Source organism: Mycobacterium sp. IDUB_28, from assembly GCF_055419285.1.
Window position 1 is genome coordinate 282,909 of sequence record NZ_JBVAXK010000004.1, and the last position, 57,671, is coordinate 340,579.

51 protein-coding genes and 2 tRNA genes (2 of these 53 cut by a window edge) are annotated in these 57,671 nt (G+C 67.8%); 23 read left to right on the top strand and 30 right to left on the bottom strand.

The window, feature by feature from the left end; genetic code table 11:
• Positions 1 to 560, top strand: the final stretch of a protein-coding gene (locus ACZYZ9_RS10750) for a MinD/ParA family ATP-binding protein (RefSeq protein ID WP_463826245.1). The gene continues 1,324 nt to the left of window position 1, outside the view; only the last 560 of its 1,884 coding nucleotides appear in the window; the start codon falls outside the window, past its left edge; the stop codon is at positions 558 to 560.
• Positions 557 to 2,092 carry a type VII secretion integral membrane protein EccD gene (eccD, locus tag ACZYZ9_RS10755; RefSeq protein ID WP_463826246.1) on the top strand — a complete coding sequence of 512 codons (1,536 nt, stop codon included), beginning with the start codon at positions 557 to 559 and terminating at the stop codon, positions 2,090 to 2,092. Before ACZYZ9_RS10750 ends, eccD (ACZYZ9_RS10755) begins: the two co-directional genes overlap by 4 nt.
• Positions 2,093 to 2,095: 3 nt before the next feature.
• Here the strand turns inward: eccD (ACZYZ9_RS10755) and ACZYZ9_RS10760 are convergent, their stop codons facing one another.
• The 6 genes from ACZYZ9_RS10760 to mycP (ACZYZ9_RS10785) form a co-directional block, all read right to left on the bottom strand.
• Positions 2,096 to 2,887, bottom strand: coding sequence for a hypothetical protein (locus ACZYZ9_RS10760; protein WP_463826247.1), 792 nt, complete (start codon positions 2,885 to 2,887; stop codon positions 2,096 to 2,098).
• A gap of 114 nt (positions 2,888 to 3,001) precedes the next feature.
• On the bottom strand, positions 3,002 to 5,293 hold the full coding sequence (locus ACZYZ9_RS10765; RefSeq protein ID WP_463826248.1) for a secretion protein EspK: 2,292 nt from the start codon (positions 5,291 to 5,293) through the stop codon (positions 3,002 to 3,004).
• A 299-nt stretch (positions 5,294 to 5,592) separates the two neighbouring features.
• Complete coding sequence (locus ACZYZ9_RS10770) at positions 5,593 to 5,925, bottom strand: YbaB/EbfC family nucleoid-associated protein (protein ID WP_463826428.1); 333 nt, start codon at positions 5,923 to 5,925, stop codon at positions 5,593 to 5,595.
• 5 nt (positions 5,926 to 5,930) lie between these two features.
• Positions 5,931 to 7,331: an EspB family ESX-1 secretion system-associated protein gene (gene espB / locus ACZYZ9_RS10775; protein WP_463826249.1), complete on the bottom strand. Its 1,401-nt coding sequence runs from the start codon at positions 7,329 to 7,331 to the stop codon at positions 5,931 to 5,933.
• Between the two features lie 79 nt (positions 7,332 to 7,410).
• Positions 7,411 to 8,799: a type VII secretion protein EccE gene (gene eccE / locus ACZYZ9_RS10780; RefSeq protein ID WP_463826250.1), complete on the bottom strand. Its 1,389-nt coding sequence runs from the start codon at positions 8,797 to 8,799 to the stop codon at positions 7,411 to 7,413.
• Entirely contained in the window at positions 8,796 to 10,148 is a 1,353-nt protein-coding gene (mycP, locus tag ACZYZ9_RS10785) for a type VII secretion-associated serine protease mycosin (RefSeq protein WP_463826251.1), read from the bottom strand. The genes eccE (ACZYZ9_RS10780) and mycP (ACZYZ9_RS10785) overlap by 4 nt, the downstream gene beginning before the upstream one ends.
• A 309-nt stretch (positions 10,149 to 10,457) precedes the next feature.
• Here mycP (ACZYZ9_RS10785) and ACZYZ9_RS10790 point away from each other — a divergent pair, with 309 nt between their 5' ends.
• The gene (locus ACZYZ9_RS10790; protein ID WP_463826252.1) at positions 10,458 to 11,633 is read left to right on the top strand and encodes a thiolase family protein; all 1,176 of its coding nucleotides are present in this window, start codon (positions 10,458 to 10,460) and stop codon (positions 11,631 to 11,633) included.
• Between the two features lie 35 nt (positions 11,634 to 11,668).
• Here ACZYZ9_RS10790 and eccA read toward each other — a convergent pair whose 3' ends face one another.
• From eccA to ACZYZ9_RS10840, 10 genes are all read right to left on the bottom strand, one after another.
• Positions 11,669 to 13,510, bottom strand: a complete 1,842-nt coding sequence (gene eccA, locus ACZYZ9_RS10795; RefSeq protein WP_463826253.1) for a type VII secretion AAA-ATPase EccA — start codon at positions 13,508 to 13,510, stop codon at positions 11,669 to 11,671.
• Positions 13,507 to 15,045 (bottom strand): type VII secretion protein EccE, encoded by a 1,539-nt coding sequence (gene eccE / locus ACZYZ9_RS10800; RefSeq protein ID WP_463826254.1) that lies wholly within the window; start codon positions 15,043 to 15,045, stop codon positions 13,507 to 13,509. The genes eccA and eccE (ACZYZ9_RS10800) overlap by 4 nt, the downstream gene beginning before the upstream one ends.
• Positions 15,042 to 16,682: a type VII secretion-associated serine protease mycosin gene (gene mycP / locus ACZYZ9_RS10805; RefSeq protein ID WP_463826255.1), complete on the bottom strand. Its 1,641-nt coding sequence runs from the start codon at positions 16,680 to 16,682 to the stop codon at positions 15,042 to 15,044. The genes eccE (ACZYZ9_RS10800) and mycP (ACZYZ9_RS10805) overlap by 4 nt, the downstream gene beginning before the upstream one ends.
• Positions 16,679 to 18,181, bottom strand: a complete 1,503-nt coding sequence (gene eccD / locus ACZYZ9_RS10810; RefSeq protein ID WP_463826256.1) for a type VII secretion integral membrane protein EccD — start codon at positions 18,179 to 18,181, stop codon at positions 16,679 to 16,681. The genes mycP (ACZYZ9_RS10805) and eccD (ACZYZ9_RS10810) overlap by 4 nt, the downstream gene beginning before the upstream one ends.
• Positions 18,181 to 19,194 carry a MinD/ParA family ATP-binding protein gene (locus ACZYZ9_RS10815; RefSeq protein WP_463826257.1) on the bottom strand — a complete coding sequence of 338 codons (1,014 nt, stop codon included), beginning with the start codon at positions 19,192 to 19,194 and terminating at the stop codon, positions 18,181 to 18,183. Before ACZYZ9_RS10815 ends, eccD (ACZYZ9_RS10810) begins: the two co-directional genes overlap by 1 nt.
• A 36-nt stretch (positions 19,195 to 19,230) precedes the next feature.
• Complete coding sequence (locus ACZYZ9_RS10820) at positions 19,231 to 20,064, bottom strand: ESX secretion-associated protein EspG (protein WP_463826258.1); 834 nt, start codon at positions 20,062 to 20,064, stop codon at positions 19,231 to 19,233.
• 62 nt (positions 20,065 to 20,126) lie between these two features.
• On the bottom strand, positions 20,127 to 20,417 hold the full coding sequence (locus ACZYZ9_RS10825) for a WXG100 family type VII secretion target (RefSeq protein WP_463826259.1): 291 nt from the start codon (positions 20,415 to 20,417) through the stop codon (positions 20,127 to 20,129).
• A gap of 56 nt (positions 20,418 to 20,473) precedes the next feature.
• Entirely contained in the window at positions 20,474 to 20,800 is a 327-nt protein-coding gene (locus ACZYZ9_RS10830; RefSeq protein WP_463826260.1) for a WXG100 family type VII secretion target, read from the bottom strand.
• Positions 20,801 to 20,998: 198 nt separating this feature from the next.
• A complete protein-coding gene (locus ACZYZ9_RS10835) occupies positions 20,999 to 21,508 on the bottom strand; it encodes a pullulanase (protein ID WP_463826261.1) in 510 nt (169 codons plus the stop codon).
• A 146-nt stretch (positions 21,509 to 21,654) separates the two neighbouring features.
• Positions 21,655 to 23,106, bottom strand: coding sequence for a CCA tRNA nucleotidyltransferase (locus tag ACZYZ9_RS10840; protein WP_463826262.1), 1,452 nt, complete (start codon positions 23,104 to 23,106; stop codon positions 21,655 to 21,657).
• A 278-nt stretch (positions 23,107 to 23,384) separates the two neighbouring features.
• On the opposite strand from ACZYZ9_RS10840, the gene ACZYZ9_RS10845 reads away from it, so the two are divergent.
• The 8 genes from ACZYZ9_RS10845 to ACZYZ9_RS10880 all read left to right on the top strand — a co-directional run bounded on the left by ACZYZ9_RS10845 (position 23,385) and on the right by ACZYZ9_RS10880 (position 34,254).
• A complete protein-coding gene (locus ACZYZ9_RS10845; protein ID WP_463826263.1) occupies positions 23,385 to 24,119 on the top strand; it encodes an NUDIX hydrolase in 735 nt (244 codons plus the stop codon).
• The gene (locus tag ACZYZ9_RS10850; protein ID WP_463826264.1) at positions 24,116 to 26,506 is read left to right on the top strand and encodes a DUF6049 family protein; all 2,391 of its coding nucleotides are present in this window, start codon (positions 24,116 to 24,118) and stop codon (positions 26,504 to 26,506) included. Before ACZYZ9_RS10845 ends, ACZYZ9_RS10850 begins: the two co-directional genes overlap by 4 nt.
• An 80-nt stretch (positions 26,507 to 26,586) precedes the next feature.
• Positions 26,587 to 30,138, top strand: a complete 3,552-nt coding sequence (locus tag ACZYZ9_RS10855; RefSeq protein WP_463826429.1) for a lipid II flippase MurJ — start codon at positions 26,587 to 26,589, stop codon at positions 30,136 to 30,138.
• Between the two features lie 36 nt (positions 30,139 to 30,174).
• A complete protein-coding gene (gene sigM / locus ACZYZ9_RS10860) occupies positions 30,175 to 30,786 on the top strand; it encodes an RNA polymerase sigma factor SigM (protein ID WP_463826265.1) in 612 nt (203 codons plus the stop codon).
• Entirely contained in the window at positions 30,749 to 31,456 is a 708-nt protein-coding gene (locus ACZYZ9_RS10865; RefSeq protein WP_463826266.1) for a hypothetical protein, read from the top strand. Before sigM ends, ACZYZ9_RS10865 begins: the two co-directional genes overlap by 38 nt.
• Positions 31,457 to 31,556: 100 nt before the next feature.
• Positions 31,557 to 32,546 carry a thioredoxin-disulfide reductase gene (gene trxB, locus ACZYZ9_RS10870; RefSeq protein WP_463826267.1) on the top strand — a complete coding sequence of 330 codons (990 nt, stop codon included), beginning with the start codon at positions 31,557 to 31,559 and terminating at the stop codon, positions 32,544 to 32,546.
• Complete coding sequence (gene trxA / locus ACZYZ9_RS10875) at positions 32,543 to 32,893, top strand: thioredoxin (protein ID WP_463826268.1); 351 nt, start codon at positions 32,543 to 32,545, stop codon at positions 32,891 to 32,893. The genes trxB and trxA overlap by 4 nt, the downstream gene beginning before the upstream one ends.
• Before the next feature lie 134 nt (positions 32,894 to 33,027).
• Positions 33,028 to 34,254, top strand: coding sequence for an N-acetylmuramoyl-L-alanine amidase (locus tag ACZYZ9_RS10880; protein WP_463826269.1), 1,227 nt, complete (start codon positions 33,028 to 33,030; stop codon positions 34,252 to 34,254).
• Here ACZYZ9_RS10880 and ACZYZ9_RS10885 read toward each other — a convergent pair.
• The 9 genes from ACZYZ9_RS10885 to rpmH form a co-directional block, all read right to left on the bottom strand.
• On the bottom strand, positions 34,251 to 35,012 hold the full coding sequence (locus ACZYZ9_RS10885; protein ID WP_463826270.1) for an acetyltransferase: 762 nt from the start codon (positions 35,010 to 35,012) through the stop codon (positions 34,251 to 34,253). The genes ACZYZ9_RS10880 and ACZYZ9_RS10885 overlap by 4 nt on opposite strands.
• A gap of 354 nt (positions 35,013 to 35,366) precedes the next feature.
• Positions 35,367 to 36,350 carry a ParB/RepB/Spo0J family partition protein gene (locus ACZYZ9_RS10890; protein ID WP_463826271.1) on the bottom strand — a complete coding sequence of 328 codons (984 nt, stop codon included), beginning with the start codon at positions 36,348 to 36,350 and terminating at the stop codon, positions 35,367 to 35,369.
• Positions 36,351 to 36,353: 3 nt separating this feature from the next.
• Complete coding sequence (locus ACZYZ9_RS10895) at positions 36,354 to 37,370, bottom strand: ParA family protein (RefSeq protein WP_463826272.1); 1,017 nt, start codon at positions 37,368 to 37,370, stop codon at positions 36,354 to 36,356.
• The gene (gene rsmG, locus ACZYZ9_RS10900) at positions 37,367 to 38,080 is read right to left on the bottom strand and encodes a 16S rRNA (guanine(527)-N(7))-methyltransferase RsmG (protein ID WP_463826273.1); all 714 of its coding nucleotides are present in this window, start codon (positions 38,078 to 38,080) and stop codon (positions 37,367 to 37,369) included. The genes ACZYZ9_RS10895 and rsmG overlap by 4 nt, the downstream gene beginning before the upstream one ends.
• A gap of 96 nt (positions 38,081 to 38,176) precedes the next feature.
• Positions 38,177 to 38,728: a Jag family protein gene (locus tag ACZYZ9_RS10905; protein ID WP_463826274.1), complete on the bottom strand. Its 552-nt coding sequence runs from the start codon at positions 38,726 to 38,728 to the stop codon at positions 38,177 to 38,179.
• A 104-nt stretch (positions 38,729 to 38,832) separates the two neighbouring features.
• Positions 38,833 to 39,927: a membrane protein insertase YidC gene (gene yidC / locus ACZYZ9_RS10910; protein ID WP_463826430.1), complete on the bottom strand. Its 1,095-nt coding sequence runs from the start codon at positions 39,925 to 39,927 to the stop codon at positions 38,833 to 38,835.
• Positions 39,911 to 40,219 carry a membrane protein insertion efficiency factor YidD gene (yidD, locus tag ACZYZ9_RS10915; protein ID WP_463826275.1) on the bottom strand — a complete coding sequence of 103 codons (309 nt, stop codon included), beginning with the start codon at positions 40,217 to 40,219 and terminating at the stop codon, positions 39,911 to 39,913. The genes yidC and yidD overlap by 17 nt, the downstream gene beginning before the upstream one ends.
• Positions 40,216 to 40,590 carry a ribonuclease P protein component gene (rnpA, locus tag ACZYZ9_RS10920; protein ID WP_463826276.1) on the bottom strand — a complete coding sequence of 125 codons (375 nt, stop codon included), beginning with the start codon at positions 40,588 to 40,590 and terminating at the stop codon, positions 40,216 to 40,218. The genes yidD and rnpA overlap by 4 nt, the downstream gene beginning before the upstream one ends.
• 24 nt (positions 40,591 to 40,614) lie before the next feature.
• Positions 40,615 to 40,758, bottom strand: coding sequence for a 50S ribosomal protein L34 (rpmH, locus tag ACZYZ9_RS10925; protein WP_003898363.1), 144 nt, complete (start codon positions 40,756 to 40,758; stop codon positions 40,615 to 40,617).
• A 576-nt stretch (positions 40,759 to 41,334) separates the two neighbouring features.
• Between rpmH and dnaA the strand changes: the two genes are divergently transcribed.
• The 9 genes from dnaA to ACZYZ9_RS10970 all read left to right on the top strand — a co-directional run bounded on the left by dnaA (position 41,335) and on the right by ACZYZ9_RS10970 (position 52,903).
• The gene (dnaA, locus tag ACZYZ9_RS10930; protein WP_463826277.1) at positions 41,335 to 42,816 is read left to right on the top strand and encodes a chromosomal replication initiator protein DnaA; all 1,482 of its coding nucleotides are present in this window, start codon (positions 41,335 to 41,337) and stop codon (positions 42,814 to 42,816) included.
• 527 nt (positions 42,817 to 43,343) lie between these two features.
• Complete coding sequence (dnaN, locus tag ACZYZ9_RS10935) at positions 43,344 to 44,540, top strand: DNA polymerase III subunit beta (protein WP_463826278.1); 1,197 nt, start codon at positions 43,344 to 43,346, stop codon at positions 44,538 to 44,540.
• 16 nt (positions 44,541 to 44,556) lie between these two features.
• On the top strand, positions 44,557 to 45,702 hold the full coding sequence (gene recF, locus ACZYZ9_RS10940; protein ID WP_463826279.1) for a DNA replication/repair protein RecF: 1,146 nt from the start codon (positions 44,557 to 44,559) through the stop codon (positions 45,700 to 45,702).
• A complete protein-coding gene (locus ACZYZ9_RS10945) occupies positions 45,699 to 46,235 on the top strand; it encodes a DUF721 family protein (protein ID WP_463826280.1) in 537 nt (178 codons plus the stop codon). Before recF ends, ACZYZ9_RS10945 begins: the two co-directional genes overlap by 4 nt.
• A 242-nt stretch (positions 46,236 to 46,477) precedes the next feature.
• Entirely contained in the window at positions 46,478 to 48,511 is a 2,034-nt protein-coding gene (gyrB, locus tag ACZYZ9_RS10950; RefSeq protein ID WP_463826281.1) for a DNA topoisomerase (ATP-hydrolyzing) subunit B, read from the top strand.
• A 33-nt stretch (positions 48,512 to 48,544) separates the two neighbouring features.
• Positions 48,545 to 51,637: an intein-containing DNA gyrase subunit A gene (gene gyrA, locus ACZYZ9_RS10955; RefSeq protein ID WP_463826282.1), complete on the top strand. Its 3,093-nt coding sequence runs from the start codon at positions 48,545 to 48,547 to the stop codon at positions 51,635 to 51,637.
• 45 nt (positions 51,638 to 51,682) lie between these two features.
• Positions 51,683 to 52,540, top strand: a complete 858-nt coding sequence (locus ACZYZ9_RS10960) for a DUF3566 domain-containing protein (RefSeq protein ID WP_463826283.1) — start codon at positions 51,683 to 51,685, stop codon at positions 52,538 to 52,540.
• A 65-nt stretch (positions 52,541 to 52,605) separates the two neighbouring features.
• Positions 52,606 to 52,679: transfer RNA gene (locus ACZYZ9_RS10965), tRNA-Ile, on the top strand.
• A gap of 151 nt (positions 52,680 to 52,830) precedes the next feature.
• Positions 52,831 to 52,903 (top strand) — tRNA-Ala (locus ACZYZ9_RS10970).
• Between the two features lie 40 nt (positions 52,904 to 52,943).
• Here the strand turns inward: ACZYZ9_RS10970 and ACZYZ9_RS10975 are convergent.
• Together ACZYZ9_RS10975 and cwsA are read right to left on the bottom strand one after the other, a co-directional pair.
• Positions 52,944 to 53,297 carry a VOC family protein gene (locus tag ACZYZ9_RS10975; RefSeq protein ID WP_463826284.1) on the bottom strand — a complete coding sequence of 118 codons (354 nt, stop codon included), beginning with the start codon at positions 53,295 to 53,297 and terminating at the stop codon, positions 52,944 to 52,946.
• A 39-nt stretch (positions 53,298 to 53,336) separates the two neighbouring features.
• Positions 53,337 to 53,765: a cell wall synthesis protein CwsA gene (cwsA, locus tag ACZYZ9_RS10980; protein ID WP_463826285.1), complete on the bottom strand. Its 429-nt coding sequence runs from the start codon at positions 53,763 to 53,765 to the stop codon at positions 53,337 to 53,339.
• Positions 53,766 to 53,883: 118 nt separating this feature from the next.
• Here cwsA and ACZYZ9_RS10985 point away from each other — a divergent pair, with 118 nt between their 5' ends.
• Positions 53,884 to 54,429, top strand: coding sequence for a peptidylprolyl isomerase (locus tag ACZYZ9_RS10985; protein ID WP_463826431.1), 546 nt, complete (start codon positions 53,884 to 53,886; stop codon positions 54,427 to 54,429).
• Positions 54,430 to 54,502: 73 nt separating this feature from the next.
• Here the strand turns inward: ACZYZ9_RS10985 and ACZYZ9_RS10990 are convergent, their stop codons facing one another.
• Together ACZYZ9_RS10990 and crgA are read right to left on the bottom strand one after the other, a co-directional pair.
• Positions 54,503 to 54,922, bottom strand: a complete 420-nt coding sequence (locus ACZYZ9_RS10990) for a PH domain-containing protein (RefSeq protein WP_463826286.1) — start codon at positions 54,920 to 54,922, stop codon at positions 54,503 to 54,505.
• A gap of 156 nt (positions 54,923 to 55,078) precedes the next feature.
• Positions 55,079 to 55,360 carry a cell division protein CrgA gene (gene crgA / locus ACZYZ9_RS10995; protein ID WP_418013974.1) on the bottom strand — a complete coding sequence of 94 codons (282 nt, stop codon included), beginning with the start codon at positions 55,358 to 55,360 and terminating at the stop codon, positions 55,079 to 55,081.
• Positions 55,361 to 55,514: 154 nt separating this feature from the next.
• Between crgA and ACZYZ9_RS11000 the strand changes: the two genes are divergently transcribed.
• Together ACZYZ9_RS11000 and ACZYZ9_RS11005 are read left to right on the top strand one after the other, a co-directional pair.
• Positions 55,515 to 56,270: a DUF881 domain-containing protein gene (locus ACZYZ9_RS11000; protein WP_463826287.1), complete on the top strand. Its 756-nt coding sequence runs from the start codon at positions 55,515 to 55,517 to the stop codon at positions 56,268 to 56,270.
• Between the two features lie 34 nt (positions 56,271 to 56,304).
• A complete protein-coding gene (locus ACZYZ9_RS11005; RefSeq protein WP_463826288.1) occupies positions 56,305 to 57,006 on the top strand; it encodes an aminodeoxychorismate/anthranilate synthase component II in 702 nt (233 codons plus the stop codon).
• Here ACZYZ9_RS11005 and pknB read toward each other — a convergent pair.
• Positions 56,984 to 57,671, bottom strand: the 3' end of a protein-coding gene (gene pknB / locus ACZYZ9_RS11010; protein ID WP_463826289.1) for a Stk1 family PASTA domain-containing Ser/Thr kinase. 1,193 nt of this gene lie beyond the right edge of the window; 688 of the gene's 1,881 nt are visible here — the last part of the coding sequence; the start codon falls outside the window, past its right edge; it ends in the stop codon at positions 56,984 to 56,986. The genes ACZYZ9_RS11005 and pknB overlap by 23 nt on opposite strands.

Below are 57,671 nucleotides of genomic sequence, written 5' to 3' on the forward strand. Positions count from 1 at the left end.
ACCTGTCGCACTACAACGACGTCCGCGCGCACACCAGCGTGAACGCGGACAACCTGGAGATCCTGCCGACCGCCGAATACACCACCGCGGCACGCGGACTCAGCGGCGACGACCTGCGCGCGGCAGTGGATACGGTGTCGAAGTTCTACAACCTGGTGCTGGCCGACTGTGGGCCGGGGCTGTTCGATCCGGTGACGCGGGGTGTGCTGGAGACGGCGTCGGCGATCGTGATCGTCACCAACGTGTCGCTGGACAGCGCCCGCCAGGCCGAGAGCGCACTGGAATGGCTGCACCGCAACGGTTATCAGGACCTGCTCGGTCGCGCCGTCGTCGTGATCAATCACGTCGCGGTCGGCGAAACCAACATCGCGGAGAAGCAATTGGTGCGACAGTTTCAACAGCTGGTTCGACCCGACCGGGTGGTGCTGCTGCCATGGGACAGGCACATCGCCACCGGGACCGAGATACGACTCGATCAGCTCGGCCCGGTCTACCGGCGCCGGGTGCTCGAGCTGGCCGCGGCATTGTCCGACGATTTTGAAAGGGCGGGACGTCGTTGAGCGCACCTGCTGTTGCTGCCGGCTCGACCGCGGCGGGCACCGCCCCCGCCCGACCCGCGACCACACGCGTCACGGTGCTGACCGGCAGACGGATGACCGACCTGGTGTTGCCGGCGGCGACACCGATGTCCACCTACATCGACGAGACCGTCGCGGTGCTCGCCGAACTCATCGAGGACACCCCGGCCGACATTCTGGGCGGGTTCGACTTCTCCGCGCAGGGCGTGTGGACGTTCGCCCGCCCCGGCTCGCCGCCGTTGAAGCTCGATCAGTCCCTCGACGAGGCGGGCGTCGTCGACGGGTCGCTGCTGACCCTGGTCTCGGCGAGCCGGACTGAGCGGTATCGACCGCTGGTCGAAGACGTCATCGACGCGATCGCGGTGTTGGACGAGACACCCGAATTCGACCGGACGGCGCTCGACCGTTTCGTGGCCGTCGCAATCCCGATTCTGGCCGTCCCGGTCACCGCGGTCGCGTTGCGGGCGTGGTGGCTGACCGGGCGGAGCTGGTACTGGGCGCTGGCGATCGGCCTGGTGGGGATCGCCGTGCTGGCCGCCTCGTTCGTGGCGAACCGCTTCTACCAGAAGGCCCAGCTTTCCGAATGCCTGCTGATCGCGGCGGTACCGCTGATCGCGGCCGCTGCGGCCATCGCCGTTCCGTTGCCGCGCGGGGTGAGCTCGCTGGGGGCACCCCAGCTCGCCGCCGCCGCCACCGCGGTGCTGTTCCTGACCTTGCTGACGCGCGGCGGGCCGCGCCGGCGACATGAACTGGCGTCGTTCGCCGTCATCACCATGATCGCGGTGATCGGCGCGGCGATCGCCTACGGCTACGACTATCAGCGCTGGGTCCCGGCCGGCGCCATCGCATTCGGCCTGTTCGTGGTGACCACCGCGGCTAAACTGACCGTCGCCGTCGCCCGCATCGCCCTGCCGCCGATCCCGGTGCCCGGCGAAACGGTGGACAACGAGGAGCTGCTCGACCCGGTCACGGCCGACGAGGCCACCAACGACGAGACCCCCACCTGGCAGGCGATCATCGCCTCGGTGCCGGCGTCGGCGGCTCGGCTGACCGAACGCAGCAAGCTGGCCAAGCAACTGCTGATCGGCTACGTCACGGCAGGCACGCTGATCCTGGCCACCGGCGCCGTGGCGGTGGTGACGCGCGGACACTTCTTCATCCACACACTGGTGATCGCGTCGCTGCTGACCGTCCTCTGCGGGTTCCGGTCGCGGCTCTACGTGGATCGCTGGTGCGCGTGGGCCCTGCTCGCGGCGTCGGTCGGCATCCCGACGGGTCTGACGGTCAAACTCGTGCTCTGGTACCCGCAGTGGGCGTGGCTGATCCTGACCGGCTACCTCGCGGTTGCCCTCATCTCGCTGGTGATCATCGGCGCGATGGCCCCGGTCCGGCGCATTTCGCCGGTGGCCAAACGGATTTCGGAACTGGTCGACGGGGCGGTGGTGGCGTCGGTCATCCCGCTGTTGCTGTGGGTGACGGGCGTCTACGACATGGTCCGCAACCTGCGGTTCTGATCGCTAGATCGGCGCGACGACCGAGCCTTCAGCGGGTTTGGGGCCGGATGCGCCGGAGGCGGCCACCGGAGCGCTGACCAACGTCGCCTGGCCCGCGGCGGCTCCGTCGGTCGGCTGACCGTCGGCCTGGTCCTGGTCGTCCTTGTTGTCCTCATCCGGCTTGGTGTCACTGGCAAGCTGTGCCCCGCCGCCGCCCTGCGACGCCTGCGAGGCGGCCTGCTGCACGCTCTGGCCGACCTGTTGACCCATCGGCGCCATCTGCTGCGCCAGCGGAGCCAGTTGCACCAGCTGCGGAACCGTTGCGGCGATTTGCGGTGACAGCGCCGCCGCCTGCGCGCTGACCTGCGCCGCAGCACCTGCGGCCGCACCCCCCAGCACCTCCTGCGCAGCGGCCACCGGCCCGCCCAGCATGGCCGCGCCCAGCCCCGCCCCGCCCGCGGCGGCGCCGAGCAGCCCCGCCGACTGACCGGTCATGGCGCCCATCACGTTGGCACCCGGCGCTTCGCCCCCGACTCCGAACTGCGTCAACGCCTGACCCAGAGACTGATCAGCCTTGGTGTAGACATCGGCCGCGGTACCCATGCTGGTCGCGGTGCGTTTCAGCGCCGCGGTGACACCGGGCAGGCCGTCGGTGACCAGCGACTCGATTCCCGGCATGGTCTGGTTGATCGCTGCCGACACCGCATCCGATCCGGGCACCGTCACCGGCGCCGGGGGCGTCGGGAAGACGAGTTCGGTGAGCTTGCTTGCGGCGGCGATCAAGCGAGCGGGATCCACGGTCAGCGGTTCGGCCATCGCAGCATCCCTTCTCTGTGTGGGGTCTTACCGTTCACAATTTTACCGGCCTTCACCGGGCCCTCTCTGCAGCAATTCCCGACCGTCCCGGCATCGGCGGGCCGGCGGATCGGACTAGCGCCCGCCCTGGGCGTGCGCCAGCGCGCTGTCGAGCAGACCGCTGACATACCGCCAGTACAGGAAGTCGACGACGGCCGGGCGTTGCGTTTCCGGGTCGGCTGCGTGGTAGGCGGCGTGCAGCGCGATGTCCTGACAGTGCGCTGCGTAGGTGTGGAACCGGCGCAGGTGCGCGACCTCGCGGCCGATCGCCGTGCTGGTCATCGGCTTCATCAGGTCGAACCACAGCATGTGCCGCTCGTCGTCGGGCGCGTTCGCGTCGGCCGGCGGGGGCGGCAGCAGGTCCAGCAGGTGCAGGTCGTCGGTCTCCTGCAGTTGAGCGGCCGCTGCCGGGTCGACCACCTCGAGGCGGGGCCGGCCGACCATCTTCCCGCTGTCCGGAATGTCGTCGTCCTCCAGGATGATCTTGGCGACACCCGCATCCGAGTTGGCCAGCTGTTCGGCGGTTCCGATCACCGCCCGCAGCTGCAGGTCGTGGTAGGCCGCCCAACCCTGTACCGCGAGCACCGGATACGTTGCGGTGCGGGCCTTTTCGTCGATCGGAACGTTACGGTCGGCGCTGGCCATGTGCACCTTGGCGGGCAGCTGGACGCCGTCGGGGAGGTAGGCCAGCCCGTAGCTGTTGGCCACCACGATCTCGCCGTCGGTGGTGACGGCGGTGACCCAGAAGAAGCCGTAGTCGTCATCGCCGCCGCTGTCCCGCGCGTTGAGCGCCGCCGCGACCCGCCGGGCCAGTCGCAGCGGATCCTTCTTGGCACCCCCCGCGCCGGATGCTGCGGCCATCGCGTCGCGCGCGGCCCGCGCGGCCGAGACCGGAACCGACGGAAGTGCCGTCACGTCAACCGCCGGTTCCTTGCGGTCCTTCTCGTCGTCCTTGCGGTCCGGTGGTGCCGGACGTGTGGGTGCTGCGTGTCGCGCGGCGGCAGCGCGGGTGGTCGCACCGGCCGGTGCCTTGCCCGCCCCGCCCAGTGGGGCGCGGCCGCCCGCGGCACGCGATCCGGCACCGGATGCGGCTGGCGCACCGGCGGTTTGGCCCGCGCCTGCGGACGACGACGAACCGGCTGCTGCTGCGGAGCCGCGCGTGGCTGCCGGAATGCCGCCGGCCGCGGCGGGAGTCATCGCCGGCGACGCGTCGTCACCGCGGTGCGACGGTCCGGCCTGCTGGCCGGTGTGTCCGGGTGACACGTCGGTCGCGGCGGCGGGCTTCACGTGCGCCGGTTCGGTGCTGGGCGTGGTCGGCGTGGCAGGCGTGCTCGGGTCGACCGGCAGCGACGGCTGGTTCGGCGTGGGGCCGACCGGGGTCGGCGACGGGCTCGGCGCGGGGTGGACCGGGGTCGGGTTGACCGGGGTCGGCGCCGGGCCGGGCGCCGGAGTCGGGTGGACCGGTTTGGCGGGTGCCACCGGCGTCACCGGGGTGACCGGCTGCTCCGGATACGGCTTGACCGGCGTGACCGGGGTGACCGGCTGGTTCGGATTGACCGGGATCACCGGCGGCACCGGAGTCACCGGCGTGACCGGGTCGGCGGGGGTCACCGGAGTCACCGGAACGCCCGGCCCGACCGGGTCATACGGGTTGGCCGGGGTCGGCTCGAACGGCGTCGGCGTGATCGGGGTGACCGGGACACCGGGGCCGATGGGCTCATAGGGGTTGGCCGGCGTCGGCTCGAACGGCGTCGGGGCCGGCCCCACCGGTACGGGCACGTCTGGCGTCGGCGCGACCAGCGTCGGCACCTCCGGGGCGGGGGGCGTCACCTGGTGCAGCAGTTCTTCCAGCGCGTTGTGCGGCGGCTTCCAGTTCTTCGACGCCAGCACCTGTTCGGCGGTCTCGGCGACCAGGCTGGTGTTGGCCTGGTGAGTTGCCCGAACCAGCGCATTGATCGCGTTCTGCCGCTGTTCGGGTTCCAACTCGGTGTCATTTTCCAGCACAATGATTTCACGCTGAGCGCTGTCCACATTGTTGCCGATTTCTGACTTGGTTTGCTCGATCAGATTGGCGATATGACGGTGCCAGGTAATGACCGTGACGAGATAGTCCTGCAGCGTGCCCATTTCGTCGATATTCGCACCGAGCGCGCCATTGGCGGCGTTGGCCGCACCGCCCGACCAGACGCCGCCGTCGAACACCTCGAGCCGCTGCTGCCGGGTGGCGTCGATCACATCGGTGACGTTGCGCAGGACGCTGTTGTACTGCTGGGCGCGCTCGTAGAACGTGTCCTCGTCGGACTCGGGCCAGCCGCCCGGCTCCAGCATCTGACCGGCGTATTCGCCGGTCGGCCGCGGAATGCCCATCGCCTACTCTCCTCCCCGCAACTGCCGGGTTGCAGCAGGACGGCGGGCCCGGATCGTGGCGCCGCATCGCCGGACCGGCAGGCAGCCGCGGCAGCCCGCAGGCCAGGTGAACCGCTCACTGCTACCGGATGTCATGGTTACCAAGCCTAACCGAGGTGAATGCCTGCTACTTGCAGCAATTTGATGATCGGGACGGTGCCGGAACGCACCGCTGCAGCGAAATTCACACTGCAAAAAGAAACGACGAGCCGACGCAAAAAATAACGACTCAGAGCCATTTACGAGAAGCCGCGCCGGGCTTAGCCGGCACCTGCTGCTTTCCCCATCGCTGCCAGTGCGGCGGTGAGTTGCTCCCCGGCGGCGTCGTTGTATTTGCTCGCCGCGGCTTGCGCGTTCTGCAGCGCTTCGTTCACCCTGGCGCCGACGGCCTCGGCACCCAGTTCCTTGATCAACCCGTCGTTGATGCGCACCCCGGTGAGCCACTGGTGTCCGTTGATGGTCACCTCGACGCTCTCGGCTTCGTCGGTGCCGCGGAACGCTCCGCGGTTCATCTGGTTCAGCGTGCCCTCGAGGGCCTGCTGAAACCGGGCCGCCAAGGCCAACGCCGCCGCGACGTGCGGTTCCATCTCCATGTCGGTCACTTCGACTCCTTCATGTCTTGCCGGCGGCGTTGGCCGATGACGGCCTCGGTCCACTCCCTGTCCTCGGTGTAGAGCGCTTCGTCATCCTGTTGTGCGCCCTTGGATTTCGATCCACCCCCGCCTTGGCCGTGACCGCCCATCGGCATGCCCATGCCGCCACCGCCCATGCCGCCGCCGCGGCCCGCACCGGCCTGACCGATGCCGCCGAAGTCACCGGCCCCGGCGGGCCGCATGGATTCGCCGGGAATGCCGGTGCCGGCGCCGGTCGAGGGCGCCAGCGGCATCGACGGCATACCGCCGCCACCGCCGCCGCCCAGCGACATCGGCTTGACGCCAGGGTCTTTGGACAGGCTCGCCGCCGCGTCACGACCCGCCGCGCCCAGCTCTGCGCCCACTCCGGACGGCATCCCGCCGCCACCCGCGCCTGCGCCGGTGGGCGGCATCATCGGGGGCTGCATCCCGGGGGATCCTGAGCCCCCGCCCGCCATGCTCGCCACCTGCATCACCTGGTTCGGGATCAAACCGGGGGTCTGCGCCGGGGGTGGCGGGTCGATCTTGATGGCCGCCGGCGGCTTCGGTGGGTTGACCGGCTCCAGCTGAGCCTTGGAGTTGTACTCGTTGAGCACCTGCTCGGACTTGGACTGGTACTCCGCGTAGAGCTTGATGGCCTGGTCCTTGTACGCGGGATCTTTGGACAGCTCTTCGAGTTTGGTGATGTCGGCCAGCGTCGGGTGGGAGCGCCGGGCCCACACCTGCAGCTGCGCGATGTACTGGGCCTGCTTGGCCAGCGAGAGGGCCAGCTTGGCCATGTGGGTGATCCACTCCCGCTGCTGATCCAGCGACGCCTCACACGCGGTGGCCGCGTCACCAGTCCAGTTCTCGAAAATGCGGAACCGCTTGACGTCACCCTGCAGTGCGAAGCTGAGTTGATTCCAGCCGTCGGCGAACCCGGCCAGCGACGCGCCCTGGTCGCCCGATTCGAGTTTGGTTGCCGCGGCTTTCAGATCGGTGAAGCCGTCGTCACCTGCGGCCGCCACCTGTTCGGTGTCGTGCAACCCGGCGGAGCCGTCGCCGCCGACGCCGCCGGCCGATTCACCGGCCACCTCGCCACCGTCGCTGTTCAGCGCCTCCGCACCCTCCTCGTCGACCTCGCCGTAGGCCTTGGCGGCATTGCGCAGCGAGGTCGCCAGCCGGGTGCGTTCCCGGGCCCCGGCGGTCAGGAAGTCCCGCATGTTCTGGGCGGACAACGTGAGCTGCTCGGCCGCGTTCCGTGCCGCCGTCAGACCACACGGCGTCTGGGCAACATCGTTGGGTGGCGTCGCCATGGGCGCTTCCACCTCGTCTGCCCGCGACAGAATCTCCTGCTGATCCACCGTCACGGTCTGCGGCTGAGTCATATCGGATCGTCCTCCTTATGCTCTAACCATTATCGTGGCTGGCGACAGGCCCGCCTGCACCAATATTCGGCGAATAGGCCTACTTCGGCAGGGCCAGTTGGAAGCGGCTTTCCTCCGGCGGCGAGACTCGACGGATCGGCAGCTCACGGTGTCGCGGGGTGCCGACCATGTTGTGGCGCAGGATCACCTTGTCGACACCGGGATGCGGACCCAGATATGTAGTCGCGTTCGGCCACACCACCTTGGCCACCGGTCCCACCTGCGCACCGATCAGCCGGGCGAACTCCTCGAAGTGCGCACCGACCGTCACCGCCGCGCCCGCGGCCGCCGAACGTACCGCGAACTGGGTGAACGTCTGCGCGTCACCGAGGTTGAGGCTGACGTCGACGTCGTCGAACGGCAGGTACACCGGGCACCGGTTCACCGTCTCGCCGACCAGGATTCCAGCCGAGCCGATCGGAATCTGGCAGTGCCGGTCGGCGACCAGATCCTGCCCGGTCAGCGCGGGCCGCTGACCGCCGAACAGCCGGGTGAAGCCCCGCGGCGTCTTCGGTTTGCCCGCCGTGGTGAGCAGCACGGTGGCCTGCGGGGCGACGCCGGGAGCGATCCGGACCCGGGTGATGGTGTGGTCGGCACGAGCCGACCACCACAGGTCCGGGCCGCCCGGCGCGGTGTAGGCGGCGGTGTAGGAATCGCGTCCCTGGATCATCGACCACTTCTCGCGGGCGAAGCCGATGTCGATGGCGTGGTCGTAGTCGTCGAAGCTGCGCCCGCAGACCGCGTCGACACCGTGGCTGGCCAGGGCGTCGGCGATGCGGGTCGCCGAGGCCACCAGGTAGCGCGCCAGACCGGCGACCCCTTCGTCGCGGCGCTGCGCCGAGCGGTGGGTCTGCTCGGGGTCGGCCCGCAGCATGATCCAGGTCCGCCGGTTGGCCGGTGCCGGGTCGGCGCCGATCACCTGCTGGTACAGGTTCACCACCTCCGGGGTGGCGGTGCGGCCTACCCGGAAGCCGGCCGAGACCACGTCGGCTTCCATATCCGGGCAGTGCACCGACAGCAGTTCTTCGAGCAGGCGGGTGTCCAGCACGTCGTCGGTGTGGGCTTGGCCGTCGACGATGACCGTCGGTGTGAACGGGCGCGGCTTGAGTTCGATCACCGCGATCAGATGGTCGCGGCGCCAGCGCACCGCCACGTGATCGCCCGGCTGGACGGTGGCTCCCACCACCGGCTCGGACGGCACGTCGGGCGTTTTGCGGCGCCGGCGCAGCCACGCGAACACCGTCGCCACCCAGCCGGTGACCCGGCGGCCGGAGAAGGTGACGAATGCGACCACTGCGCCCAGCGCCACCAGCACAATGCCGGCCCACCAGTACCGCGTCTGCAGGAAATACAGAATGACCAGCGGTGCCAGCACCGCCAGGAGCAACGTGTGCCCGGTGCTGAAGCGCAGCCTAATGGGATTTCTCATCGGCGCCTCAACGCCCGCGCGGCGAGTGCCCCGAGGACCAGGGCCAGCGCCAGGCCCCCGACGGCCAGCGCCACCACGGTGATCGGCCGCCGGTCGGGACCCGGTGTGATCACCGGCGGCGGCATGCGCCGGACGCTGTACGGGATCTGCCCCGGCCCGGGCGTGATGTCCCAGGTCAACGCCGCGACCGCATTGACGACGCCGTCGCCGACCAGGTTGTCGGTGCCGCCGCCCGGGTGCCGTGCGGTGGCCTGGATGCGGTTCATCACCTGCGCGGGCGTCAGCTGCGGAAAACGCTGCCTGATCAGCGCGGCCAGGCCCGAGACGTAGGCCGCGGCGAACGAGGTGCCGGCGATCGGCACCGGGCCCTCCTTGCCTTGCAGCGCATTCACCGGCTCGCCCTGACCGCCCAGGGAGATGATGTTCTCAGCCGGGGCGGCCACGTTGACCCACGGCCCGTGCATGGAAAACGTGCTGGGCACACCGGTCTGTCCGATGCCACCGACGGTGATCACCAGGTCTCCGTACCACGCGGGCGTGACGACGGTCTGCACTTTCGTCCAACCGCGCGAGTCCTTGGGGTTCGCGGCGTCCGGCAGCGGATTCTGCGCGCAGTCGCCGCCGGTGTTGCCGGCCGCGACCACCACCACCACGTTCTTGACGTTGACCGCGTAATCGATGGCGGCGCCCAGGCTGGCCTCGTCGATCGGTTTGGTCACCTTGTAGCAGGCGGCCTCGCTGATGTTGATGACGCCGGCACCGAGGTTGGCGGCGTGCACCACCGCCCGCGCGAGGCTGCGGATCGACCCGGCTGCCGGCGTCGAGTTGGGGTCATTCGGGTTGGGTTGGGAGCCGACCGGCTCGAACGCTTCCGAGGTCTGCCGGATCGAGAGCAGACGGGCGTCCGGGGCGACGCCGACATACCCGTCGGTGGGCGCCGGCCGCCCCCCGATGATGGCTGCGGTCAGGGTTCCGTGCGCGTCGCAGTCCGACAACCCGTTGCCGGCCTGGTCGACGAAGTCGCCGCCGGGTTCGGCCGGAACCCGCGGCGAGGCGTTGACGCCGGTGTCGATGACGGCGACGGTCACCCCTGCCCCGGTCGCGAACTTATGGGCTTCGGTCACCCCGATGTAGGAGTTGCTCCACGGCGGGTCGTGGAAGGTGGATTCGGGCAGGACGGTGGGCCCGGAGCACTGGACGCGTTGCTCGGTCGGCTGGTCCGGGCCCGTCACGTCCGGCGGCAGGGCCCCCGGGTCGATAGCGGGCGGAGTGATTGCCGATGCGGGCGGCGCGAGCAACGGCGCCGTCATTACGGCCAGCGCCACCGCCATCAGCAAGATCCGGTGCACCCCCGAATCACTCCGTTCATTCAGTTCGTTCGGCGTGGCAAATCCTGGGAGCAGTTTAGACGTAGCGGTTGCGTAAACGGCGCTATTCGGACGGGGTTCGGCGGACGTGTGCCCGGGTCCCGTGCTGCTCGTCGGAGGCATGGTGTGGACAGTCCGGGCCTACCGCCGCCGTCCGGAGGGGGCACCCCGGCATCCGCCCTCGCACGACTGCGGGCTCGACAGCGCGAGCGTTACATAGCTCACTACTATTGTAAATACGGTACTTGCTACGATTGGGCCGGACTCCCCACAGAAAGCTCGAGGTTTGTCATGGCCACACCCGTCATCGTCGGCGCTGTTCGGACTGCGATCGGTCGGTCCTTCAAGGGCACGCTCGTCAACACCCCGCCCGAGACGCTGATTACCGCTGTGCTGCCTGAGGTGGTGCGCCGCTCCGGGGTGGACCCGGCGGCCATCGACGACATCATCTTCGCCGAATCGCATTACGGCGGCGGCGATTTGGCGCGCTACGCGGCCACCGCCACCGGTTTGGAGCATGTGCCCGGACAGTCGGTGAACCGGCACTGCGCGGGCAGCCTGACCGCGATCGGCAACGCTGCCGCGCAGATCGGCTCCGGCATGGAGCGGGTGCTGATCGCCGGCGGGGTGCAGTCGCTGTCGATGACGCCGCTGACCAACTGGCGCATCCCCGGTCCGGAGCTCAGATTCGAGGAGCGGTGGATGCCGCCCACCCACGTCGAGACGCCGGACGCGCCGGCCAAAGACATGTCGATCACCGTTGGCTGGAACACCGCGCAGTCGGTCGGGATCACCCGGGAGGAGATGGATGCCTGGGCGGCTCGGTCGCACCAGCGCGCGGTCGCCGCGCAGGACGCCGGCAAGTTCACCGACGAGATCCTGCCGCTGAAGATCACCGTGCACGACGGGTCGGTGGTCGACTTCTCCGTCGACGAACACCCACGCCGCGACACCACGGTGGAGAAGCTAGCCGGCCTGAAGGTGCTGCATCCCGAGATCGAGGGGTTCTCGATCACCGCGGGCAACAGCAGCGGCACCAATGACGCGGCCGCCGCGGTCGCGCTGGTGGAGGCCGACTATGCCGCCGCCGAGGGGCTGAACGTGATGGCGAAGGTCCGGGCCTGGGCAGCTGCCGGCGTGCCGCCGCGCGACTGCGGGCTCGGTGCGGTCAAGGTGATCGGCAAAGTGCTGCAGCGGGCCGGGTTGTCCGTCGAGGACGTGGCGTTGTGGGAGATCAACGAGGCGTTCGCCTCAGTGCCGATCGCCGCGTGCCGCGAGTACGGAATCGACGAGGAGAAGGTGAACTTCTCCGGCAGCGGCTGCAGCCTCGGTCACCCGATCGCGGCGTCCGGTGCCCGGATGATCACCACCCTGACCTACGAGCTGGCCCGGCGCGGCGGCGGGATCGGGGTCGCGGCCATGTGTGCCGGCGGCGGGCAGGGCGGCGCCGTCGTCATCGAGGTGTAGGCGTCAGACGCTGCCGCTGCGGCGCGGTCGCTCCATCAAATATCAAGCCTTACATGCTTTTCCGCGCAGGCTTCCCGTACCGCAATGATCACGTCGGCGCTGCGTAGGGTTTGCAGGTCGTCGATCGTGACCGACCCTTTCGCGCTGCGGTGTTGGGCAGCCACCCGCGAATCCCGCAGTCGTTCGGCGCGTTCGACGACGTTGCGCGCGAAGCGCCCGTTGTGCATCGCATCGATACCGTGCGCGCCGTCGGGCGCGCGATACGCACGCAGCTTCGCGCACGCAGCGTTCAGCGCGTCGGCCGCCGCCGGCTCGATCACGGTGGCACGCGGACTGCCGTAGCGCACCGCGATCTCGACCAATTCGTCCGGAGTGTAGGACTCGAAACGCAACTTGCGATTGAAGCGGCCCGCCAAACCCGGGTTGACCGTAAGGAATTCGTCGACTTCCTTCTCGTAACCCGCCCCGATGAAGCAGAAGTCGAACCGGTGCACCTCCAACGCGACCAGCAGCTGGTTGACCGCCTCCATGCCGATCATGTCCGGTCGGCCATCTTGGTGACGTTCCACCAACGAATAGAATTCATCCATGAACAGGATCCGGCCGAGCGAACGGTTGATCAGCTCGTTGGTCTTCGGCCCGGACGCTCCGATGTGCTCGCCGCAGAAGTCCGCCCGCTTGACTTCCACGATCTCCGGGTGACGCACAATCCCCAGTCCGGCATAGATCTTTCCCAAAGCTGCAGCGGTCGTGGTCTTTCCGGTTCCGGGCGGTCCCACCAACAGCATGTGATTGGTCTGGTTGGCGACTGGTAGCCCGGCCGCCAACCGCAACGCACGTACCTCGATCTGGTCCTCCAGTTCGGCGACCGCCCGCTTGACTTCCGCCAGGCCCACTTGGTTTTCCAGCAGTGCCCGCCCCTGCGTCAGCAGTTCGTTGCGGCGCTCCTCGTGTTCGGCCTCGGTGCGCTGCTGAGCCGAGCGCTGGGTGCTGACGTCCCACTTGTCCGTCCGGGTGCCGATCGTTTCCTCGTCGGTGATCACCAGCTGCAGGCCCGGATCGGCCAACGCGTGCTTGGCGGATTCCATCAGCGCACCGTTGATCGTCGCCTTGGACAACCACACCTGCGCCTGGTGTTCGTCGCCGAGTTGACGGTGCGCCATCCCCCGGACGTAGGCCAGATCCGCGGCAATCAACGGGAAATCGGCGGCATCGATCGCGGCGGCAGTGAGGTGCCGGCTGGTTTGGGTGGGCATCGCCTGGCCGGTTCGCACCTCGACCCGGTCCGCCCACTCCAGTGCGACCCGCGCCTGGCCCAGATGTGCGGCGGCATGCGCAGCCAGGGCGCAGGTGGCCGCCGTGACGACCGACCTGATGATCGCCTGCGGCGGCAAGATCGCCGCCGCCACTGCGATCACATCCGGCCAGCGTTGCGTGGCGAACATCAGGTAAGCCTCGAGATGCTGCCGCCACTGGTGGTTCTCCCACGAATCCAGCAGCGCCGAATCCGCCAGCAGTGCTTCGGATTTCTCGTACTGACGGTCGTCGACGAGCGCGCTGGCCAGCGCCAGCCCGGCATGCGAGGCCTCGGTCACCGATATGGACAGGTACGGCCCGGCTTTGATTGGCGCCGACAACCGCACCCCGAGCCGGTTGGTCTCCCGATGCAACCGCGACCCGTACGTGTACAGCTGCTGGACTGTCGTTAAGGATTCATCGCCCGCGGCGATCCGGCCCAGCCACGCATCCGCCATCGATGGATCGATCTCGGTGGCTTCCGCGAACCGGGCCCTGGCACCGTCAACATCTCGGTCCAACAACATCATTGCCTGATCGAACCGCTTGCGGGCGGCGGCCGTGCTGGTGCTGCTGGTCATGGCGATTCCGCAGCCGCAAGCTCGCCGCTGCGCACGTTCGTGGGTTCAGAAGAGACGTAGCGATTCTCGGCCCGGAACAGCTCGATCTCCACGGCGTGCACCCCGGTGACGGTCGCCACCTCGACCGTCGCCTGCCCCTGCTGGGTGATCACGACGCTCGCGGCGCCACGGTACGGGGCACCCGGTTCCCCCACGGAGATCACCGTATTCGGGCGGGGACCGGGTGTGACAGTGCCGTCGACGACACTGACCGTGGTTCCTGCGATCGGTTTGGTCGCGTCAGTGACGGCCACCTCCGGCATCCGGACGCTGGCCCATCGGTCGGCATCCCGGGTGTGCACCGTCACCCGGTCACCGGAGCCGGCCAGCCGCACCACCAACCGCTTGACCAGTGCGTCGTCGGCGGCGACGTGGACGCGGCTGAATTCACCGGGATCATCCAGCGGGAGCATCATCCGTTGTCCTGCAGCGGTTTTGCCGAGCAGCACCCCGGACGGACCGATCGGAATGACGAGCGGACCGGTCAGCGATCCGCGCCGGACGCCGCGTAGCGCCGGCATCGGGCCACACAAGTTGGCGGCGACGGCGCCCGCCTGCTCACCAGGCAACGTCCGCAGCACCGTGCTCGGCGGTACGGTCAGCGGTTGGGCGCTGCGTACCGTCAAGGTGGCGGTAACGCTTCCGTCCCCGAAAAGTGTGACGTTCTGGGTGATTCCGTCGGCACGCATCGACCACGCCTGCGCCAGCGCCTCTTCGGTGATGGCGGTGGGGGGATACCAGTAGGTGCTTAGCCAGCCACCGTCGCCGCGGACCGATCGCCAGCGACGGTTCGGAACCGCCAGCGCCGATTTGCCGAGCCGACGCTCCAATTCGACGATGTCGGTGGCGGTCGCGACTTTCGCGCGGATCCCTTGTTGGCGCATGGCCGCACTGACCCGCTGCGCGGCGGCCAGCGTCGCGGTGCCGATCGAGGAACGGCATTGCAGCGCTTCGGCATTGGCGAGCGCGCTGACGCGCACGACCACCCAGGTCTCACGCTGCCCGGCATACGGCGGGGTGCCGATCAGCGTGTCGTACACCCGCGGGTAGTCACCGGTGGCCCGCCGCCGGGCTCCACTGCTCACCACGCTGAGCGAGTCGATGGAGAGACCGAGACTCTGCTGCATCAGCGGCTGCAAATCAGCGATGTCGACAGCGTTTTCGGTGCGGGCGGAGGTCGAGCCGGTGAACAGTGTCGGTGCGTGCGCCTTGCCCAGCAGTTGCACCGCCGCGACCGCTACACCGTCCTGGAATCGGACACCGCCCCCGGCCCGGTCATTGGCGACGGTGCGCGGCGCGGTCCACGGAATCGGCCGATTCCGCCGGTGCCACAACAGCAGCCACGACCACGCGGTATGACCGCGCCACGGGACAGAGGTTGCCAGCACCGAGCACGCCAAACCTGTTGCGGCACCCCAATACCCGCCCAGCGCCAAGCCGAGGACAGCTGCGCTGAACACGACCGCGATGACGGCGAGCCTGCTTGCTGCCGTCATCGTCGCCGCCGTGCCCGGGCGATCAGCGCCACCACCCCGACTGCGGCCACCACCAGCCCGGCGAATACCAGAGCGACATTGCGGGCACGGTGGTCCGGCGCAGGCGGCGGAGCGGCAGGGGTGATGATGCGGCTGTGCGCGGATGGTGGTAACCGTTCTCCCGCAGGCACATCGAATGTCAGCGCGGCTACCGGATCGACCACGCCGTAGCCGACTTGATTGTCCACGCCCCGGGGCGGGTTGTGGGCCGTCTGCACGATGCGGTTGATGATCTGGTGTGCGGACAACGCCGGGTACTTCGCCCGCACCAGCGCCGCGACGCCGCTGACATAGGCTGCCGAGAAACTGGTACCCCAGATGGGCATGTTCTTCTCGCCCGGATGGATCGGCGGGTAGGCGTTGACAGGCCCTCCGGTCTGCGGCGACAGCCCCATGATGCCTACCCCAGGCGCCGCGGCGGCCACCCAGGGACCGGCCAGGCTCTTGCTGATCGGTGCGCCGGTATTGTCCACGGCCCCAACCGATAACACGTAGTCGGAGAACCACGACGGCGAGGAGACGGTCTTGACCTGGTGCCAGTCGCGCGGGTCGGATGTGATCAGCGGATCGAAGCTGGGATTCTGCGCACAGCCGTCCTCGCTGTCGTTGCCGGCCGCAGCCACGATCAGCGCGTCCTTGACGGTGGCCGCATACCAGACTGCCGCGCCGATGGCGGCCTGATCAAGCGGATCAGCGGCCGAAACACAGGACGTCACACTGATATTGATGACCTTGGCACCCATGTTGGCGGCGTGCACTATCGCGCTGGCCAGGGTCGCGATCGAACCCGCCTTCTTGCGCACTTCCGAGTCGCCGGGTCCCGGGTTCACCGGTTCATAGGCGCGTGATGACTGCCGGATGGAAATGATGACGGCGTGCGGCGCGACGCCGACCACCCCGTCGGGGGCGCCGGGCACGGGGCCCGGCACCTCGGGGACATCGGTGGTTCCGGTGCCGGGATCCCCTGGGGCGTTGGACGGTTCGTCGGACGGCGGCGGAGGCGGCGGCGGTGCCGGCTTGGTCTCGGTCACCGTCACCGGCGCGGGCGGCGGCGGCGCGGCCGGCGGTGGCGGCGGTCCCCCGGGCGGCGGTGGCGCGGCGTCGACAGCCGGCGGCCCGGCCGGCGGTGCGAACGCGGGGGTGCTGGGCATGGGAGCGGGCATCGGGCTGCCCTGCGGCGCAGCCCCGATGACCGAGGCCACGATGGTCCCGTGCGAATCGCAGTCCATCAGGCCGTCACCGCTCATGATGTAGTCCCCGCCGGCGACCACCCGCAGCCGGGGACTGGGATTGATACCGGTGTCGATGATCGCCACCGGAACCCCGTTGCCGGTGGAGTACTGCCACGCTTTGCTGATGTTGAGCATGGCGAAACCCGGTGCGGTGACCGACACGTTGGGGTCCGCCACGGTGATGGTTCGGGCGCACATGTTGCTCTGCCGCATCGGCTGATCGGGACCGGGTTTGCCATCCGCCGGCACCCGGGCGGGATCGATGACCGGCGGTGGAATTGCATGTGCTGCAACAGGGTTCGCTGAAACCGCGAGCACTGCCCCGGTCAGGACCACGCCGCTGAGTCGGGCCGCGAGCCGTCTCATCGCATGCGCACCCAGGTGAACAGCCCACCGATCCAGGCGGCCAGCGGCAGCGCCGCGATGATCGCCACGATCTCCAGCCATTCGGCGGCCATTCGCACCAGCGGCGTGAACCTGGTGACCGGCACCAGCAGCGCCGCCAGCAGTCCCGCCCCGGCGAAAATGGCCAACACCACCGACCCGGGCACCAGCGCATGTCCCGACGACGCCGGTTCGCGCACCACGTATTTCACGACACCGACACAAGTTGCGGCCGCGGCCCCGCAGACCAGGGCGATCGCTTGATGTTTGTCGGCGAACGCCCGACCCCGGCTAATGAAGATCACCACGAACAGCGCCGCGAGCACGGCGGCCGGCGTACCCCGGTCCCGGCCCGGCATCAGGGTGGCCCACACCGCAATCGGCAACGTCGCTCCGGCGCCCACGCATATTCCGGTGAGCACACTGTTGGCTCGTTTGGCCGCGGCCGCGATCTGGGCGCCGCGCGGCGTGGTGTCCGGATTCGCACCGTCCTCAGCACCCTCGACCGCGTCACTGACCGGCGAGACAGCATCCACCGGCATCCCGTCGCTGCGCCGGAACAGGTCGCGCCCGGTGATCGAACCGAAGTACGGCGGCCGGATCCGGGCGACCCACAGCGCAAACGTCGGGGCAAGGGTCAGGGTCAACAGCAGCGCCACCAGGGTGGTCATGCCCAGCCACTGGGCCGGCACCGGCCACCACATCCGGGTGGCCGCTACGAGGGCGCCAAGTGCGCACAGCGTCACCGCTGCCGCTGCGGCGCTGACATGGCGCCCGGTGGCCGTGGCCATTCCGCAGGTCAGAACTCCGGCCGCCAGCGCGGCGATGAACAGGTGCGCGGATCCCGGTCTGCCCGGCGCGCCGGCGCCCAGTGCCGCCGCGGTCAGCGGTACCGCCAGCCAGCCGAGCCCGTCGAGCATGTCGATGCGGTCGGGCCACCATCGCCAGACGGCCAGGGCGCCACCGCCGCAGCAGAGGGCCAGCGCTGCAACGACGCAGCTGGACATCAACGAATCGTTCGAAATACGTTGCCGCACAGCCAGTCCGAGAACGGTGATGACGACCATCGCGACGATCGACAGGGCGGTGTGCGCGGCCGTCTGCATCGTGACCGGTTCGAAGAGTTTCTTGCCGACCCGGGCCAGACCGGTGGACAGCGACTCGTACTGCGGCTCGAAGGACTCGCCTTCGGCAGCGGGTACCAGGATGAGAGTGGCGCCGTCTTCCACGCCGAGTTCGTCGAGGGTCTTGGTGATGTCGAGGCGTACCCCGTTGGCCTTGTGCAGTTCGTATCCGACGCCGGGTTCGAGTCCGGGCAGGCCCCGTCGTTTGAGCTCGTCGTTGAGCAGTTCGACGATGTTGTCGATGAAGACCTCGATCGGGACCGAGGCCGGGTACACCTGTGAGAGCAGGTGGTCGCCGCACACCACGGCGACCGCGCAGCGAGCCGGAAACGAGACCTTGCCAACCAGAGCGGCCATTAGCGCGGCCTGTCGGCGTCCGGAATGTATTTGTCGGCCAGCGCCGCAGCGATCTCGAACAGCCGCAGCCGGGTCTTCTTGGTCAATTCGTGGCGGGTATCGATGATTCCGCCCTTGGCGAGGTACGGGTCGTACGGCATGAATTCGACGGTCGCGCCGGATTGGCGGAAACGTTCGGTGAGGTAGTCACGCGCATCGGGGTCGTATTTGTTGCGACTGTCGTTGAGCACCACGGTGCTGCGGGAGACCAGTTCGTGGTAGCCCATCGACCTCAGCAGGTCGATGGCGCGGGTCACCGGCAGCGAGGTGTCGGCGGTCAGACCGGAGACGAAGACCAGCGCGTCGCAGGACTCGAGCACGGCCTTCATCACGGGGTGTTCGAGGTCGTCGGAGGTGTCCACCACGATGACGGTGTGGGTGCGGCGCAGCCGTGACAGCACGCCGGTGAACATCGACGGGACCAGGGGCCGCGGTTGGTCGGAGGCCCGGTTGCCGGCCAATACGTCCAGACCGATGCTGTTCTGCCCCAAGTGTTCTCGGATGTCGGCGTAGCCCTGCACGTCGGTGTCGTTGAGCACTGCCGAATAGTCGCCCGGCGGTGATTCGTCGATGCGGCCGGCCAGGGTTCCGAATCCGGGCGCCGCGTCGATCGCGACGACGTTGTCGGGCCGGCACTCCCGGAAGACACCGCCGATGCACGCTGTCATGGTGGTCTTGCCGACACCTCCCTTGCCCGAGACCACTCCGATCACGTACTGCTTACGGATGTGCCGGCGGATCCGCTCCTGCAGTTCCCGGTAGTGCCGTTCGGCCGGTGACTCGCCGAGGTTGAGGGCCTTGAAAGTCGCGTGGTAGAGGAACTTCCGCCAACCCGAGCCGGGCGGAATTTTGCGGGGCGCCACCATGTCGGAGATCCGCAACGTCCCCGACACGGACTCCTGGTGTTGGTAACGCCCGGCGGACGCACCGACTGGTTCCGCGGTGTTCGCGGCTGCATTCCACGAATTCGTCACGACGCCATCGCTAAACACTCGACCTATACCTCTCGACTACACGACTTTTCGGTACGAATACCATTCCTGATCGGCGGGCAGCCGCCGCACCATGCGATTGATCGCAGCGGCGATGTTGCTCTTGGTTCCCGGTGCCAGGATCGTCCACGTCTTGCCCGCTGAGCAGACGTTCTCGGCGACCAACCGTCCCTCGGGGATGTCGATCACCGTCACAGCGCTCGCGTCGACGTGAGTTCGACGCAAGGTCCCCGTCGCCACCCCGGACTGCATGGCCACGATCGACGCCTGGGCGGACCGGTCCGGATCGGCGGCCAGTGTCAGGCTCTTGCGCTGATCGGCATCGAGCCCCTGACCGGCCAGGAACCTGACCACCGCAGCGTGGTCCGCCGACGCCGCGCGCAACGCGGCGGCGTCCAGCGTGACCGGCCGTAGCGCCGCCGGTGTGTTCTGACCACACAGGCGGGTGATCTCGGCATCAAGCACGGTGCTCGCCGCGCCTTCCGCACTCGAGATGCCGGCGCCGCTGATCCGGATCAGGTCCCCGGAACGTTCCACGGCAACCCACCACTGCGCGAATCGGGCCAGCAGTGCTCGATCGGGCGTCGCCTGGCCAGGGGTGCGCATCTGCATGAACAGCGCGATGTCACGTCGATGCAGGACGGTCAACCACTCCACCACGGCACTGTCCACGGTGCCGGCGTCGTCGAGCACGCCGGCCTCGCGCAACTCGGCGATGACGGGGTGTTCCAGCGCCAGCCGCCGCGACTCCACGCTGGGCAGATGCGGGCGCAGCCCGAGCTCAGGGGCGATGGTCTCGATGCCGGTGAGCACTTGCAGGGCCCAGAGCCCGTCGAGGGTGGTGGTTAACACGATGGTCCTTGACATAGGTCCGGGGCGCACGCAATGCATGCGCCCCGGGCCGATCAATGTGGCTAGAGGAACAAGTTGCCCATTTGGGCGTCGGTGGCCTGCGCCATCTCGTCGACGCTGTGCACGGTGTGGGCATGCCGGCTGACGGTCTGGATCAGGTCCTCCAGGCCGTGCAGCATCTGCTGCTGGGCGTCGAAGAACGCGGTGGCGCCGTGGCCCTGGAAGAAGTCTCCCAGTGCCTGGGTGAGGTTGAGGACGTCGCTGTGAATCTCCATCAGCTGCGCGGCCTGCCCCCCGACCTCGCCGGCGAAGCCGACGACGGCACCGTGGTTGTAAACGATGTGATCTGCCATGACGGTTGCTTCCTTACTTGAGAGTGGTCAGCGGGATGTGACTGGGACGACTCGGGCTAGACCGCCTGCGTCCCTCCCCCGAACACCCCGTTGAGGTTGTGCGCCGCGTCAGCTTCGTGGTTTTCCATCAGCACCGCCGCCTGGCCGAGGCCGTGCGCCAGCCGCTGCCCGCCCGTCATGATCTGCTGCAGGTCGTGGTGAATGTGGCCCGCGGTGCTCAAGGAGGTGTTGCCGGCATCGCCCGCCCAACCCGTGCCGCTGATGATGTTCTCGTGGCCACTCAGGTATTGATTGGCGATCGCGGCCGCCTCCTGCAGGCGCGTCTCGATCCGCTGCTGCGTACTACGCAGTAGTTCTGGAGTGACAACTGTTGCGTTTGCCATCTATATGTCTCCCTAGTTATTTGCACTCGTGAGTCAGGGTCTGCGTAAAACTAAACCGGCTGCCTCCAGCTGTCACTTCACCCCGGCTGCCTGGGCTTGAGTGCACGGAACAGGCTGACAGTGCACACTAGAAACGACCTTCTGTCAAAACGAAAGCGGGCCGCCCCCGATAGTTAGCTATGCTCACGGCGTGGGGGCTCACAGGCTGCCCGCGGCGTCGGCTGTGCCGTCGCCGTCGACGTCGGTGAGCCGGATATTCCAGCGCCCGTCACCGTCGGTGTCCACGTACCCGGTGACGCCCTGCGGGCCGGTGCACAGCACCTGGTCGGCCAGACCGTCACCATCGGTGTCCAACAACCGGTCGTCGGGCTCACCGTGGCCGTCGAAGTCGACCAGGGGGCCGCCGGTGTGTTCGACCCCGTCCAGGCCGAACCACCGCAACTGCCCGCCCCGGTCCACAGCGACGCGCCACGTCCCGGACCCGTCGTCGACGAAATAGCTTTCCGGGCTGCCGTTGTCATCGACGTCCAGCACACCGTGGTCGACGATCCCGTCGCCGTCCAGATCGGCCAGCACGTCGTCACCGATGCCGTCCCCGTCGAGATCGAGCTTGATTGCGTCGGGAGTGCCGTCGCCGTCGAGGTCGAAGTCAGGGGTCCGATTCCAGATCGCGGCGGTGCCGTCCTCGCCGCTCAAGCAATACTCCACGTCGGGTTGGACGCGGTGGCACCGCCAGCGGTTCCGCCGCAGTTATCTGGACTGCCAGCATGGGCAGCTGGCCGAACCTCCGGTGCCGGAACCACCGGAGACACTATGGCGACTGGAAGCCCAGCGTGTTTTCTCCGGACCTAGAACTAGTCCGATTGGTCAGCTGTCCGCGCTGCCCACCACGCCAACAGCTCCGCGGTGGCCTCCTCGTGCGACAGCGGCCCGCGGTCCAACCGCAGCTCCTTGAGGTATTTCCACGCCTCCCCCACCTGCGGGCCGGCCGGGATGTCCAGCAGCCGCATGATCTCGTTGCCGTCCAGGTCCGGGCGCACCCGGTCCAGGTCCTCCTGCGCGGCGAGTTCGGCGATCCGCTCCTCCAGCCGGTCGTAGGACGCGCGCAACCGGGCGGCCCGGCGCTTGTTGCGGGTGGTGCAGTCGGCGCGCACCAGCTTGTGCAACCGCGGCAACAGCGGACCCGCGTCGGTGACGTAGCGGCGCACCGCCGAGTCGGTCCATTTGCCGTCGCCGTAGCCGTGGAACCGCAGGTGCAGGAACACCAATTGCGCTACGTCGTCGACCAGCTGTTTGGGGTACTTCAGCGCCCGCATCCGCTTGCGAACCATCTTTGCCCCCACCACCTCGTGGTGGTGGAAGCTCACCCCGCCGTTGGGCTCGTGGCGCCGGGTGTCGGGCTTGCCGATGTCGTGCAGCAGCGCGGCCCAGCGCAGCACCAGATCCGGTTCCCCGTCCTCGAGTTCGATGGCCTGGCGCAGCACGGTCAGCGAATGCTGGTAGACGTCCTTGTGCTGGTGGTGTTCGTCGATGGCCATCTGCATGCCGCCGATCTCGGGCAGCACCACCGCGCCCATCCCGGACTGCACCAGCAGCTCGATGCCCGCGACCGGGTGCTTGCCGAGCAGCATCTTGTCCAGTTCGGCGGCCACCCGTTCGGCGCTGATCCGAGCCAGCTGCGGGGCCATCTCTTCGATGGCGACCAGTACCCGCGGCGCCACGGTGAACCCGAGCTGGGAGACGAACCGGGCGGCGCGCAGCATCCGCAGCGGGTCGTCGCCGAAGGAAACCTCCGGGGACGACGGGGTGTCCAGCACTCGGGCACGCAACGCCGCGAGCCCGTTGAGCGGATCGAGGAATTCCCCTGCCCCGGTCGGCGTCACGGCCACGGCCATCGCGTTGACGGTGAAGTCGCGGCGCACCAGATCGTCTTCGAGGCGGTCCCCGAACCGCACCTCGGGGTTACGGGACACCTGGTCGTAGGCGTCGGCGCGGAACGTGGTGATCTCCAGCCGGTGCCCGCGCAGGCCCACCCCGACCGTGCCGAACTCGATGCCGGTGTCCCACAGCGCCTCGGCCAGCGGGCGCACGATCGCTTGGATCTGTGCGGGCCGGGCGTCGGTGGTGAAGTCCAGATCCGGGCTCAGCCGGCCCAGCAGCGCGTCGCGCACCGAACCGCCGACCAGATAGAGCTGATGACCGGCGCCGGTGAATGCCGCACCCAGTTCGCCCAGTACCGGCGCGTACTGGTGCAGTGCCACCGCGGCCGCGGTCAGCAGTTCGGCGTCTTGGGCGGGTTCGGCCACGTTCGGTGAGCCTAATAGGAATGCCGCGGTGACTCAGCGCACGCCAGCACCCCGAGCGTCACGGCGGGCCCCCGAGCGTCATGGCGGGCCCCCCGAGCGTCACGCCAGCGTGGCGCTCGACGCCCAGCGTCGCGCTGGCGTGACGCTCGGCGTCACGGCCACCCAGCAACCCCGCCACCCACGGGGCTATTGAGGCTGACGCGACGAATGTGACCAAAGGTACTCGCCAACGGCGAGTGCGTCCGGGAGAATAGCCCGTGCCAGCTAATATCGCTTGGGTGTCGGAGGGCGAACAGGCCAAACCACGTCGGCGCCGGGGCCGGCGTCGCGGTCGTGGCGGCGCCCGTCCGGCGGAAAGCGTGACCGACAGCCCTCCCGCCGACGCCCCACCCACCCCGGCGACCGCAGCCAAACGTCGCGCCCGCCGCAACAGCGACCGGCTGCGAACCGTGCACGAGACGTCGGCCGGCGGGCTGGTCATCGACGGCATCGACGGTCCACGCGACGAGCAGGTCGCCGCACTGATCGGCCGGGTCGACCGCCGTGGCAGGATGCTGTGGTCGCTGCCCAAGGGTCACATCGAACTCGGCGAGACGGCCGAGCAGACCGCCATCCGTGAGGTCGCCGAAGAGACCGGGATCCGCGGCAGTGTCCTGGCCGCGCTGGGACGCATCGACTACTGGTTCGTCACCGACGGCCGACGGGTGCACAAGACCGTGCACCACTATTTGATGCGGTTCCTGGGCGGTGAGCTCTCCGACGAGGATCTGGAGGTCGCCGAGGTGGCGTGGGTGCCGCTGCAGGAGTTGCCGTCCCGGCTTGCCTACGCCGACGAACGCAAACTGGCCGAGGTCGCCGACGAATTGATCGACAAGCTGCAATCCGACGGCGAGCAGGCGCTGCCGCCGCTGCCCCCGAGTTCGCCCCGCCGACGACCGCAGACACATTCGCGCACCCGCCACGCCAACAACTCCGCGCTGGGCCGCAAGAACGGCCACGGGCAGGGGCCGTGAGTTCACCGCGACTTCGGTGGACCGGGTTGGTGCGTCTCGCCGCGGTGATCGGCATGGTGGCCGGTTTCGGCGGTCTGCTCGCCGCCCCCCCGCTCGCCGGCGCCGGCGAGCCCACCGCGACGCCGTTCGTCCAGGTGCGCATCGACCAGGTGACCCCGGACGTCGTCACCACCACCAGTGACCCCGTCGTCACGGTCAGCGGCATGGTCACCAACATCGGCGACCGCCCGGTGCACGACGTCATGGTGCGCCTCGAGCACGCCGGCGCCATCTCGACGTCGGCCGCCCTGCGCACGTCGCTGGACGGGGACACCGACCAATTCGAGCCGGCCGCGGACTTCCTGACCGTGTCCCCGGAACTGCAACGCGGACAACAGGCCGGGTTCATCCTGTCCGCCCCGCTGCGCTCACTGACCAAGCCGTCGCTGGCCGTCGACAAACCCGGCATCTTCCCGGTGCTGGTCAACGTCAACGGGACGCCCGACTACGGCGCGCCCGCCCGTCTGGACAACGCGCGATTCCTGCTTCCGGTGGTCGGCATCCCGCCCGACAAGGGCGCTGACATCGAAGCGGCCGTGGCGCCCGAAACCGCCAAGCCGGTGTGGCTGACCATGCTGTGGCCGCTGGCCGACCGGCCCCGGCTGGCCCCCGGCGTCCCCGGCGGCACCATTCCAGTGCGACTGGTCGACGACGACCTGGCCAACTCGCTGGCCACCGGCGGGCGCCTGGACACCCTGCTCGCCGCTGCCGAGCTCGCGACCAGCCGCGATGTGGATCCCGACGGTGCGGTGGGCCGGGCGTTGTGCCTGGCCGTGGACCCGGATCTGCTCGTCACCGTCAATGCGATGACCGCCGGCTACGTGGTGTCCGACTCGCCGGACGGCCCCGCGCAGCTGCCGGGCAGACCGACCCATCCGGGCACCGGCCAGGCGGCGGCGAATCTGTGGCTGAGCCGGTTGCGGGCGCTGGCGCACCGCACCTGCGTGGTGCCGCTGCCCTACGCCCAGGCCGACCTGGACGCCCTGCAACGGGTCAACGACCCCGGGCTGAGTTCCACCGCCACGGCCGGGACCGCGGACATCGTGGATCGGATCCTGGACGTCGCCTCGGTGCGCGGCGCCGCCCTGCTGCCCGACGGCCCGCTCACCGGTCGTGCGGTCACCCTGCTCGACGCCAACGACAGCACCGTCGCGGTCGCCGCCGCGGATCCGCCCGAACAGGACGCCAACACCGCGACCGGCAGCGTCGACATCACGCCGCGCCGGCTGGCGACCCGGGTGGTGACCGCGCCGTTCGACCCGGCGATCGGTGCCGCGCTGGCCGCAGCCGGCAGCAACCCGATCGTGCCCACCTATCTGGACCCGTCGTTGTCGGTGCACATCAACCACGACTCGGCCACCGCGCGGCGCCAGGACGCGCTGGGCGCGATGCTGTGGCGCAGCGTGTCGCCCGACATCGCACCGCGCACCCAGATCCTGGTTCCCCCGGCGTCGTGGACGCTGCCCGGCGACGACGCGCAGCTCATCCTGACCGCGCTGGCCACCGCGATCCACTCCGGGCTGGCCGTGCCGCGGCCCCTGCCGGCCCTGATCGCCGAGGCGGCCGCACACACCGAGCCTCCTCAGCCGCCGGGGAACTACCCGTCGGCGCGGGGCCGGATCGGCGACGACATCACCGTCCAGGTCGCCGGCCAGGTCACCCGGCTCTCCAAGCTGACCTCGGCGTTGATGACCGACGAGCGCACCGGTCTGACCGGCGTGCAGTACACCGCGCCGCTGCGCGAGGACATGCTGCGCGCCCTGAGCCAGTCGGCGCCCCCGGACACCCGCAACGGGCTGGCCCAGCAACGGTTGCTGGTGGTGGGCACCACGATCGACGACTTTTTCCGGGCCGTGACGATCGTCAACCCCAGCGGCTCTTACACGCTGGCAACCGAGCACAGCCCGCTGCCGCTGGCGCTGCACAACGACCTCGCGGTACCGATCCGGGTGCGGCTGCAGGTCAACGCCCCGCCCGGGATGACTGTCACCGACATGGGTCAGATCGAGCTGCCCCCGGGGTATCTGCCGCTGCGGGTACCGATCGAAGTCAATTTCACCCAGCGGGTCGCCATCGACGTCGGGCTGCGCACCCCGGACGGCACCGCCCTGGGCGAGCCGGTGCGGTTGTCGGTGCATTCCAACGCCTACGGCAAGGTGCTGTTCGCGATCACCCTCACCGCGGCGGCCGTACTGGTGCTGCTGGCCGGCCGGCGGCTGTGGCACCGGTTCCGCGGCCAGCCCGACCGCGCCGACCTGGACCGCCCGGACCCGCCCCCGCCCGCGCGCCGCCCCGAACCCCCATCGCAGGCGATCGATCGTCGGGTCCACGAAGAGCATCGCGTATGAAGCACGCACCCCGGCGGGTGCAACCACCGCCGCAGCGGTCGCCGCTATCTCAGCCACGCTCCCCGGTGCCGCCGCCGGGTCTGCCGCCGCGCCCCGGATGGACCCCGACCCAAGCGCCCCGTCCGCAGCCGCGCCCGCGACGCGAAGAACTGTCCGACGCCGCGATGGTGAAGCGGTCCTGGGGCATGGCGTTCGCGACGCTGATCAGCCGCCTCACCGGCTTCGCCCGGATCGTGCTGCTCGCCGCGATCCTCGGCGCGGCGCTGTCCAGTTCGTTCTCGGTGGCCAACCAGCTGCCCAACCTGGTCGCCGCGCTGGTGTTGGAGGCGACGTTCACCGCGATCTTCGTGCCGGTGCTGGCCCGGGCCGAACAGGACGACCCTGACGGCGGTGCGGCGTTCGTGCGCCGGCTGGTCACGCTGGCCACCACCCTGTTGATCCTGGCCACGGCGCTGTCGGTGGCGGCCGCCCCGCTGTTGGTGCGGCTGATGCTGGGCCGCAATCCCGAGGTCAACGCATCCCTGACCACTGCCTTCGCCTACCTGTTGTTGCCCCAGGTGCTGGTCTACGGGCTGTCCTCGGTGTTCATGGCCATCCTGAACACCCGCAACATCTTCGGCCCGCCGGCCTGGGCGCCGGTGGTGAACAACGTGGTCGCGATCGCCACCCTGGGCATCTACCTGGCCGTCCCCGGTGAACTCTCGGTCGACCCGGTCGAGATGGGCAACCCCAAACTGCTGGTGCTCGGCATCGGCACCAGCCTGGGGGTGTTCGCCCAAACCGCGGTGCTGCTGGTGGCGATCCGGCGCCAGCGGATCAGCCTGCGACCGCTGTGGGGAATTGACGAGCGACTCAAACGGTTCGGCACCATGGCCGCCGCCATGGTGCTGTACGTCCTGATCAGCCAGCTGGGCCTGGTGGTCGGCAATCAGATCGCGAGCACCGCGGCCGCGTCCGGCCCGGCGATCTACAACTACACCTGGCTGGTGCTGATGCTGCCGTTCGGCATGGTCGGGGTGACGGTGCTGACGGTGGTGATGCCGCGGCTGAGTCGCAACGCCGCGGCAAACGACACCCCGGCGGTGCTGGCCGACCTGTCGCTGGCCACCCGGCTGACCATGATCACGCTGATCCCGACGGTGGCGTTGATGACGGTCGGCGGACCTGCGATGGGTAGTGCACTGTTCGCCTACGGACACTTCGGCCAGGTCGATGCGGGCTACCTGGGTGCGGCGATCGCGCTGTCGGCGTTCACCTTGATCCCGTACGCGCTGGTGCTGCTGCAGCTGCGGGTGTTCTACGCGCGCGAGGAACCGTGGACACCGATCGTGGTGATCATCGTCATCACCTCGGTGAAGATCGCCGGCTCGGTCCTTGCGCCGCACCTGACGAGCAACAAGGAACTGGTCGCCGGTTACCTCGGGACAGCTAACGGGCTGGGGTTTCTGGCCGGCGCGCTGGTCGGTCACCTGCTGTTGCGCCGCAGCCTGCGACCCGAGGGCGGCCGGCTGATCGGTCTGGCCGAGGTGCGCACCATCCTGGTGACGATTGCGGCCTCGCTGCTGGCCGGCCTCATCGCACACGTCGCCGACCGGCTGCTGGGCCTGGACCAGCTGACCGCGCACGGTGGCATGGGTTCGCTGTTGCGCCTGGTGGTGTTGACGATGATCATGGTCCCGATCCTGGCCGCGGTCATGCTCGGCGCGCAGGTCCCCGAGGCCAGGGCAGCGTGGGACGCGATTCAGCGCCGGACGCGGCGACACCGCGTCCAGGTGCCTCCGGGCAAGGCCGCAGTGTCGTCTGGGCGTCCCCCGGTCACGTACCCTGAGCAAAGAAATCTGTCCCGGCCTGGGAAGAATGCGGTGCCGATCCAGCGCAAGCCTCCGGCGACCGGGGCCGGCCTGGCGAAAGGAGTGGGGGTGACCGACCGCACATCGGAGAGTTCCTCGGCCGGCGCTCCCCTCGGTTCGAAGGCGGGGCCCCAGGCTGCCGCCCCACGGGCCGACGACTTTCAACCCGACATCCCGCCCAGCCGCGACCGGGGTCCCGCCCGCCACCAGGTCAACGGCGACGTCGGCGCCGAGTCCCGCGGACCGATCCCCTTCGACGCGCCGCGCGAACGTGGGCCAGAACCATCGACGGCGCACGACGACGCCAACCTGGTGCCCGGGGCGCGGATCGCCAACGGCCGCTACCGGCTGCTCATCTCGCACGGCGGTCTGCCGCCGCTGCACTTCTGGCAGGCGCTGGACACCGCGCTGGACCGGCAGGTCGCGCTCACGTTCGTCGACCCGGAGGGCGTGCTGCCCGAAGACGTGCTGCAGGAGATCCTGTCGCGCACCCTGCGGCTGAGCCGGATCGACAAGCCCGGCATCGCCCGCATCCTCGACGTCGTGCACACCGGGTCGGGTGGTCTGGTGGTCGCGGAGTGGGTCCGCGGCGGCTCGTTGAAGGAAGTCGCCGACACCTCGCCGTCCCCGGTCGGAGCGATCCGCGCCATGCAGTCGCTGGCCGCGGCCGCCGACGCCGCGCACCGCGCCGGTGTCGCGCTGTCCCTGGATCACCCCAGCCGGGTGCGCCTGTCCGTCGACGGCGATGTGGTGCTCGCCTACCCGGCCACCATGCCCGACGCCAACCCGCAGGATGACATCCGCGGGATCGGCGCATCGCTGTATGCCCTGCTGGTGAACCGCTGGCCGCTGCCGGAGGCCGGGGTGCGCAGCGGACTGGCCCCGGCCGAACGCGACGCCACCGGGCAGGCCGTCGAACCGACCGTCGTCGATCGGGACATCCCGTTCCAGATCTCCGCCGTCGCCGCCCGATCGGTGCAGGAGGACGGCGGAATACGCAGTGCCTCCACGCTTTTGAACCTGCTGCAGCAGGCGACCGCGGTGGCCGACCGCACCGAGGTGCTCAGCCCCATCGAGGACCTGCCCGCCCCCACCGCGCGGCGGCGCAGCGCCGAACCCGGCAGCGAAGCCTACGCCCGCCGTCGGCGCAACCTGCTGATCGGCCTCGGCGCGGGTGCGGCGGTCCTGCTGGTGGCGCTGCTCGTGCTGGCGTCGGTGGTGAGCAAGATCTTCGGCGACGTCGGCAACGGGCTCAAGGGGGACCAACTCGGCCTGAACAACAACCAGCCGACGTCAGCCCCAGAGTCGCCCGGCAGCGCCGCGCCGTCGGGCAGCACCGTCAAGCCCACCAAAGTCACCGTGTTCTCCCCCGAAGGCGACGCCGACGACGTCGCCGGGGCGATGAACGTTATCGACGGCAACCCGGGCACGTCATGGCAGACCGATCCGTATTCCGACCCGGTGCCGTTCCCCGGCTTCAAGAACGGTGTCGGACTGTTGCTGCAGCTGCCCCGAGCGACCGTAGTCGGCACCGTGACGATCGATCTGACCAGCACCGGCACCAAGGTGGAGATCCGCTCCTCGTCGTCGGCGAACCCGTCGAAGTTAAGCGACACCACCGTGCTGACCCCGGCCACCGCGCTCAAACCCGGCCATAACACCATTCAGGTCAACGCCGCCGCTGCCACTTCCAACGTGCTGGTGTGGATCTCCACGCTGGGCACCACCGACGGCAAGAGCCAGACCGCCATCTCCGAGATCACGATCCAAGCCGCTTCCTGAAGTGCCCGGCCGACGCCGATTGGTTACTGTCCGGCGGTGGGTTTCGGCAGGGAGCGCAGCGACGCCGAACTCCTGGCAGCTCATGTCAACGGCGAGCGCCGCGCCTTCGATCAGCTGTTCCGCCGCCACCATCGCCGGTTGTATCAACTGGCGCGGCTGACCAGCGCGACTCGTGAGGACGCCGACGACGCGTTGCAGGACGCCATGCTGTCTGCGCACCGCGGCGCGGGCTCGTTCCGGCACGACGCCGCGGTCAGCTCGTGGCTGCACCGCATCGTGCTCAATGCCTGCCTGGATCGGCTGCGCCGCGCTCAGACCCGTCCGGCGGTGCCGATGCGCGACGAATACCCGGTCGCCGACCGTACGGCCCAGGTCGAGACAGCGATCATGGTGCAGCGGGCCCTGCTGCGGCTGCCGGTCGAGCAACGGGCCACGGTGGTCGCGGTCGACATGTTGGGCTACTCGATCGCCGACACCGCGCGCATGCTCGGGGTGGCTGAGGGGACCGTGAAGAGCCGGTGCGCCCGGGCTCGGGCCCGGCTTGCCCGCCTGCTCGGGTATCTGGACACCGGCCCGGGCGCCGAACTGGCGATGACGGACACTGGGGCGGATGAACGACGCCGACCCGGACCCGCCGCTGACGGTTGAGCTGCTCGCCGACCTGCAGGCGGGTCTGCTCGACGACGACACCGCCGCTGCCCTGCGCCGCCGGATCCGCACCGACCCGCAGGCCGCGGCGACCTTGCAGGCCCTGCACCAGGTGCGCCACGATGTTGCCGCGGTCGGTGACCAACCGGCACCCGAGGCGCCGGCCGAGACCGTCGACGGTGTCGCAGCCGCCCTGCGCTCAGCCCGCGCCGCGCACGCGGCGCGGCCCGCTGTGCCCCCCGCCCGCGTCGTCGCCGGGATTCTGGGGGGGTGCGCCCTGGCCGCCGCGATCGGCGTCGGCACCATGGCGCTGCTCGACGACCCCGCGTCGGAGTCCAGCGTCGGTGCCACCATCAACCGCGTCACCGTCTCCACTCCCGCGCCGGTGATCCCGCTGTCGGACGCGCAGATCGTTGCGTTGCTGAACCGCCCGCCCGATTTCGGCGCGCTCGGCAACCCCGCCCAGCGCGCGTCGTGCCTGAGCGGCCTCGGCTATCCGGCTGCCGCCGAAATCCTGGGCGCCCAGCCGATCGAGGTCAACGCCCGCCCCGGGGTACTGCTGGTGCTGCCCGGGGACACCCCGGCGACTGTGACGGCCTACGCGGTGGCGCAGAACTGCAGCGCCGCCGACACCGGGCTGCTGGCCGACACCGCTGTGCCGCGCGGGTAGGTGTCGTGCGGGAGCTCGGGAACAGCACTGCCTAGGCTGGCGTTCGTAAACTTTGCAGATCCACTTCGTCTTTTGATCGGCTCGCGCTGGAAAGGCCCGCATGACTGCCTCCGCTAACACCATTCACGACGTAATCGTCATCGGTTCCGGTCCGGCCGGCTACACCGCGGCCCTCTACACCGCCCGAGCGCAGCTCAAGCCGTTGGTCTTCGAGGGCACCTCGTTCGGCGGCGCGCTGATGACCACCACCGAGGTGGAGAATTTCCCCGGTTTCCGCGACGGCATCACCGGCCCCGAGCTGATGGACCAGATGCGCGAGCAGGCGCTGCGCTTCGGCGCCGACCTGCGCATGGAAGACGTCGAGTCGGTGGCGCTGGACGGGCCGGTCAAATCCGTGGTGACCGCCGAGGGTGAGACGTTCCGGGCTCGCGCGGTCATCCTGGCGATGGGCGCCGCCGCGCGTTACCTGCAGGTTCCCGGTGAACAGGAACTGCTGGGCCGTGGCGTGAGCTCCTGCGCCACCTGTGACGGGTTCTTTTTCCGCGATCAGGACATCGCCGTGATCGGCGGTGGCGACTCGGCGATGGAGGAAGCGACTTTCCTCACCCGGTTCGCGCGCAGCGTCACCCTGGTGCACCGGCGCGAGGAGTTCCGGGCGTCCAAGATCATGCTCAACCGGGCTATGGCGAACGAGAAGATCACCGTCCTGACCAACAAGGCGGTACTCGGCGTCGAAGGCGACAGCACGGTCACCGGGTTGCGGATTCGCGACAACGTCACCGGTGCCGAAACCACGCTGCCGGTGACCGGGGTGTTCGTCGCCATCGGCCACGAGCCCCGCTCGGCGCTGGTCCGCGGCGCGGTCGACCTCGACCCGGACGGGTACGTCCTGGTCCGGGGACGCACCACCAGCACCTCGTTGGACGGTGTGTTCGCGGCCGGGGACCTGGTGGACCGCACCTACCGACAGGCCATCACCGCGGCCGGCAGCGGTTGCTCGGCCGCGATCGACGCCGAGCGCTGGCTCGCCGAACACGAATCAGCCGGACACGCCGACAGTACCGACACTCTGATTGGAGCCAAGCGATGAGCAATCCGGAGCAGTCCGCCACCATCGAGGTGTCCGACGCGACCTTCCCCACCGCGGTGCTCTCCAGCAGTAAGCCTGTGCTGGTTGACTTTTGGGCGACCTGGTGCGGTCCGTGCAAGATGGTGGCGCCGGTCCTGGAAGAAATCGCCGCCGAACGTTCGGCCGAGCTGACCGTGGCCAAACTGGACGTGGACGCCAATCCGCAGACCGCCGTCGACTTCGATGTGGTGTCCATCCCCACGCTGATTCTGTTCAAGAACGGTGAACCGGTGAAGCGGATCGTCGGCGCCAAGGGGAAGGCGGCGCTGCTGCGCGAGCTGTCCGAGGCGGTGCCCGGGCTCAGCTGAGAGTCGGATCGCCGGACGAAACGGGTCCCCGATTGGCCTGGGGTTTTCCCGATATCGGCGAGGATCTGCGACAATACCGGTTAACTGCGCTGCCTATTGGCAGTGGTGACAATTAGTTCCGGAGGACCCTTGGTATGCCGAGTCCGCGCCGCGAAGACGGCGACGCGCTGCGCTGTGGTGACCGCGGCGCCGCTGTCACCGAAATCCGGGCCGCGCTGGCCGCACTGGGAATGCTGGACAATTTTGACGAAGATCTGAACACCGGCAGCCACGTCGCGGTCGACGTCTTCGACGGCGAGTTGGACCACGCAGTGCGGGCATTCCAGCAGCACCGCGGACTGCTGGTGGACGGTGTTGTCGGCGAGGCCACCTACCGGGCGTTGAAGGAAGCTTCCTACCGTCTCGGCGCCCGCACGCTGTATCACCAATTCGGGGCTCCGCTCTATGGTGACGATGTCGCGACCCTCCAGGCGCGTCTGCAGGACCTCGGCTTCTACACCGGTCTGGTGGACGGCCACTTCGGTCTGCAGACCCACAATGCGCTGATGTCCTACCAACGGGAATACGGCATGTCCGCCGACGGCATCTGCGGCCCAGAAACGTTGCGGTCCTTGTACTTTCTCAGTTCCCGGGTCAGCGGCGGTTCGCCACACGCGATCCGGGAAGAGGAACTCGTCCGACGGTCCGGACCCAAGCTGTCCGGCAAGCGGATCATCATCGACCCGGGCCGCGGCGGCAACGACCACGGCCTGATCAGCTACGGACCGGACGGTCCGATCAGCGAAGCAGACGTGTTGTGGGACTTGGCAAGTCGGCTCGAAGGCCGGATGACCGCGATCGGTATGGAGACGTTCCGCTCCAGACCACACGACCACAGCCCGTCGGACGCCGAGCGTGCGGCCATCGCGAATTCCGTTGGGGCAGACCTGATGATCAGTCTGCGGTGTGAAACCCAAACCAGCCCGTCGGCCACCGGCGTGGCATCGTTCCACTTCGGCAACTCGCATGGATCGGTGTCCACCATCGGCCGCAACCTGGCCGACTTCATCCAGCGAGAAGTGGTTGCCCGCACCGGCTTACGGGACTGTCGCGTCCACGGCCGAACCTGGGATCTGTTGCGGCTCACCAGAATGCCCACCGTTCAGGTCGATGTCGGTTACATCACCAACCCCAACGACCGTCAGATGCTGGTTGCCGCGCAGACGCGCGACGCCATCGCCGAAGGCATTCTGGCCGCGGTGAAACGGCTCTATCTGCTGGGTAAGAACGATCGGCCCACCGGCACCTTCACCTTCGCCGAATTGCTGGCCCACGAACTCAGCGTCGAGCGCGAGCGGGCCAGCAGAAGCACCGGCTCCTAACCGATTTCACCGTCCGGCGCCTGCAAGGTGTTGCCGGCTGTCGCCGCCCCGACCGGCTCCTGCAGCTGGGCGTTCTCCAGCAAGCGTTCCAGCGCGGCCTCGACTTCGGCCTTCCAGCCCAGTCCTTTGTCGAGTTCGAGGCGCAGCCGCGGGAAGTACGGATGGGGCGCCACCACCACGAATCCTTCGTCCAGCAAAAAGTCCGCATCGATGATGCAGTGTTCGACCGAGCAGTCCCCCAGCGCTTCAACGACCGGCTGCAGGTCGGCCTGCACCGGCTCCTGCAACTCGGTGGCTGCCTGGGTACGGCCGAAAGCCTCCAGCGCGCGCACCCCGCGGCGTACCAACTCGTCGACCACCCGGCCGATCAAATTGTGCGGCAGGTCCGCCACCACGCCCGGGTCGGCCTGCCCCCGCTCGATACCCATCGAGGTCAACAACACCGCGTCCGCCGACACCGGCGCGGTCGGGAACCGGTGGGCACGGGGAACGGCCCGCGGCGGCGCGTATAGCACGTAGCCGACACACGCCGGCTCGGCCTGGCTGCGTTCGTCCAGGATCTCGGTCGCGACCTGCCCGCACGAACCCCACTCGAGCATCACCATGGACAGCCACGCTTCTTTTTCGAATTCCGGGTCCGCCAGCTGGTCATCGGTGCCGAGGGTCGCCGGATCGACCTCCCAGAACACGCACCGACGCGCGTGCTTGGGGAGCTGCTCGAATGCTTCGAGCCGCAGCGCAGTAATCCGAGCTGACACTAGTCTCCTAGCCTCCGTGCGGCGCTCGAACCCGATAGCCCTCGGCGTGCCGCCCGGCGTCTGTGCGACGTGGCAACGGCGGCGTGGCTGGCCCCGCTCTCCCCGGCCTGATGTGCACCGGCAACCCTTCCAGGATAGGAGAGTCGACGGGTATCCGGCCAGTGCGCGCCCGACGGCTGCGTTGTCCGGCCGGCGCCACCCCCCGTGCGGTCGCGACCAACCCGGGTTGACCCGTCGATTGTCGAAAAGGCTTGACGCACAGCGTGTTTGCGCCGGTCCGCGGGCTGCGGACCCGCGCCCGACCAGTGCACTGTCACAGTGACGTAATTACACAAGATGACTGGTCGTGCCCGGTCAGGCCGGTTTCGAGGTCATCAGGTCGATGATCCGCTGCAAGTCGTCCACCGAACCGAACTCAACCACGATCTTGCCTTTGCGCTTGCCCAGCGCGACGGTGACCCGGGTGTCGAATGCGTTCGACAGTCGTTCGGCGACGTCTTGCAGTCCCGGCATCTGGATCGGCTTGCGCCGTGGCGGCGTCGGCGCACTGCCGTCTGCCCGGTTCGCCAGGGTCACCGCCTCCTCGGTGGCCCGCACCGACAAACCCTCCGCGACGATCCGGCTCGCCAATTCCTCCTGGGCCTCCGGCCCGGCTTCCAGCGACAGCAGCGCCCGGGCATGTCCGGCGGACAACACCCCTGCCGCTACCCTGCGCTGCACCGGGATCGGCAGTTTGAGCAGCCGGATCATGTTCGTGATCAGCGGGCGTGAGCGGCCGATGCGGGCGGCCAGTTCGTCGTGGGTGACGCCGAACTCGTCGAGCAGTTGCTGGTATGCCGCCGCTTCTTCCAACGGGTTGAGCTGCACCCGGTGGATGTTCTCAAGCAGGGCGTCGCGCAGCAGGTTATCGTCGCCCGTCTCGCGCACGATAGCGGGGATAGTGGCCAGGCCGGCTGCCTGCGCCGCGCGCCATCTGCGCTCCCCCATCACGATCTGATAGCGCGCACCGCCGGGCGTTCCGGGAACCGCACGCACCACGATCGGCTGCAGCAGCCCGAACTCGCGGATGGAGTGCACCAGCTCCGAGAGCGCTTCGTCGTCGAACACCTGGCGTGGCTGGCGAGGGTTGGGCTCGATGTCCGACGGTGCGATTTCGCGGTACACCGCACCCATCGCGGCGGCGTCCGGCAACGGCCCGCCGATCACCACATCGGCGGCTGCCGAACCCATCCGCGGACCCAGCGTTGCGGGTCCGGCGTCGCCCTCGGCCGGGCCGGTGGGGATCAGTGAAGCCAGCCCGCGGCCCAGACCGCCCTTCCTGCGTGACGGAGTCGTCATTGGTTATGCCCTCCCGGCTGGTGGTCGGTCGCGTTGCGCGAGTTCGCGGCTGGCGTCGAGATAGCTCATGGCCCCACGCGAACCGGGATCGTAATCGATGATGGTCATGCTGTAGCCCGGCGCTTCGGATACCTTCACGCTGCGCGGGATGACGGTGCGCAGCACCTTGTCACCGAAGTACCGGCGTACCTCTTCGGCTACCTGGTCGGCCAGCTTGGTCCGGCCGTCGTACATGGTCAGAATGACGGTGGTGACGTCGAGTTGCGGGTTGAGGTGCGCCTTGACCATCTCGATGTTGCGCATCAGCTGCGATACGCCCTCGAGCGCGTAGTACTCACATTGGATGGGAATCAGCACCTCCGGCGCGGCGACCAGAGCGTTGATGGTGAGCAGTCCGAGGGAGGGCGGACAGTCCACGAAGACGTAGTCGAAGTCGAAGCTGTCCAGCTCGGCCAGTGCGTTGCGTAACCGGTTCTCGCGCGCCACCATGCTGACCAGTTCGATTTCGGCGCCGGCCAGGTCGATGGTGGCCGGCACACAATAGAGGCGTTCGCTGTGCGGGCTGCGGCGCAACGCCTCGCGTAGTGGCACCTCACCGATCAGCACTTCGTAGGACGAGGGTGTCCCCGACTGGCGATCGGTGATGCCCAGCGCGGTGCTGGCGTTGCCTTGTGGGTCGAGGTCGATCACGAGCGTCTTGAGGCCCTGCACGGCGAGGGCCGCGGCGAGGTTCACGGCGGTCGTCGTCTTACCGACTCCCCCCTTTTGATTGGCGATGGTGAAGACCCGGCGCTGGCGCGGTCGCGGGAGGGCGTCGTGCGTGGTGTGCAGCACCCGCATGGCGCGCTCGGCAGCGGCGCCGATCGGGGTGTCGAACTCGGTTGATGTTTCACGTGAAACATTCACGGTGGGATTGTGCGCTACCGGCGGCCGTGGCGCCACCCGGTCGGCAGGCACCGGGGCGTCGGGACGGGGCGGGATCGCGTCACTCGGGCGCCCCGTGTTGCGACCGAACCTCATGTCGTGCCTCCGCGCGACCGCCGCGCCGGTGTCCCCCGCCGAGCCACCACCGCGGTCGCCGGCCGTTCCAACAGGTTCGCACCACATGTCACCACCCTGACATCGACGGCCCCCGCCGCCGCCATCACACGCCGGTGTTCGCGGACCTCGTCGGGAGCGCGCTCCCCCTTGATCGCCACCATCTGTCCGTCGAGCTTCAGCAACGGCATACTCCACTTCGTCAGTTTGTCCAGTCCGGCTACGGCTCGGGACACCGCGGCGTCACTATCTCTCACGATGTCGCGGACCGCGCGCTCTTCCGCGCGGCCGCGAATCACCTCGACCGGTAAATCGAGATCATCCACGACTTCCCCGAGAAACTCACTGCGGCGTAGCAGTGGTTCGAGCAGCACCACACGCAGGTCTGGACGAGCGAGTGCCAGCGGGATGCCCGGCAGGCCTGCACCGCTGCCGATGTCGACTACCCGGGAACGCTCCTCCAGCAGCTCGCCGATCACGGCTGAATTCACGATATGGCGCTCCCACACCCGGTCGACTTCCTTCGGACCGAGCAACCCTCGCTCGACCCCAGCGGTCCGCAGCAGCTCGGCGTAGCGCCGCGCCAGGTCGATTCGCGGGCCGAAGAGGTGTTCCGCCGCCCGGACGGCCTGGGCTTCTGGTTCATCCGGCTGCGCGCGCCCGTGCGGATCGACATGTTTCACGTGAAACATTCCTCCGGTCTCCGCCTCCGCCTCGCCCGTGCCGGCGCCGAACTACACCTCTGTAACTCCGGTGGTCACGGGCCGGTCACTTTCCGGTCACGCGTATCAGTCGCGCAACACGACAACGCGGCGCGAGGGCTCTACACCCTCACTCTCGCTGTGCACACCCTCCACCGCGGCAACGGCATCGTGGACGATCTTGCGCTCGAACGGCGTCATCGGCGAGAGGGCTTCGCGCTCGCCCGTCTCGGCAACCCGCCGAGCCACCTTGTCACCCAGGGCAGCCAGTTCCTCCCGCCGCCGACGACGCCAGCTCGCGATGTCGAGCATCAGCCGGCTGCGTACCCCGGTCTTCTGGTGTACCGCCAGTCGGGTCAGTTCCTGCAGCGCATCGAGCACCTCGCCGCCGCGACCCACCAACTTGTTCAGGTCGTTGCTGCCGTCGATGCTGACAACCGCGCGGTTGCCTTCGACGTCCAGGTCGATGTCGCCGTCGAAGTCCAGCAAGTCCAGCAGCTCTTCCAGATAGTCGCCGGCGATCTCACCTTCGGCGACCAGACGGTCTTCGAGATCGTCACCGTCCACGGCCGGAGCCGAACCGTCCGGGTCGCTCTCCTGGGTGTCGATATCGACTTCGGTGGTGTCCGCGTCGGTCATAGCAATGTCTCCCCTCATCCACGGGTTGGGTAGTCGCGGTGCTCGCACCGCGGGGTGGTTCTCGAGCGTCCCGGCAGGCCGAACCGGCCGGTGCCGGGCGCTCGCTAACGTTTGCGTTTCTTCGGTCGCGCCCCCGGACGCGGCGTGCGTCCCGGGCGTTGGCCCGCCGAATTGGGTTTGTTCGCCTGAGCCGTCGAGGTCTGATCTTCTTCGCCGCTCGCTGCGCCGTCCGCTGCACCCGGGGACTCGGACCGATTCTCCGGTCCTTGGGATGCCCTACTCGTGCGGACCGGCTTGGCTCCCGGGGCCGGGGCGTTGGCAGCCCGCCGCTCAATGGCTTCCTGCTTTTTAGCTTCGTCCTCTTTCTCGATCATGCCGAACACGTAATGCTGCTGACCGAAGGTCCAGATGTTGTTGGCGAACCAGTACAGGATGATCGCCAGCGGCAGGAACGGACCGCCGACCACAACGCCGAGCGGGAACACGTACAGAGCCAGCTTGTTCATCATGGCGGTCTGGGGATTCGCCGCCGCCTCGGCGCTCTGTCGCGCCACCGAAGCCCGGCTGTTGAAGTAGGTGGCTACGCCGGCCAGGATCATCACCGGCGCACCTACCGCGATCACTGCCGGGCGGCTGAAGTGTTCGAAGGCTCCCAGGCCGCCCTGCTGGGTCATGGAGGCGCCGATCGGCGCACCGAACAGGTTGGCCTTGAGGAAGTTCTGCACGTCGAGCGCGGTGAAGACGTAGTTGCCGATCAACCGGTTCTGCTCGGGGGACATGCTCTGCAAACCGATGCCGCCGGTGGTCCGGTTGAACGAGCGCAACACGTGATACAGCCCAAGGAACACCGGCAGCTGGGCCAGCATCGGCAAGCAACCCAGGATGGGATTGAAGCCGTGCTCGCGTTGCAGCTTCTGCATCTCGATCGCCATCTTCTGGCGGTCCTTACCGTACTTCTTCTGCAGGGCCTTGATCTGCGGTTGCAGCTCCTGCATTTGCCGCGTGGTCCGAATCTGCTTGACGAACGGCTTGTACAGCAGCGCACGCAATGTGAAGACCAGGAACATCACCGACAACGCCCAGGCGAAGAAGTTGTCCGGCCCCAGCACGAAAGCGAACGCTTTGTACCAGACCCACATAATCCACGACACCGGGTAGTAGACGAAGTCGAGGCTGAACCAATCAAACAAAAGTGTCACTCCCCCGTTGCGGTGCCGCGCGGTCGACGGCGGCGTCATCGAAGTCAGCCCGGCGCTCAGGGATCGGGTCCCATCCGCCCCGGTGCCAGGGTCCACACTTGGCGAGTCTGGCCACCGCCAGCCAGCTCCCGCGGAGCATGCCGTATTCGGCCAATGCCGCCACGGCGTACTGACTGCACGTCGGGATGAACCGGCACGTGGCCGGCCGCAGTGGCGACACCATGTGCCGGTAAAGCTGGATCACAGAGATCGTGGCACGCACCACGGGGTTGCCGATACTCGGTGTGCTCACCGCTCGGTTCCCGCCAATTCGAAAGCCCGGCGCAGGCCGCGGCGCAGTTGCTGCTCCAGCCAGGCCGACGACACGTGCCGGCTGCTGGGCAGGGCGCGGATCACCACCTGATCCAGCGGATGCAGACTCTCCAGCATCGGCCGCGCCACATGGCGCAGCCGCCGCGCCACCCGGTGCCGCTCGACTGCGGTGCCCACTCGCTTGGCCACGATCAGGCCGACTCTCGGAGCTTGGCATCGGGTTGGGTCGCCCAACGACTCGCTGCCTCTGCGCACATGGACGACGACGTCGGGCTGCACTGTGCGCATCCCGTACTTCACCGTCGCGTCAAACTCCGTCGACCGCCTCATGCGGTTGCGTGGAGAAAGCACCTGCTGGCAAACCCGATCTTGCGATCAGGCAGTGAGAGCGCGGCGACCCTTGCTGCGCCGGTTGGCGACGATGGCCCGCCCGGCACGGGTGCGCATCCGCAGCCGGAAACCATGTACGCGGGCTCGACGCCGATTGTTCGGCTGGAAGGTCCGCTTGCCCTTGGCCACGGCGTTCTCCTCGCTGTGTTTGGCATAACCATCCGCCCGCAGATGCTTTGCAGCCCGTTGGTCGGAGAGTGTCTCGCTAGCTGGCCGGCGCGGTCCCCGGGCATTGGGTCCGGGTCGCAGCCGTATCGCCGACTTTCGGGCGACTGTTTGAGGGTACTGATGCGGGTTCGCCTGGTCAAACCTCGCTCGCCCCAGCAGACCCAGCACCACCGGCATATCACCGCCGGTGGTGACGCGGCGTTCAGCGCCGAAAGATCCAGAACATCAAGAACGCCAGCGGAATACAACAGAACTGTTGGCAGCCGCAACGAAAACTGTTAGCTTCGCGGGGTGTCGTTTCCAAGCTGGGGCGAACTTGGAACGGCGTCGACAAAAAGTTTGGAGTCGACCATGAAGCGAGGATGGCGGATCGACTAGCTGACCGGACAGTCTTCATGATTGTCTTCCAGCACGGAGATCGCGGACCGTAGTTTATGCTGCGGCACGTAATCGACCGTCCTTTCCACACCTGTGGATAACTATGTGGACAGCTGTTCGTCGCCACCCCCCTCGACCGTCGGATCAGGAGATGCGTCGTTGACCGATGACCCGGGTTCCGGATTCGCCACAGTGTGGAACGCGGTCGTCTCCGAACTCAACGGTGACTCCGGTAACGGATCCGCTCCCGCCACTCCCCTGACGCCCCAGCAACGGGCCTGGCTGAATCTGGTACGACCACTGACCATCGTCGAGGGATTCGCGCTGCTCTCGGTTCCCAGCGTGTTCGTCCAGAACGAGATCGAACGACACCTGCGGACCCAGATCACCGACGCACTCAGCCGTCGCCTCGGACAACAGATCCAACTCGGGGTCCGCATCGCCCCACCCACCGAGGACGACGGAGCGCTCGCACCCTCCGACGCGGGCCCGCCGCCCGGCACCGATGCCGACGACACCGCCGACACCGATGCGCCCGCCGGCAACGCACAGAGTTGGCCCTCGTATTTCACCGAACGCCCGCACACCACCGACACCGCGGCCGCCGGCGGAACCAGCCTCAACCGGCGCTACACGTTCGACACCTTTGTCATCGGTTCGTCCAACCGATTCGCCCATGCCGCCACCCTGGCCATTGCCGAAGCGCCCGCGCGCGCCTACAACCCACTGTTCATCTGGGGTGAGTCCGGCCTGGGCAAGACCCACCTGCTGCACGCCGCCGGTAACTACGCGCAGCGGTTGTTCCCCGGCATGCGGGTCAAGTATGTCTCCACCGAGGAGTTCACCAACGACTTCATCAACTCGCTGCGCGACGACCGCAAGGTGTCGTTCAAGCGCAGCTACCGGGATGTCGATGTGTTGCTCGTCGATGACATCCAGTTCATCGAAGGCAAGGACGGGATCCAGGAAGAGTTCTTCCACACCTTCAACACCCTGCACAACGCCAACAAGCAGATCGTCATCTCCTCCGACCGGCCCCCCAAACAGTTGGCCACCCTCGAAGACCGGCTGCGCACCCGGTTCGAGTGGGGACTGATCACCGATGTGCAACCCCCCGACCTGGAAACACGCATCGCGATCCTGCGCAAGAAAGCGCAAGTGGAGCGGCTGGCCGTGCCCGACGACGTCCTCGAACTGATCGCCAGCAGCATCGAACGCAATATCCGCGAACTCGAGGGAGCCCTGATCCGGGTCACCGCGTTCGCGTCGCTGAACAAGACACCCATCGACAAGGCCCTGGCCGAGATCGTGCTGCGCGACCTGATCGCCGACGCGAGCGGCATGCAGATCAGCGCGGCCACCATCATGGCGGCCACCGCTGAATACTTCGACACCACCGTCGAAGAACTACGCGGGCCCGGCAAGGCGCGCCCGCTGGCGCAATCGCGCCAGATCGCCATGTACCTGTGCCGCGAACTCACCGATCTCTCGCTGCCCAAGATCGGGCAGGCTTTCGGCCGCGATCACACCACGGTGATGTACGCGGAGAAGAAGATCCGCGGCGAGATGGCCCAGCGCCGCGAGATCTTCGACAACGTCAAAGAACTCACCACCCGGATCCGGCAGCGCTCCAAGCGCTGAGTTCTTGCGTCACCCCCGCGCAAATTTAGTGAAAAACTTTCTTCCCTCGAGTCACAGCTGCAACAGCCTGATGATGTGCGCAGGCTGTGCACAAACCCTGCGAGTTCGGCGTGCATCAGTGCGTCCTGAGTGCACAACCGTGGCTCATCCCCAGCCGTCCACCGCGTCCCGCACAGGCAGCGACCCGGTCATCCCCAGCCCCGTCTGGCCGCTAGCTGCGCGAAGCCCGGGTTGTCCCCAGATTCCACACGCCCTAATACTGTTATTGAAATCTCTTCATCATTTCTTCCTTGAAGTACACCCTTGGGGACAAGCCGCGTCCGGGGGCGTTGCGCGGCGGCCCGAGCTTGGTTTGCGGGGGTGCGCGATTAGCTTTCAAGTTCGCCCCAGAAGCTCTACGGTTGTTCTTCGACTGCTGTTGCGGTCGTCGGGGCGGATACCTGCCGCCGGCGGTCGTCACGGGGAGTCCCCAACGCCGGCGGGGGAGCTGGCCCACGGATTTGAGTTCACAGGTGTGAAGGGACGCAATGGACGCGGCTACAACACGTGCGGTCACCGATTTGAAGTTTCGGCTGGTCCGGGAGTCCTTCGCCGAAGCGGTGTCGTGGGTGGCGAGGAACCTGCCATCACGGCCGACGGTGCCGGTGCTGTCCGGGGTGTTGCTGACCGGATCCGAGGATGGGCTCACCATCTCCGGATTCGACTACGAGGTCTCCGCCGAAGTACAGGTCGCTGCTGAAATCGCCTCCCCGGGAAGCGTTTTGGTGTCCGGGAAACTGTTGTCCGAAATCACCCGGGCGCTGCCCAACAAGCCGGTGGATTTCTACGTCGACGGCAACCGGGTCGCCTTGACCTGCGGTAGCGCTCGGTTTTCGTTGCCGACGATGGCGGTAGAGGATTACCCGACCCTGCCGACCCTGCCTGAGGAGACCGGGACGCTGCCGGCCGAGTTGTTCGCCGAGGCGATCGGCCAGGTCGCCATCGCTGCCGGCCGGGATGACACGCTGCCCATGCTCACCGGCATCCGGGTCGAGATCTCCGGTGAATCGGTGGTTTTGGCCGCAACCGACCGGTTTCGGCTGGCGGTCCGCGAGTTGACGTGGTCGGCGCTGTCCCCCGACATCGAGGCCTCGGTGCTGGTGCCGGCCAAGACTCTGGCCGAAGCCGCCAAGGCCGGCGCCGACGGTTCGGAAGTCCGGCTGTCGCTGGGTTCGGGATCCGGCGTCGGCAAAGAAGGCCTGCTCGGTATCAGCGGCAACGGCAAACGCAGTACCACCCGGTTGCTGGACGCCGAATTCCCGAAATTCCGGCAACTGCTACCGGCTGAACACAGCGCGGTGGCCACCATCAACGTCGCCGAGTTGACCGAAGCGATCAAGCTGGTGGCGCTGGTCGCCGAACGCGGCGCACAGATCCGGATGGAATTCGCCGACGACATGCTGCGGCTGTCGGCCGGCGCCGACGACGTCGGACGTGCCGAGGAGGATCTGGCCGTCGACTACGCCGGGGAACCGCTGACCATCGCCTTCAACCCGACCTACCTGACCGACGGGCTGGGTTCGCTGCATTCCGAGCGGGTGTCGTTCGGGTTCACCACTCCGGGCAAACCGGCCTTACTGCGTCCGGCCTCGGCCGACGATGCGGTGCCCAGCGGCAGTGGTCCGTTCCCCGCGGTACCGACGGATTACGTGTATCTGTTGATGCCGGTGCGGCTGCCGGGCTGATCGCCGGGACGCACACGTGTACGTCCGGCATCTGGGCTTGCGTGATTTCCGGTCCTGGGCACGGTTGGATCTCGAATTGGCGCCGGGGCGCACGGTATTCGTCGGTCGTAACGGCTTCGGGAAGACCAATGTGCTTGAGGCGCTGTGGTATTCGACCACGCTGGGATCCCATCGGGTCGGCACGGATGCGCCGCTGATCCGCGCGGGCGCCGAACGCGCCGTGGTATCCACCATCGTGGTGAACGAGGGTCGCGAATGCGCGGTGGACCTCGAGATCGCCGCGGGCCGCGCCAATAAGGCGCGGCTGAACCGGTCGCCGGTGCGCAGCACGCGCGAGATCGTCGGGGTGTTGCGGGCGGTGTTGTTCGCTCCCGAGGACCTGGCACTGGTGCGCGGCGACCCGGCGGACCGGCGCCGCTATCTCGACGAGTTGGCCACCGTGCGGCGGCCGATGATCGCGGGGGTGCGCGCCGACTACGACAAGGTGCTGCGGCAACGTAGCGCCTTGTTGAAATCGTTGTCCGGGGCCCGGTTTCGCGGTGATCGGGGTGCGCTGGATTCGCTGGAGGTGTGGGACGGCCGGCTGGCCGAAATCGGTGCCCAACTGATGGCGGCCCGGATCGATCTGGTGAATGAACTGACACCGCAGGTGCAGAAGGCCTATCAACTGTTGGCGCCCGAATCACGTTCGGCGGCAATCGGTTACCGCGCCAGCACGGATACGGTGGCGCCGCAGGCGGAGAGCGACTCATTGGAGTCGGTGCTGTTGGCCGCCCTGACCGCCCGCCGCGGCGCCGAACTGGAGCGGGGGGTGTGTCTGGTCGGCCCACACCGCGACGACCTGGAATTGCGGCTGGGCGAACATCCCGCCAAAGGCTTTGCCAGCCATGGGGAATCCTGGTCTTTCGCGGTCGCGTTGCGGCTGGCCGCCTACGAACTGCTGCGCGCCGATGGCAGCGACCCGGTGTTGTTGCTCGACGACGTGTTCGCCGAACTGGACACCAAGCGGCGCCGGGCCTTGGCGACGGTGGCGGAGTCGGCCGAGCAGGTGCTGGTGACCGCGGCCGTACCCGAGGACATTCCCGCGGGCTGGGAGGCCGGCCGTGTGCACATCGAGTTACACGACAGCGACGCCGGTCCGGTCTCGGAGGTCACAGCATGAGCGATCAGGACGAAGTCAACCAGCGCGGCCTGGACCTGGTTCGGCGAACGCTGGAAGAGGCGCGTGCGGCGGCCCGGGCGCGGGGACAGGACGCCGGCCGGGGCCGGGCGGCTCCCGTCGAGCCGCGCCGCCGGGTGGCCGGTTCACGGCGCCGATGGTCGGGACCGGGACCCGACGCGCGCGATCCCCAACCGTTGGGCCGGCTGACCAGCGAGCTGGCCAAGCAGCGAGGCTGGACCGCGCAGGTGGCCGAGGGAACCGTGTTCGGCCAGTGGAATTCGGTCGTCGGACATCAGATCGCCGACCATGCAAATCCGACGTCGTTGACCGACGGCGTGCTCAGTGTGACGGCGGAGTCGACGGCCTGGGCCACCCAACTGCGACTGATGCAGGCCCAGCTGCTGGCCAAGATCGCGGCCGCTGTCGGCAACGGTGTGGTGACCTCGCTGAAGATCACCGGTCCGGCCACCCCGTCGTGGCGGAAAGGACGCCGCAGTTCCCCGGGCCGGGGACCCCGCGACACGTACGGATAAGCACCGTCCGGCGCTCGGGGGCGCTTCACACGCCACCGTCTCAGAGCCGCCAGAAATTAGCGGACTGATATCTGGAACGTCAGGACGCGCCCACAACGACGAAACTGAGCGCACGGCGCAATCAGATGGGTAGAAACGCGGCCGCAAGATCGGTGCTGACAGTGCATCACGGTAGAGTGATAGACGACTTGCCGACGGTAACCAATACCGTCGCTGCGATCCCCAAGGAGAGCGTTCCGCACGTGGCTGCCCAGAAGAAGAAGGCACAAGACGAATACGGCGCTTCGGCGATCACCGTTTTGGAAGGGCTCGAGGCCGTCCGCAAACGCCCGGGCATGTATATCGGCTCCACCGGGGAGCGTGGTCTGCACCATCTGGTCTGGGAGGTGGTGGACAACTCCGTCGACGAGGCCATGGCCGGCTACGCCACCCAGGTCGATGTGAAGCTGCTCGACGACGGCAGCGTCGAGGTGGCCGACAACGGTCGCGGTATCCCGGTCGCCATGCACGCCACCGGTGCCCCGACCGTCGACGTCGTCATGACCCAGCTGCATGCCGGCGGCAAGTTCGGTGGGGAGAACAGCGGCTACAACGTCAGCGGCGGTCTGCACGGCGTCGGCGTCTCGGTGGTCAACGCACTGTCCACCCGGCTGGAAGTCGACATCAAGCGCGATGGTCACCAGTGGTCGCAGTATTACGAGCGGGCCGTGCCCGGCACCCTCAAACAGGGCGAAGCAACCCGCAAGACCGGTACCACCATCAGGTTCTGGGCCGACCCGGACATCTTCGAAACCACCCAGTACGACTTCGAGACGGTGGCCCGCCGTCTGCAGGAGATGGCATTCCTGAACAAGGGCCTGACGATCAACCTCACCGACGAGCGGGTGGAACAGGACGAAGTGGTCGACGAGGTGGTCAGCGACCACGCCGAAGCCCCCAAGTCCGCCGAGGAGAAAGCCGCGGAATCCAAGAGGCCGCACAAGGTCAAGCACCGCACCTTCCACTACCCCGGCGGGTTGGTGGATTTCGTCAAGCACATCAACCGCACCAAGAGCCCGATCCAGCAGAGCGTGATCGACTTCGACGGCAAAGGCACCGGCCACGAGGTCGAAATCGCCATGCAGTGGAACGGCGGCTATTCCGAATCGGTGCACACCTTCGCCAACACCATCAACACCCACGAGGGCGGCACGCATGAAGAGGGTTTCCGCAGCGCGCTGACGTCGGTGGTGAACAAGTACGCCAAAGACAAGAAGCTGCTGAAGGACAAAGACCCCAACCTCACCGGTGACGACATCCGCGAAGGCCTGGCTGCCGTCATCTCGGTCAAGGTCGCCGAGCCGCAGTTCGAGGGTCAGACCAAGACCAAGCTGGGCAACACCGAGGTCAAGTCGTTCGTGCAGAAGGTGTGCAACGAGCAGCTCACGCACTGGTTCGAGTCCAACCCGTCAGAAGCCAAAACCGTTGTGAATAAGGCGGTCTCCTCGGCGCAGGCCCGAATCGCGGCGCGCAAGGCCCGCGAGCTGGTGCGCCGCAAGAGCGCCACCGACCTCGGGGGGTTGCCCGGGAAGCTGGCCGACTGCCGCTCGACGGACCCGCGCAAGTCGGAACTGTATGTGGTGGAAGGTGACTCGGCCGGCGGCTCGGCCAAGAGCGGCCGGGACTCGATGTTCCAGGCGATCCTGCCGTTGCGCGGCAAGATCATCAACGTCGAGAAGGCCCGCATCGACCGGGTGTTGAAGAACACCGAAGTTCAGGCCATCATCACCGCGCTCGGCACCGGTATCCACGACGAGTTCGACATCGCCAAGCTGCGGTACCACAAGATCGTGCTGATGGCCGACGCTGACGTTGACGGACAACACATTTCGACGTTGTTGTTGACGCTGCTGTTCCGGTTCATGAGGCCGCTGCTCGAACACGGCCATGTGTTCCTCGCGCAGCCGCCGCTCTACAAACTGAAGTGGCAGCGCAGCGAACCCGAATTCGCTTACTCCGACCGGGAACGCGACGGCCTGCTGGAGGCCGGCCAGAAGGCCGGGAAGAAGATCAACAAAGAAGACGGCATTCAGCGCTACAAGGGTCTGGGCGAGATGGACGCTAAGGAGTTGTGGGAAACCACGATGGATCCCTCGGTGCGGGTATTGCGCCAGGTCACCCTCGATGACGCCGCCGCCGCCGACGAGTTGTTCTCCATCCTGATGGGCGAGGATGTCGAGGCCCGGCGCAGCTTCATCACCCGTAACGCCAAAGACGTTCGCTTCCTTGACGTTTGATCCCCAGTCCGCCTTCGATACAACGAGGAATAGATGACTGACACGACGCTGCCGCCCGGCGACGACTCGGTGGACCGGATCGAACCGGTCGACATCCAGCAGGAGATGCAGCGCAGCTACATCGACTACGCGATGAGCGTGATCGTCGGCCGCGCACTGCCCGAAGTGCGCGACGGCCTCAAGCCGGTGCACCGCCGGGTGCTCTACGCGATGTATGACTCCGGATTCCGTCCCGACCGCAGCCACGCCAAATCGGCTCGCTCGGTGGCCGAGACGATGGGTAACTACCACCCGCACGGCGACGCCTCGATCTACGACACGTTGGTGCGGATGGCGCAGCCGTGGTCGCTGCGGTACCCGTTGGTCGACGGGCAGGGCAACTTCGGATCGCCGGGCAACGATCCGCCGGCGGCAATGAGGTATTGCGTCACCGGGGACACGTTGATCGGACTGCCCGAGGGCCGCTCCATCCCCATCGCAGAGATGGTTCCGGGCGCTGAAGCCAACAGCGACAACGCCATTGACCTGAAAGTGCTTGACCGGCACGGCCTGCCGGTCTCTGCAGACAGGTTGTTCCATTCGGGTGAACACCCCACGTTCCGGGTCCGCACGAACGGCGGTCACGAGTTAACCGGCACGGCCAATCACCCGCTGCTGTGCCTGGTGAACATCGGACCGGTGCCCACGTTGTTGTGGAAGCTCATCGAAGAGATTGCGCCGGGTGACTGTGTGGTCCTCAGCACCGAGGGTGGGGGTCGTGAACCCAGCACGCCGACGATGGCCTGCCTATCCCCCACGGTCGACGAGGTGCCGGGACTTGCCGAATTCCTGCAGGCCTACGTAGATGACGCGGATGCCGCGGCCATTGCATCCGAACTCACCGACGGCCGTTTCCACTACGCACGAGTCGCATCCGTTACCGACGCCGGCGTGCAACCGGTCTACAGCCTGCGGGTCGACACCGAAGACCACGCGTTCCTGACCAACGGCTTCATCAGTCACAACACCGAAGCACGGCTGACCCCCCTGGCCATGGAGATGCTGCGCGAAATCGACGAGGAGACAGTCGATTTCATCCCGAACTACGACGGCCGGGTGCAGGAACCCACGGTGCTGCCCAGCCGGTTCCCCAACCTGCTGGCCAACGGCTCGGGCGGCATCGCGGTGGGCATGGCCACCAACATCCCGCCGCACAACCTGCGCGAACTCGCCGAAGCGGTGTTCTGGTGCCTGGACAACCACGACGCCGACGAAGAGGCGACGCTGGACGCGGTCATGGAGCGCGTCAAGGGACCGGACTTTCCCACCTCCGGTCTGATCGTCGGATCACAGGGAATCTCTGACGCGTACAAGACCGGCCGCGGTTCGGTCAAAATGCGCGGAGTCGTTGAGGTAGAAGAGGATTCGCGCGGCCGGACCTCGCTGGTGATTACCGAGCTGCCTTATCAGGTCAACCACGACAACTTCATCACCTCGATCGCCGAGCAGGTCCGCGACGGCCGGCTGGCCGGAATCTCCAACATCGAGGACCAGTCCAGCGACCGCGTCGGGCTGCGCATCGTCATCGAACTCAAGCGCGATGCGGTGGCCAAGGTGGTGCTCAACAACCTCTACAAGCACACCCAGCTGCAGACCAGCTTCGGTGCCAACATGCTGTCGATCGTCGACGGCGTGCCGCGCACCCTGCGGCTGGACCAGATGATCCGCTACTACGTCGCGCACCAACTCGACGTGATCGTCCGGCGCACCACCTACCGACTGCGAAAAGCCAACGAGCGGGCCCACATTCTGCGCGGTCTGGTCAAAGCCCTCGACGCGCTGGACGAAGTCATCGCGCTGATCCGGGCATCCGAGACCGTCGACGTCGCCCGCACCGGGTTGATCGAACTGCTCGACATCGATGAGATCCAGGCGCAGGCGATCCTGGACATGCAGCTGCGCCGGCTTGCCGCCCTGGAACGTCAACGCATCGTCGACGACCTGGCCAAGATCGAAGCCGAAATCGCTGACCTGGAAGACATTCTCGCCAAACCGGAACGGCAGCGCGGCATCGTGCGCGACGAACTGGGCGAGATCGTGGACAAGCACGGCGACGACCGTCGTACCCGGATCATCGCCGCCGACGGTGAGGTCAGCGACGAAGATCTGATCGCCCGCGAGGACGTCGTCGTCACCATCACCGAAACCGGGTACGCCAAGCGCACCAAGACCGATCTGTACCGCAGCCAGAAACGCGGTGGCAAAGGCGTGCAGGGTGCCGGGCTCAAGCAGGACGACATCGTGCGGCACTTTTTCGTCTGCTCCACCCACGACTGGATCCTGTTCTTCACCACCCAGGGGCGGGTGTACCGGGCCAAGGCCTATGAGTTGCCGGAGGCGTTGCGGACCGCGCGCGGTCAGCACGTCGCCAACCTGCTGGCCTTCCAGCCCGAAGAACGCATCGCCCAGGTCATCCAGATCAAGAGCTACGAGGACGCGCCGTACCTGGTGCTGGCCACCCGTAACGGGCTGGTGAAGAAATCCAAACTGACCGACTTCGACTCCAACCGGTCCGGCGGGATCGTGGCGGTCAACCTGCGCGACGGCGACGAGCTCGTCGGCGCGGTGCTGTGCTCCTCGGATGACGACCTGCTGCTGGTGTCGGCCAACGGCCAATCCATCCGGTTCTCGGCGACCGACGAGGCGCTGCGGCCGATGGGCCGCGCCACCTCAGGGGTGCAGGGTATGCGGTTCAACGCCGACGACCGGCTGCTCTCGCTGAACGTCGTGCACGAAGGCACCTACCTGTTGGTCGCCACCTCGGGCGGCTACGCCAAGCGGACCGGCATCGAGGAGTATCCGGTACAGGGGCGCGGCGGCAAGGGTGTGCTGACGGTCATGTACGACCGGCGGCGCGGCCGACTGGTCGGGGCGCTGATCGTCGACGACGAGAGCGAGCTCTACGCGATCACCTCCGGCGGCGGTGTCATCCGCACCACCGCCCGGCAGGTCCGTAAGGCCGGACGGCAGACCAAGGGCGTCCGGCTGATGAACCTGGGTGAGGGCGACACGCTGTTGGCCATCGCCCGCAACGCCGAAGCCGGCGTCGAGGCCGAGGTCGAGGGCGAAGAGGGGCCGGTCAGCTAGCCGGGCATAGACTCGGCTACTTGAGCACACATGTGAGGAGTCGGGGTGAGTTCACCGAACGAGCCGGGCGGCGCCCCCAGTCCGGGCGACCAGCCGAACGGGGATGGCTCAACCGAACGGGCCGGTGCGCACCGGGCCGCGACTGGGTCCGGCCGCATCCCGGATGCGGGCGACGCGCCGCCGTGGCAGCGCGGAGCGGCGCGGACGTCATCGCAGTCGGGACCGCGTCCAGCGGCAGACCCACCCACCGAAGTGCGGCCGCCCAGCAGCTCCGAAGCGCGGCTCAATCGTTTCATCTCCGGCGGGTCGGGTCCGACCACCGGCTCACCGCCGGAGGCGCCAGCTGTGCGTAGCGACAACACCCCTGCAGAGGCATATGCCAGCGAACTGCCCGATCTGTCCGGGCCGATTCCGCGGGCCACCCCGCGCAAGTCCACTCCCGAGCGGAGCTCGGACACCTCGTCGGGAACAACCCGGTCCAGCAGCGAAGGCCGCGAATCGCGGGAGTCGCGGGTGGCGGTCGGGTCCCGGCGGGCCCGCGGGCCGGTGCGGGCCAGCATGCAGATCCGTCGCATCGACCCGTGGAGCACATTGAAGGTGTCGCTGCTGCTGTCGGTGGCGCTGTTCTTCGTCTGGATGATCGCGGTCGCGTTCCTGTACCTGGTGCTCGGCGGCATGGGCGTGTGGGCCAAGCTGAACAGCAACGTCGGCGATCTGCTGAACAACACCAGCGGCAGCAGCGGTGAGCTCGTCTCCAGCGGCACCATCTTCGGCGGCGCCGTCCTGATCGGTTTGGTCAACATCGTGCTGATGACCGCGATGTCCACCATCGCCGCGTTCGTTTACAACCTCACCACCGATCTGATCGGTGGTATCGAAGTGACGCTGGCGGATCGGGACTAGCTGGCCTGTTTTGGGTGTCGGGTGGCCGGTGCGGTAATCTCGTCGCTCGGCCGTATGCGCAGTACGGGCCTATAGCTCAGGCGGTTAGAGCGCTTCGCTGATAACGAAGAGGTCGGAGGTTCGAGTCCTCCTAGGCCCACGACCATGGGTTCGTCAAGACGTCGGGTGAAGTTTGCGCTGGCGGCGGCCGCCGCGGCTGGCGCGGCTGCCGTGTTCCGTGCGCGGCGCGACGTCGAAGTCTGGCACGTGGCGCCCGATCCGACCTCTGATGACGCACCCGATCACCACGAGGGGCCTTAGCTCAGTTGGTAGAGCACCGCCTTTGCAAGGCGGGTGTCAGGGGTTCGATTCCCCTAGGCTCCACACACTGGCCGTGACCATCGCCGGCCATGCGAGGCAGGCGTCAGCGGTTGAGCGGACTGTAGAACACCAGCCCGTTGCCCTTGTTGTCGTAGACCACGGCACGCCGCTCGTGCGCGTCGTCGTGGGGGCCCTGCACGATGCCACCGCCGGCAGCTTCCACCGCCTTGGCCGCGGCGTCGACGTCAGCGGTCTTGATCCCGACGACAACCTGGCCCGGAATCGGATGGTCCACCGCGGTCGCCAACGCCAGCGTCACCGAGCCACCGTCCAGCGCCGCGAAGTGGGCTCCGTCGCGAAACTTCAACGCCATCCCCAGCGTCTCGGTGTAGAACCGGATCGACTCGTCGAGATCGTCGGTCGCCAAGATGACCATTCGTACGTCGTGCCCGGTCATCGGTGACTCCCTGCGCGCGCGGAGGTGAAACCCACCTGCCTAGGGACGCTGTTGCACATCGACGCTGGGCGGCAACGGCGACGGATCCGGACGCGTCGAGCGGCGCACGATGCTGAACGCGACCCCACCGGCGGCCAGCACCGCCACCCCGGCGGCACCCGCGATCACCCAGGGCTTCTTGCTGCGGCGCTGGGTGCGGCGGGCATCCTGCAGCAACTGCGGCAGGTTGGCGACCACTTCCTGGGCGGCGGCCAGCTCCTGGCCGATCGTCTCCTGGGCGGCGGCGAGCTCGCGGGCCAGGCGGCCCTCCCGGTAGCGGCGCCGGAGCTCCGTGGCCGTCGAGCGCGCACCCTGGGCTCCGAGGCCGACGACGCCGCGGGTGACGTCGACCGGTCCCACCGTCGAGTAGGTCAGGCCCCGGGTGAGTCGCTCGCGCGGAGTCAACCGCGCATCCACCGTCACACTCATCTGCCGCCTTTCGCCGTGCCGCTCGGATCCTACGAGTCCTATCAGGTACCACGCCGTCGAGCTAGTACCTGACCTCAAACGGATGCAGGTGCACCGGCTGCGGGCCGGATGCGGTGTGGTGGCAGACTGTGATCCCGTGACCAACCCGATTCAGACCGCCACCGCCACGCTGCACACCAACCGGGGAGACGTCAAGGTCGCCCTGTTCGGCAACCACGCGCCCAAGACCGTCGCCAACTTCGTCGGGCTTGCGCAGGGCACCAAGGAGTACTCGACGCAGAACGCCTCCGGCGGCCCGTCGGGCCCGTTCTACGACGGCGCGGTCTTCCACCGGGTGATCAAGGGCTTCATGATCCAGGGCGGCGACCCGACCGGCACCGGCCGTGGCGGTCCGGGCTACAAGTTTGCCGACGAGTTCCACCCCGAGTTGCAGTTCGACCGGCCGTACCTGCTGGCGATGGCCAACGCCGGGCCGGGCACCAACGGCTCACAGTTCTTCATCACGGTGGGCCCGACCCCGCACCTGAACCGTCGCCACACGATTTACGGCGAGGTCATCGACCCCGAGTCGCAGCGCGTCGTCGACACCATCGCCACCACGGCGACCGACGGCAACGACCGCCCGCTGGAACCGGTCGTCATCGAATCCATCACCATTTCCTGACCAGTCCCCCGCCGAGCAGACGCAAAAGCCCCTAATTTCGTGCCGAAATGGGGGCTTTTGCGTCTGTTCGGCACTAAGGGTGACCCGCCCAGCCGGCGTCGGTGAGGGCGTCGAGCACGTCCAAAGGGTCGGTGCCCAGGTCCCAGCGCGACAGCACAATCAGTCCCCCGCCGACCGTCTCGATCTCCAGCAGCCGCATCCGCCGCCCGTGTCGGCGGAATTCGGTGATCCGGATGATGTCGATCGCGTCGCGGCGCAACAGCTGCGTGCGCAACCAGCCGCGCAATACCAGCGCGTCGTCGGTGATAGCCAGCTTGGGACGGGCCCGCCACGACGCGCCGGCAAACACGAGCAGACCCAGCGCGGCAATCCCGGCGATGAAGCGCCCGGGCGGGTCTGTGACCAGCGTCACAGCGGCGATAGCCAACATCATGCCGCCGACGCCGCAAGCTGCGATTCCGGCGGTGGGCGGCGACCATTCAGTTTGCTGCATGCGTTATCGGAGCCCTCTCACCACCATGGATACGATTAATCCACAGCAGCTATCAACAGTGGGGATGAATCACACGCGTGTGATTGGGTAACGGCGGGGTTGCTAGCTCGCTAACAAGACCGACATATCACCCCGCCATTACCCCTGAGTCAACGCTCAGTGCCAGCGCATCGTGAGCAACAGCCCGGTGATCATGAAAGCGAACGCGATGGCGTAGTTCCACGGACCGAGTTCGGCCATCCAGTGCAGCGCGGCCGGAGCCTGCGGACCGTAAGCCGCCAACTGGAACACCATCAACCAGACCAGCCCCACCAGCATGAGCCCGATGAACAGCGCGACGAACCAGACGCTGGACGGCCCCACCTTCACCTTCACCGGCGTACGGCTCACCGCGCTGACGGTGAAGTCGTTCTTCTTGCGGACCTTGGACTTGGGCATTTACTACCTCTGGTGTCAAACGAGCAGAGCAGGTGCAACGATGCGGAACAGGTGCAACGATTACGGTTGCAGCGCGGAGCTTGGGTACGACCTTAACTCAAGGCGATCCGCGACCACCCACCGCGAACCGCGATCAGGAGCCGGAGACACACCGTTGACCGAACAGGGATCCGATCAGCGCCGCTCGCTGTGGCACTTCGGTGTCCCGGTGGTGTGTCTGCTGGCCGGGCTGCTGCTGGCCGCGACGCACGGGGTGTCCGGGGGTGCGGAAATCCGTCGTAGCGACGCGCCGCGGCTGGTGGACCTGGTCCGTGAAACCCGGTCCTCGGTGAGTCAACTGGACGCCGAACGCGAAGCGCTGAGCCGCAAGCTCGACGCCGCACACGGCCGGTCGTCGGACACCGCACTACGCGCGATGTTGCAACGGGCCGCCGAACTGGCCGGCGAGGCCGACATGAACCCGGTGCGCGGCCCCGCCCTGGTAGTGGTCCTCAACGATGCGCAGCGCGATGCCAACGGCCGGTTCCCGCGGGACGCCACCCCGGACGACCTCGTCGTGCACCAGCAGGACATCGACGGGGTGCTCAATGCGATGTGGAGTGCCGGCGCGGAAGCCATCCAGATGCAGGACCAACGCATCATCGCCACGTCGGTGGTCCGCTGCGTGGGCAACACCCTGCTGCTCAACGGTCGCACCTACAGCCCGCCCTATTCCATCACCGCCATCGGCAACGCCGCCGCCATGCAGGCGGCGCTGGCCGCCGCTCCCCTGGTGACCCTCTACAAGCAGTACGTGGTCCGGTTCGGGCTCGGGTACCGCGAGGAAGTCAAGGCCGACGTCCAGATCGCCGGCCATGCCGAGCCGGTGCGGCTGCACTATGCGCAGCCGATGGGCCCGATCGGCTACTGACAACAGCACCGCACCTGGGCGGTAACCTGTCACGGTGCAGATCCTGGTCGTCGACAACTACGACAGCTTTGTGTTCAACCTGGTCCAGTATCTGGGCCAGCTGGGCGTCGAGGCCGCCGTGTGGCGCAACGACGACGCGCGCCTGGCCGATGCGAACGCCGTCGCCACCCAGTTCGACGGTGTGCTGCTCAGCCCGGGGCCGGGGACACCCGAGCGCGCGGGCGCCTCGATCAGCCTGGTCCGCGCGTGCGCCGAGTCCAGCACGCCCCTGCTCGGGGTGTGCCTGGGGCACCAGGCCATCGGGGTGGCGTTCGGTGCCACCGTCGACCGCGCACCCGAGTTGCTGCATGGCAAGACCAGCAGTGTGCTGCACACCAATGCCGGTGTGCTGCAAGGACTTCCGGATCCGTTCACGGCCACCCGGTATCACTCGCTGACCATCCTGCCGGAGTCGCTGCCAGCCGAGTTGGAGGCCATCGCGCACACCCGCAGCGGGGTGATCATGGCAGTGCGGCACACCGGTCTGCCCATCCACGGCGTCCAGTTCCACCCGGAGTCGATCCTGACCGAAGGCGGTCACCGGATGCTGGCGAACTGGCTCGCCTACTGCGGCTGGGTGCGCGACGACACGTTGGTGCGCCGCTTGGAGAACGAAGTCTCCACCGCGGTGCGGCCGCACTTCCCGGTCGAACCGTCCACCCGGCCGGCCGGAGTCACTGACCGAACTTCAGCGTGATCACGCCGTCCCGATTGACGCCGCTGCCGGCCGACGGGCTCTGAACCACGATCTTGTTGTGCAGCGGACCACCGGCGTCGACGTCGGGTCCCTTGTCCAGCACCCCGGTCCACCCCAGTGCACGCAACCGAGGCTCGGCATCCGTCCAGAACATGCCGGACAGATCCGGCATCACGAACTGATTGCCCTTGGATACCTGCAGTTCGATCACCGAGTCGACGGGGACCGTGGTGCCTGCCGGCGGATTGGTGGAGATCACGTCGCCGGCGGTGCGCGTGCTGTCCACCAACGCCTGACTGAACTTCGAAAAGCCGTACACGCTGAGGTTCTTCTGCGCCATCTCCAACGTCTGGCCCGCGACGTCGGGGATCTGCTTGGTCTCCGGACCCGAACCGATGATGATCGTGATCACGTTGGTGATCGCCGACGTCTGATTCGCCGGCGGGTTGGTCCCGATGACCTTGCCGGCCTGCTCCGCAGCGGACGGCGCCTTGGCTTCCTTGAACTTGCTGAAACCCGCGGCGGTGAGCTTCTTGACCGCTTCGGCGTAGGTCAGCGACGACACGTCGGGCAGCTCGCGCTGCTCGGGACCGGTGGAGACGTTGATGGTGATTTCGTCGCCCGCGCCCACCGAGGCGTTGGCGATCGGGTCGGTGCCTATGACG

What these genes read in the sequence shown, in the direction of transcription:
- cwsA (WP_463826285.1), bottom strand. Translation starts at nt 53,765, where the DNA reads ATGAGTGTGACGGTGGATGCGCGGTTGACTCCGCGCGAGCGACTCACC.
- eccE (WP_463826250.1), bottom strand. Translation starts at nt 8,799, where the DNA reads ATGAGAAATCCCATTAGGCTGCGCTTCAGCACCGGGCACACGTTGCTC.
- ACZYZ9_RS10765 (WP_463826248.1), bottom strand. Translation starts at nt 5,293, where the DNA reads ATGGGCATTCCGCGGCCGACCGGCGAATACGCCGGTCAGATGCTGGAG.
- eccA (WP_463826253.1), bottom strand. Translation starts at nt 13,510, where the DNA reads ATGACCAGCAGCACCAGCACGGCCGCCGCCCGCAAGCGGTTCGATCAG.
- ACZYZ9_RS10990 (WP_463826286.1), bottom strand. Translation starts at nt 54,922, where the DNA reads ATGCAGCAAACTGAATGGTCGCCGCCCACCGCCGGAATCGCAGCTTGC.
- mycP (WP_463826255.1), bottom strand. Translation starts at nt 16,682, where the DNA reads ATGAGACGGCTCGCGGCCCGACTCAGCGGCGTGGTCCTGACCGGGGCA.
- rsmG (WP_463826273.1), bottom strand. Translation starts at nt 38,080, where the DNA reads ATGTTTCACGTGAAACATGTCGATCCGCACGGGCGCGCGCAGCCGGAT.
- ACZYZ9_RS10825 (WP_463826259.1), bottom strand. Translation starts at nt 20,417, where the DNA reads ATGGCAGATCACATCGTTTACAACCACGGTGCCGTCGTCGGCTTCGCC.
- trxA (WP_463826268.1), top strand. Translation starts at nt 32,543, where the DNA reads ATGAGCAATCCGGAGCAGTCCGCCACCATCGAGGTGTCCGACGCGACC.
- eccD (WP_463826256.1), bottom strand. Translation starts at nt 18,181, where the DNA reads ATGGCCGCTCTGGTTGGCAAGGTCTCGTTTCCGGCTCGCTGCGCGGTC.
- ACZYZ9_RS10880 (WP_463826269.1), top strand. Translation starts at nt 33,028, where the DNA reads ATGCCGAGTCCGCGCCGCGAAGACGGCGACGCGCTGCGCTGTGGTGAC.
- ACZYZ9_RS10790 (WP_463826252.1), top strand. Translation starts at nt 10,458, where the DNA reads ATGGCCACACCCGTCATCGTCGGCGCTGTTCGGACTGCGATCGGTCGG.
- crgA (WP_418013974.1), bottom strand. Translation starts at nt 55,360, where the DNA reads ATGCCCAAGTCCAAGGTCCGCAAGAAGAACGACTTCACCGTCAGCGCG.
- ACZYZ9_RS10830 (WP_463826260.1), bottom strand. Translation starts at nt 20,800, where the DNA reads ATGGCAAACGCAACAGTTGTCACTCCAGAACTACTGCGTAGTACGCAG.
- dnaN (WP_463826278.1), top strand. Translation starts at nt 43,344, where the DNA reads ATGGACGCGGCTACAACACGTGCGGTCACCGATTTGAAGTTTCGGCTG.
- eccE (WP_463826254.1), bottom strand. Translation starts at nt 15,045, where the DNA reads ATGACGGCAGCAAGCAGGCTCGCCGTCATCGCGGTCGTGTTCAGCGCA.
- ACZYZ9_RS10890 (WP_463826271.1), bottom strand. Translation starts at nt 36,350, where the DNA reads ATGACGACTCCGTCACGCAGGAAGGGCGGTCTGGGCCGCGGGCTGGCT.
- gyrA (WP_463826282.1), top strand. Translation starts at nt 48,545, where the DNA reads ATGACTGACACGACGCTGCCGCCCGGCGACGACTCGGTGGACCGGATC.
- ACZYZ9_RS10895 (WP_463826272.1), bottom strand. Translation starts at nt 37,370, where the DNA reads ATGAGGTTCGGTCGCAACACGGGGCGCCCGAGTGACGCGATCCCGCCC.
- ACZYZ9_RS10945 (WP_463826280.1), top strand. Translation starts at nt 45,699, where the DNA reads ATGAGCGATCAGGACGAAGTCAACCAGCGCGGCCTGGACCTGGTTCGG.
- ACZYZ9_RS10905 (WP_463826274.1), bottom strand. Translation starts at nt 38,728, where the DNA reads ATGACCGACGCGGACACCACCGAAGTCGATATCGACACCCAGGAGAGC.
- ACZYZ9_RS10865 (WP_463826266.1), top strand. Translation starts at nt 30,749, where the DNA reads ATGAACGACGCCGACCCGGACCCGCCGCTGACGGTTGAGCTGCTCGCC.
- espB (WP_463826249.1), bottom strand. Translation starts at nt 7,331, where the DNA reads ATGACTCAGCCGCAGACCGTGACGGTGGATCAGCAGGAGATTCTGTCG.
- ACZYZ9_RS10770 (WP_463826428.1), bottom strand. Translation starts at nt 5,925, where the DNA reads ATGGAGATGGAACCGCACGTCGCGGCGGCGTTGGCCTTGGCGGCCCGG.
- ACZYZ9_RS10975 (WP_463826284.1), bottom strand. Translation starts at nt 53,297, where the DNA reads ATGACCGGGCACGACGTACGAATGGTCATCTTGGCGACCGACGATCTC.
- trxB (WP_463826267.1), top strand. Translation starts at nt 31,557, where the DNA reads ATGACTGCCTCCGCTAACACCATTCACGACGTAATCGTCATCGGTTCC.
- ACZYZ9_RS10760 (WP_463826247.1), bottom strand. Translation starts at nt 2,887, where the DNA reads ATGGCCGAACCGCTGACCGTGGATCCCGCTCGCTTGATCGCCGCCGCA.